We start from the raw sequence: 56,294 nt of genomic DNA on the forward strand, positions 1-56,294 counted from the left end.
TGCGGACCTCGTCCGCCGTGTGGTCGTAGGCCGTGACGAAGCCGCCCTCCACGCGGACCGGGGCGATGACCCGCTGGCTCGCGGCGCCCTCGGCGTTGACGTAGCCGATCCACACCGCCTCGCCCGTCAGGACCGCGGCCTGCATCGTGGCCAGCGTCTCGGCCGCTGTCGTGCGCGGCAGTTCGCCGTCGGCCGCGGGCGCGGCCTTGCGGGGCGCCGTCGACGCCAGGTCGCCCGCGCGGATCGCCCGCACCGCCGCGCCGAGCAGCGTGGCGTCGGGCACCGGAGGCCCCTCGGGGACCGGCTCGGGGGCCGAGCGGGGCGGGGTGCGGTGGGCGTGGGCCCGGGTGATCAGGACGTCACCGTCGGGGGACTCGGCGGCGGGCGCGAAGCCCATGCCGCGCAGCCCTTCGAGCAGCGTCCCGGGATCGGCCTGCGCGGCGAGCACGGTGGGCGCGAGGCGGCGCAGCCGCAGGCCCTGCGAGCGCTTGTCGGCCAGGATCTCGTCGAGCAGCGCCTCGTCGTCGCAGCGCACGTAGGCCGACGCGGCGCCGATACGCAGGTGCCCGTGCCTGCGTGCCACGTCGTCGATCAGGTACGCGAGCGGCTGCGGGACCGGCGTGCGGGAGTGGGCGGCGAGGAAGGCGTGGAGGTCGGAGGCCGACTGCCCGGCGTCGAGCGCGCGCCGCACGGAGCCCGGCGTGAACCGGTAGACGGTCGCGCCGCCCTTCGACTCCACGTCGGCGATCACGGACAGCGCCTCGGCGAGCGGCCGGTCGAGCGGCCCAGGCGCCACGGCGGTGAGGTCCGCCTGGAGCAGCACGTGGTCGAGGGGTTCGGGCAGCAGCGGCGCGAGGAGTCCGGCGGCGCGGGCGGCGAGCGCGGCCTGCTCACCGGGGCCGACCGCTCCTGCGTCTCCCACGCCATTCGGCCCCCCGGCAGCGCCACCCGCACCCGTCGCGCCCCCGTCCCCGGCGCCCTGGTGGGCGGCGCCGCCGAGCAGCGCCCGCCCATGCGTGGCGAGCGCCCCCCGCCCGGTGATCCCCAGCAGCTCCGCCTCGTTCAGCGTCCAGCGGGCGATGCGGGAGCGGAGGTCTTCCGGCTCCGAGCCGTCGGCGGGGCGCCGGGAGGCCGTCGGGCGCTCCCAGCGCAGGCGGGCCAGGAGGGTGTCGGGGTCGGGCGCCGCGCCCTCGGGGAGCGTGGCGAGCAGGGTGAGCACCCGGCGGCGCACCTCGGGGGCCACCGAGCGGTCCAGGTGCGGCCCGAGCGCGGAGAGCGTGCGGTCCTTGCCGTCACGCCCGCCGATGAGCCCCGCCGTGCGGGTCGCCGGGAGCCAGGCGGTGACCAGGGCGGCCCAGCGCTCGGCCGGGGGGAGCTCCTGCCACTCGTCGTACGCGGGAGTCGCCGCGTACCGCTCGTCCGCCTCGCCGTCGGAGGCCAGCAGGCCCGCCGCGTAGGCCAGTTCGACCCAGAAGGCGGCCAGTGGCTCCGGCAGGTCGAGGGCCACGGCGGTCCGCTTGAGGTCGCGCACGCTGAGCCCGCCCGCGCGCAGCACCGCGGGGCCGCCCTCGTCCCAGTCCTTCAGGAGCTCCTCGACGGTGGCGAGCGCCGTGTAGGCCTGGCCGGCCGCCGTCGCGTCCACGACCTGTGGACGGTGCTCGCGCGCCACCCCCACCGCCGGCGGCGTCGGCACGAGGACGCGGTGCGCGCGCCCGGCCCGCAGGTGCAGCGCGGCCTCGCGGGGCAGGACGACCGTGCCGGGCGCGGTCGGGAGGAGCAGCCCTCGGTCGATGAGCCAGCGCAGATGCCGCGCGGGGTCGGCGGTGACCTGCCCGTACGGCGGGCCCCAGACCAGCCGCGACAGCACCTCCACCGACTCGGCGGGCGCCTCGTCGAGGAGGGCCGACATGCGTTCCCGGTCGTCGAAAAGGGCGGTCAGGGACCGCACGGCGGACACCGGGTCGTGCGTCGTGGGGAGCCCGGCGGCCGTGACGATGTCCTGGACGCGGGTCGGCGACATGCCGGCCGTGGCCTCGGCGACGGTGGGCCCGAGCCCGGTCGGCGAGGGGTGCTGCGGAGCCGGCGCGAGCAGTTCGCGGGCGGTGCGCACCAGGCGCAGCCGCTCGTCGGGCCCCCAGACGAGGGCCTGCTCGTGGAGGGTGGCGAGGGCGCGCCGGAAGGCCGGCTCGACGGCGGGGTCGCCGTCGTCCCCCGCGAGGAGCGCGAGCACCTGCCCGTACGTCGCGGGCTCCGGGGCCACGGCGAGCGCTTCCGCCACCTGCTGCGCGAAGCGGTCGAGGCGCTCCAGGGCGCGGACCACGGAGGCGCGCGTCCCGGCCCGGGTGGCGAGCTGGGTGAGGTCGGTGGGTACGGGGTTGAGCAGATCGGGGCGGGCGTGCAGCAGCGCGGCCAGGTCGTCGTCGCCGCGCGAGCGGAGCGCTTCGGCGAGGGAACGGGGCGTCTCGGCGGCGCGCGGCGGTGCGCTCGCGCCGGCGCTGTCCGTGGGCTGCGGCTCGTCGATGCTCATCCGCCTCACGTTAGCGCCTCCGCCCCCCGCCGCAGGGGCCCCGACCGCGCCCGGCCCGGCCCTCCGACGAGGCCGATGCGGAAATGTCCCGGTGACACGCCGTACCGCACGGCGTGTCACCGGGACTTTTCCGCATCCGACCCCACTCCGCCCCCGCCCCGGCCCCACCCGGCCCACGCGCCCCCGGCCGCCGCGACGCCGGGTGTGATCGGCGGCCTATGCGGCACACTGGATGTTTGGCCTCATGAAAGGGCGCTTGCGTGAACGGACCCCTCATCGTCCAGTCGGACAAGACTCTCCTGCTGGAAGTGGACCACGAGCAGGCCGAAGCGTGCCGCCGGGCCATCGCGCCGTTCGCCGAACTGGAGCGCGCCCCCGAGCACATCCACACGTACCGGGTGACGCCGCTCGGCCTGTGGAACGCCCGGGCCGCCGGGCACGACGCCGAGCAGGTCGTCGACGCCCTCGTGGAGTTCTCCCGCTACCCCGTGCCGCACGCGCTGCTCGTCGACGTGGCCGAGACCATGGCGCGGTACGGCCGCCTCACCCTCTCCAAGCACCCCGTCCACGGCCTCGTGCTCACCACGACCGACCGGCCGGTGCTCGAAGAGATCCTGCGGTCCAAGAAGGTCCAGCCGCTCGTCGGCGCGCGGCTCGACCCGGACACGGTCGCCGTGCACCCCTCCGAGCGCGGCCAGATCAAGCAGACGCTGCTGAAGCTGGGCTGGCCCGCCGAGGACCTGGCGGGGTACGTGGACGGTGAGGCGCACAAGATCGACCTGGACGAGGCGGGCTGGTCCCTGCGGCCCTACCAGCAGCAGGCCGTCGAGGGGTTCTGGCACGGCGGCAGCGGTGTCGTCGTGCTGCCCTGCGGGGCGGGCAAGACGCTGGTCGGCGCCGGGGCCATGGCGCAGGCCAAGGCGACCACCCTCATCCTCGTCACCAACACCGTCTCCGCCCGCCAGTGGAAGCACGAGCTGGTGAAGCGGACCTCGCTGACCGAGGACGAGATCGGCGAGTACAGCGGGACCCGCAAGGAGATCCGGCCGGTCACCATCGCCACGTACCAGGTGCTGACGACCAGGCGGAAGGGCATCTACCCGCACCTCGAACTCTTCGACTCGCGGGACTGGGGCCTCGTCATCTACGACGAGGTGCACCTGCTGCCCGCGCCCGTCTTCAAGTTCACCGCCGATCTCCAGGCGCGGCGCCGCCTCGGCCTGACCGCGACCCTGGTGCGCGAGGACGGGCGCGAGTCGGACGTCTTCTCGCTGATCGGGCCCAAGCGGTTCGACGCCCCGTGGAAGGAGATCGAGGCGCAGGGCTACATCGCGCCCGCCGACTGCGTGGAGGTGCGGGTCAACCTCACCGACGGCGAGCGGCTCGCGTACGCCACCGCGGAGGCGGAGGAGAAGTACCGCTTCTGCGCCACCACCGCCACCAAGCGGAAGGTGACGGAGGCGCTGGTCAGGAAGCACGCGGGGGAGCAGACGCTCGTCATCGGGCAGTACATCGACCAGCTCGACGAGCTGGGTGAGCACCTGGGCGCGCCCGTCATCAAGGGCGAGACGACGAACGCGCAGCGCGAGAAGCTCTTCGACGCCTTCCGGCAGGGGGAGATCTCCGTTCTCGTCGTGTCCAAGGTCGCCAACTTCTCCATCGACCTGCCGGAGGCCACCGTCGCCATCCAGGTGTCCGGCACGTTCGGGTCGCGGCAGGAGGAGGCGCAGCGGCTCGGGCGCGTCCTGCGGCCCAAGGCCGACGGGCACGAGGCCCGCTTCTACTCCGTCGTGGCGCGGGACACCATCGACCAGGACTTCGCCGCGCACCGCCAGCGGTTCCTGGCCGAGCAGGGGTACGCCTACCGGATCGTCGACGCGGACGAACTGCTCGCCGGCGGCTGACGCCTGCCCGCCCCACGCGGCACGCCGCCCCCGGCACCCGGCGCGCCGCCGGTGCGCGGTGGCGGCACCGCCTCGTCGCCCGCCCGGGAGCGGACGCCGGACAGGCACAGGTACGGCAGCAGACCGAGAGCGAGCAGCGCGTACGGAGCCGCGAGCGGCTGCTGCCACCAGGGCAGGCGCAGGTCGAGGTCGCCCTGGTGCGGCAGCAGCCAGAAGGTGCGCGCCGTGAACAGCGCCGCCACCGCCGCCGCCAGGCGCACCCTCCCGTCGGCGGCGAGCAGCGCGAGCAGCGGCACGCACCACACCCAGTGGTGGGACCAGCTGACGGGGGAGACGAGCAGGGCGGTGAGCGCCGCCGCGAGCAGCCCGTGGGCCTCCCGGCGGGCGCGCCGCGCCGCCCACAGCCCGGCCGCGCCCGCCAGGGCCGCCGCGCCGGCCCACGCGAGCCCGGGCTCGGCCAAGTGCAGGGCCCGCGCGACGAGGCCCTGGAGCGACTGGTTGTCGACGATCCAGGCCTTGCCGACGCGCCCCGTCTCGTACAGCCGCCGCGTCCAGAACTCGACGCTGGCGGACGGCAGCACGAGCGCGCCGAGCAGCACGGTCCCCGCGAAGGCGGCGACCGCCGTCCCCGCCTCCCGCGTGCGCCCCCGCAGCAGCAGATACGCGACGAAGACCGCGGGCGTCAGCTTGATCCCCGCGGCGACCCCGAGCCAGAAGCCCTTGCCGAGGGCTCCCCGCGGCCGGGTGAGGTCCCACAGGACCAGGCAGGCGAGGGCGAGGTTGATCTGGCCGAACAGCACGGTCTGGAAGACGGGTTCGAGCCAGAGTCCGAGCGCGGTGGCGGCGCAGAGCAGTGGCGCGCGGGCCGGGAGGTGCGCGAGCCGGCAGGAGAGGCGTACGAGGAGCGCCAGCAGGGCCACGTTCCCGGCGAGGAAGACGGCCTTCAGGGCGGCCGTCGGGAGCCAGGTGGTCGGCACGAAGAGGATCGCGGCGAACGGCGGGTAGGTCGCGGGCAGTTCCCACTCGGTGACCGTGAACCCGTACAGGTCGCCGCCGGACGCGACGGCCGCGCCCTCCGCCCGGTAGACCGACGTGTCGGCCATCGGGACGTGCTGGACGACGCAGAGCGCGGCCAGGGCGCCGAGCGAGACGACGAGCAGGGCGGCGGACGCGACGGCGGCCGAGGGTGCGCCGAGTGAGCGGACGATCACGTTCCGTGGTTGCACGGGCGCGACCCTAGCCGATGGACCAGTTGGGGTCGCGCCGCGAATCGGCGGCCCGAAGGGGCCGGAATACCGGTACGGTCAATGCCGTGGGGATCGAAAGTGATCAGCTGGTCTACGACTACCTGAGCAGGGTCGGGGACCTGGCCCAGCAGCGGCAGTTGCCGTCCGGCGCGCGCATGCGCCTGGTCTCGGAGCTGCGGGACCAGATCGACCGAGGCCGCTCCAAGGCCGTGGTGGAGAGCCCCGCGGCCATCCGCCGCATCCTGGCGCGCCTCGGCACCCCGGAAGAGATCGTCGAGGCGGCGGGCGGCGCCGCCGGCGTCGAGGCGGCGCAGCCGGAGGCGGCGGCCGTCCCGACGCAGCGGAACGCCCGGCCGAGGCCCCGCAAGCGGGCGGAGTGGCCCAAGAAGGCGGAGCGGCCCCCGGAACCGGAGGAGCCGCCGCGGGATGTGGCGGGCCCGTACGCCTCGCCGCCGCACCTCGCGGGCACCGACGAACTGGGGCCCGGCGGCTCCGAGCCCGACTGGTGGCGCCACGACAGCAGCCCCTTCGGCGTCGCGGACAGCGTCCCCGGCTTCGTCGGCGGCGTGGAGATCCCCGAGCTCCTGAAACCCCCGCCGTCCGCGGACGACGCTCCCGGTGTGCCCCGCCCGCGCCTCGGCAAGGACCCCGAAGCCGCCGCGGAAGCGGCCGTGGCCGAGGAGGACGCCGAGGAGGCCGTGGAGGCGGGCGGTCGCCGACGGTGGCGTCCCCGGCTGCGGCCCGCCGCCGGAGGGTTCAGCAACCCGCTGCTCGTCCTCGCCGCCGTCCTGCTCGTCGCGGGCGCCGTCATCGGCAACTGGCTGGCTCTCGGCGTCGGCTGGCTCATCGCCTACGCCTCCCGCAGGCTCTCCCGCGCCGAGGCGAAGGCCGCGGTCATCGGCATCCCGGTGCTCGCGGTGACCGCCGGGCTCACCTGGCTGTGGGGCCGCAGCGAGCGCGGCTGGGGCGAGCAGATCCGGGACGGCCACATGAGCGACGCCGTGGCCGAGACGTGGCCGTGGGTCGTGCGCGGCGCGGCCATCGCCTCGGCACTTTTCCTGCTGTGGCGCTCCCAGCGGCGCCGCCCCTGACGGGAGGCGCGCCCCCGGCGCGTACGAGCCACCTGGGCCACCGCGCGGACACCCGCCCTCGGCAGAATGGGGGCATGACTTCTCGCGCACCGACCGTCGGCTTCGACCTCGACATGACCCTGATCGACTCCCGCCCCGGCATCAAGGCGGCCTTCCTGGCGCTCTCCGCGGAGACGGGCACGCACATCGACGCCGATCTGGCCATCACCCGGCTCGGGCCGCCGCTGGAGCAGGAGCTGCGGCACTGGTTCCCCGAGGAGAAGATCGCAGAGACGGCCGACCGCTACCGTGAGATGTACCCCACATACGCCATCGCGCCGACGCTCGCGATGCCCGGCGCCCGGGAGGCCGTGGACGCGGTCAGGGCGGCCGGCGGGCGCGCGATCGTGGTGACCGCCAAGCACGAGCCCAACGCGAAGCTGCACCTGGCGCACCTGGGCATCGAGGCCGACGCGGTCATCGGCTCGCTCTGGGCGGAGGCGAAGGCCGTGGCGCTGCGCGAGCACGACGCGGGGGTGTACGTCGGCGACCACACCGGTGACGTGCGCGGCGCGCGTACGGCGGGCGCGCTCTCCGTGGCGGTGGCGACCGGGCCGTGCGACGCGGCGGAACTGCGCGGGGCGGGCGCCGACGTGGTCCTCGGCGACCTGACGGAGTTCCCCGCGTGGCTCGGCGCCCACACCGCGGGCGCCGCCGCTAGCTAGCGGCGGACCGCGCCTGCCGTCGCTGCACGGCGATGCCGCGGAGCACGCCGGCGGCGGCCACGAGGAACCCGACCCCCATCAGCATGCACACCGCGTACGCGAGTGGGGGAAAGGGGTCGGTGCCCAGGAAGAGCGGGGCCACGGTGACCAGAGTGGCCACCGCGCCGACGAAGAAGATGACTGCTCCGGTCCGGACCATTCCATCGCCCGGTCCGGCGGAATTCGCTTGGGTTTTGTCACGCACCCCACCAGGGTAGTTCCCAGCGCGAAGGAAGAATCCGGGGACGTCTTGTCACCGGCCCCCGGAGCAATAGTCTTGGGTTCGGCGGGTCGAGCGACCCGCTGTAGTGCTATCCAGAGCCGTTTTCGCCCTGTCATTTCCGGCTGGGCGACCGGCATAGACGAAGTACGACGAGTACGAGGACGAGGACTTCACGTGCCTACCGGCAAGGTCAAGTGGTTCAACAGCGAGAAGGGCTTCGGCTTTCTCTCCCGCGACGACGGCGGCGACGTCTTCGTGCACTCCTCCGTACTGCCCGCCGGCGTCGACACACTCAAGCCGGGACAGCGCGTGGAGTTCGGAGTCGTCGCCGGTCAGCGCGGCGACCAGGCCCTGTCCGTGGCGATTCTCGACCCGACGCCGTCGGTGGCGGCCGCGCAGCGCCGCAAGCCGGACGAACTGGCGTCGATCGTCCAGGACCTGACGACGCTCCTGGAGAACATCACGCCGATGCTGGAGAAGGGCCGCTACCCCGACAAGGCGTCGGGTGCGAAGATCGCGGGCCTGCTGCGGGCGGTCGCGGACCAGCTGGACGTGTGAGGCGTCGCGCCGGGCGGGCCGATGCCGGCCCGTCCGGCGTTCGCTCACGGAAACGCCAGGGCGTCCGGCCGCAGGGCGGGCACGAGCCCCTCCGCCGCCGCGCGCGTCAGCAGCCCGCGCACCGCCGCGTAGCCGTCCTCGCCGAGGTCGGCGGTGAACTCGTTCACGTACAGCCCGATGTGCTGGTCGGCGACGGACGGGTCCATCTCCTGGGCGTGCTCCATGACGTACGGACGGGAGACCTCCGGGTCGTCCCAGGCCATGCGGACCGAGGTGCGCGCCGCGTCCGCGAGGGAGCGCAGCACGTCCGGGCCGAGCGAGCGCCTGGCGATGATCGCGCCCAGCGGGATCGGCAGGCCCGTCGTGGCCTCCCAGTGCTCGCCCATGTCGGCGAGGCGGTGCAGGCCGTAGTTCTGGTACGTGAAGCGCGCCTCGTGGATGACCAGGCCCGCGTCGACCCCGCCGTCGCGCACCGCGGGCATGATCTCGTCGAACGGCATGACCACGATCTCGCCGACGCCGCCGGACAGCGTGTCCGCGGCCCAGAGCCGGAACAGCAGGTACGCCGTCGACTTCTCGCTCGGCACCGCGACCGTCTTCCCCGCCAGGTCGACACCGGCCTCGCGGGTGAGGACCAGCGGCCCGCACCCGCGGCCGAGCGCGCCGCCGCAGGGCAGCAGCGCGTACTCGTCGAGCACGTAGGGCAGGACCGCGTAGCTGACCTTGAGGACGTCCAGCTCCGAGGAGCCGGGGGCGGCCGCGCCGCGCTCGGCGACGCCGTTGGTGATGTCGATGTCCGCGAACGTCACGTCCAGCGCGGGCGCGCCCGGCACCCGGCCGTGCGCCCAGGCGTCGAAGACGAACGTGTCGTTGGGGCAGGGCGAGTACGCGATCCGCAGCGGGTCAGGCGCGGCGTCGTTCGCGGGGGTCATGGCTGTCATGCGTGTTCCAACTCTCCAGTACCGGCGTGAACTTCCCGAACGCCCCGCCCAGCGCGGCGAGGGCGTCACCGATCCGCCAGGCGGCGCGGTCGCGCGGGCCGACCGGGTTGGAGACCGCGCGCACCTCGGCCACCGGCACACCGTGCAGCACGGCCGCCTCGGCGACGCCGAATCCCTCCATCGCCTCGGCCAGGGCGTCCGGGTGGCGCAGCCGCAGCTCGGCGGCGCGCTCGGCGGAGCCGGTCACCGTCGAGACGGTGAGGACGGCTCCGGTCGCGGCACCGCAGGCGTCGGCGAGCTCCCGTACGAGGGAAGGCGGCGGACGGTGGGTGACGGCGCCGAAACCCAGCTCGGTGACGGGCTTGAAGCCCTCGGGGGTCTCGGCGCCCAGATCGGCGGCCGTGACCGCGTCCGCGACGACGAGGGAGCCGACGGGCGCGTCCGGCGGGAAACCGCCGCCGATGCCCGCGGAGACGACGAGGCCGTAGGGCCGCCCGGCGGCCTCGGCGCGGGCGAGCGCGGTCGCCGTGCCCGCCGCGGCGGCGCCGGGGCCCACCCCGACGGCGACGACGTCGAGAAGGCTGCCCGCGGGCAGCGCGGCGGCCACCGCGTCCCGTTCGACGGGGACGGCGGTGGCGATCAGGACGCGCTCAGCGGCCCCGGGGGACGCGCCGTGCGGGGTCAGGAGTCCTTCTTGAACGTGAACGACCACAGGCCGGTGGCCTTCTGCGTGCCGCCCTCGCCGCCTTCGAGGATGCCGACGGTGGACTTCTTGCCGCCGCCGCCGTACTGCTGGTTGAAGAAGACGTTGCCCGGGATGACGACGTAGGTCTTCTTGCTGGCCTCGGTCAGCGGACGGCCGTTCATCAGCAGCGTCCAGCCCTTCTCGGCGATCTCCGGGTCGACGCCGAAGCGGACCTTCTCGTCGGGATCGACCTTGATGGACTTCACGTCCTTGTCCTGGAGGCAGGACTTGAGCTGCGACTGCTTGAGCTCCTTGCCGTCGTTGTAGCAGGAGGCTTCCGAGTTCACCGAGTCGCCGCCGACCGTCACGGTGGCGAGCGGCGTCGGCTTGTCACAGGCCGAGAGCACGAGGAGTCCGGCGGAGACGGCGCCAAGGGCGGCCACGGTGCGGCGGCGGCGCGCCGCGCTGTTCACATTCGCGGCTCCGCCGCGGAGCAGGGAGGTCATGGGCGAAGGCTATCGGGCGCGCCGTGGGGTCCCACTACGCGGGGGTCACGGGCGCGCCGCCCGCTACGCGAGGACGCGCCGCGGTCCGCCGCGCCTGGCCGAGGCCAGGAGTCCCCGTACGGTCGAGAGCCAGCCCGCCGCGACGATCGCCGCGGCCACCGACAGGCCGAGCGGGCCGATCAGCGGCAGCGCGATGCCGATGCCGCCGCCGATGACCCAGGCGACCTGGAGCAGCGTCTCGGAGCGGGCGAAGGCCGAGGTGCGGACCAGTTCGGGGACGTCGCGCTGGAGCAGCGCGTCGAGGGACAGCTTCGACAGCGCCTGCGCGAAGCCCGCGCAGGCGCCGAGGCAGGCGACCGCCACCGCGCTGAAGAACACCGCCGACGTGATCGCCACGCCGAGCACCACCGCCACGACCGTCACGATGATCAGCTCGGGGGCCCGCGCCTTCAGCCAGGCGCCGACCGCCGTGCCGAGCGCGTTGCCCGCGCCCGCCGACACGCCGACTATCCCCAGCGAGACGGCCGCGCTCTGCCCGGCCAGCGGATGCTGGCGCAGCAGGAACGCCAGGAAGAAGATGAGGAACCCCGACAGGCACCGCAGCGCCGCGTTGGCGGCCAGGGCGTGGGTGACGGCGGGGCCGACCGTACGGAGTCCCAGGCGCCGTTTGCGGCCGGTGTCGGCGGCGGCCTCGGCGCGGGCGTGCAGCCGCAGGTGCTCCTCGTCGGCGGCGAGCAGCGCCTTGCTCTCGCCCTTGGCCGAGTCGACCTTGCGGGGCAGCGAGAACGAGAGCAGCATCCCCGACACGAAGATCACGAACGCGCCGTACAGCGGCCAGCGCGGCCCGAGCGCCTGGAGCCCCGCCGCGACCGGGGCCGCCACCGCGGTGGCGAGGAGGCCGCCGAGGGTGACCCGGGAGTTCGCCTTCACCAGGGAGAAGCGCGGTGGCAGCAGCCGGGGGACCACGGCGCTTCTCACCACGCCGTACGCCTTCGACGCCACGAGGACGCCGAGCGCCGCCGGGTACAGCTCGACGCTGCCGGTGGCCACGGCGCCCGAGAGGACGAGGGCGAGGAGGGCGCGGGCCAGCATGGAACCGGCCATCGCGGCGCGGCGGCCGTGCGGGAGCCGGTCGAGGAGCGGGCCGATGACGGGGGCGAGCAGGGTGAAGGGCGCCATGGTGATGGCGAGGTAGAGCGCGACACGGCCGCGGGCCTCGTCCGTCGGCACGGAGAAGAAGACGGTCGAGGCGAGCGCGACGGTGATCATGACGTCGCCCGCGCCGTTCACCGCGTGCAGTTCGATCAGTTTGCCGAGTCCGGACTCGCCCGCCCCGTGGGCGTGCGTGGCCTTGCGGATGCCGCGCGCGGCGCCCGTGAACGGCCAGTGCAGCGCCCGGACCAGCGCACGCGCCGTCCGCCTCGCCGGTCCGGGCGAGACGACGGCTACGGGCGTCGACGACCTGGTGGGAGCCACCCCGTCATAGTGCCCCCTCCAAGGGTCCACTAGTACGGATAACGGCTGTGAGCCGCGGCGGGTCCGCGCGCATGGCCGCCCCGGCCCGGCCGCGGGGGCGTTCTCAGCCGGGCGCCGGGGCTTGGCGGAAGGGTCTTTCGGAGCGCGGCTCGGGTCCCGTCGCGTACGTCGGTGTAGGCCCAGGGGCCAGGAGAAGGTAGCGTGCGTAACGCGCCTGCGGCGGTTGTTCTCGGCCGCGCGCCTCTCGGTCATCCCGCAGAATGGGTGACGTAGGTGCGCCCGGGGACGTCGGGCGCGGACGTCGACGCGGCCCGCCCCCGGTGCTCGAAAGCCCGGAGGCGCCCTTGCCGCTCCGTCCGTACCCCCGCACAAGGGTGGCGCACTCGTGAGACGGCGTAGGAGAGAAGCGATACCTGTGAGCGCAGCGACAACGCGAAGCCGTACCCCGCGCACCCCGCGTACCCCCGACCGCCTCTGCGCCGAAGCGGTCGGCCTGGCGCGTGCGGCGGCCGAGGAGGCCGCCGCGCCCGGTGTGGTCGGTGAGCATGTCGAGGTCGTCGTCGAGGGCGACCGCGTCGTCACGCACCTCTTCGAGTGCAAGGAGTTCGGCTACCGGGGCTGGCGCTGGGCGGTGACGGTGGCCCGCGCCTCGCGGGCCAAGGTCGTCACGCTCGACGAGACGGTGCTGCTGCCGGGGCCCGACGCGCTCCTGGCCCCCGAGTGGGTGCCGTGGAGCGAGCGGCTGCGCCCCGGGGACATGGGGCCCGGCGATCTGCTGCCGACCGACGCCGAGGACCTCCGCCTGGAGCCCGGTTTCACCGGCGAGGAGGAGCCGCCGCCGAACTCGATCGTGTCGGGGGAGATGGCGGAGCTGGTCGAGGCGGAGGACGCCGAGATCACCGCGGGTTCGCCCGCCGAGCAGCCGCTGGCGCCCGCGCGCGGCTCCATCGCGGCGGTCGCCGACGAGCTGGGCATGCGCAGGGCGCGGGTCCTCTCGCGGTACGGGCTGCACGTCGCCGCCGACCGCTGGGAAGAGGGGTACGGCGCGAAGACCGCGATGGCGCAGGCCGCGCCGGCGGCGTGTGTGAGCTGCGGGTTCCTGGTGGCGATCGGGGGCTCGCTCGGACAGGCGTTCGGTATCTGCGCCAATGAGTTCGGCCCGGCCGACGGGCACGTGGTCTCCCTGTCGTACGGCTGCGGGGGGCACTCCGAGGCCGCCGTCATGCCGAAGCCGCCGCGGCCCGCGCCGCCGGTCCTCGACGAGACGCGGCTCGACGAGATGCCGCTGCGGCCCGCGGCGGACTCCGGTTCCGTCCCCGTCTCGGGGCAGGGCGCGAGCGAGGACCTCGGCCACAGCTGAGGGCCCCGGGGCCTTGAGCGGTCCCCGCGTGGCCCGGGGCCTCGGCTGTTCCGTGCCGCGTGGCCCGGCGCGGGGGCCCGGCTCCTCCCGCGGCCCCGGCCGCGCCGTGCCGCCGCTTCGCGGCGTGTCCCGGCTCGGGGGCGCCTGAACCCGGCCCGCGGCCTCGGCCGTCCTGCGCCGCCGCTTCGCGGCGTTGCCTCCACCCGCCCGCCCTTTCCGTGCGGCCCCGAGGGGTCGTCGTGGGAGGGCGCGGGTCCGGGGGCGGGCTCGGGTGCGGTGTCGGGACGCGTGCCCGTTCGCGGGGGCCGTGCCGCCGGGTGTCAAGTGGGCGGGTGGGAGACACGCCGCGCAGCGGCGAAAAGTCCTGACCGGCACCCGCCCCGCCGCGAAAGCACCCCCGACCGCCCCCGGCGAGAAGCGGTACCGTTCGCCCGCAGAGGGGCAAGACCCCAGGGCAAGATCCCCAGGCCACACCCGCGAAGGAAGAGGGACGAACCGTGAGCAAGATCGTGTGGCCGGCGGCCGAGGGAACGGACCCCTTCGGCACCGCCCGCCTCCGCCGCGGAGTCCTCGACGCCTGGGCCGCCGCTCCCGCCCGCTTCCGCGAGGACGCCAACGCCGAGGAGGACCTCGCCCTCGGCGGCTACCGCGACCGCCTCGTCGTCGAACTCGCCCAGAACGCCGCCGACGCCGCGGCCCGCGCGGGCGTCCCCGGACGGCTCGCCCTGACGCTCCGTGACGGCGTCCTCGCGGCGGCCAACAGCGGCGCCCCGCTGGACGCCGCGGGCGTCGAGTCCCTCTCCACGCTCCGCGCCTCCGCCAAGCGGGAAGAGGCGAGCGAGGCGGGGCAGGAGAACACCGTCGGCCGCTTCGGCGTGGGCTTCGCCGCCGTCCTCGCCGTCAGCGACGAGCCCGCCGTCGTCGGGCGGACCGGCGGCGTCCGCTGGTCCCTGACCGAGGCGCGCGAACTGGCCGCCGAGACCGCCCGCTTCAGCCCCGGCCTCGGCGACGAGATCCGCCGCAGGGACGGCCACGTGCCGCTGCTGCGGCTGCCGATGGCCGCCGAGGGCGCCGCCCCCGAGGGGTACGACACCGTCGTCATCCTGCCGCTGCGCGACGCCGCCGCCAAGGACCTCGTGGCCCGGCTGCTCGACGGCATCGACGACGCCCTGCTCCTCGCCCTGCCGGGCCTCGACGAGGTCCGCGTGGAGACCCCGGACGGCACCGTGCGGACCCTGCGCCGCCGCGTCGAGGCCCCGTACACCGTCGTCGAGGACAGCCGCGACGGCACGGCCCGCTGGCGCACCGTCAGCAGGCGCGGGCCGCTGGACCGCGCCCTGCTGAAGGACCGTCCGGTGGAGGAACGGCTGCGTCCCCACTGGTCCGTCACCTGGGCCGTCCCCGTGGGCGCCGACGGCGCCCCGGAGCGTCCGCGCTCCACGCCGGTCGTGCACGCGCCGACGCCGAGCGACGAGCCGCTGGGCGTGCCGGCGCTGCTCATCGCCTCGTTCCCGCTGGACACCGCACGGCGCCACGCCGCCCCCGGCCCCCTCACCGACTTCCTCGTGCAGCGCGCGGCGGACGCGTACGCGGAGCTCCTCGCCGAGTGGCGGCCCGTGGGGGAAGGCATCATCTCCCTGGTGCCGGGGCCGCTCGGCAGGAGCGAGCTGGACGGCGCGCTGCGCCAGGGCATCCTGGAGCGGCTGCCGCGCACCGCCTTCCTGCCGCCCGCGCTGCCCCGCGCCGAGGACGACGAGGACGAGCTGCCCGAGGCCCTGCGGCCGCGTGATGCCGAGGTCGTGGAGGGGGCGGGCGCCGACACCGTACGCGTACTCGCCGAGGTGCTGCCCAGCCTGCTGCCCGCGGGGCTGGAGCGCCGGGCCGAGCTGCGCACCCTCGGCGTCGCGCGGGTCCCGCTGACCGAGGCGATCGACCGGCTCGCCGGTCTGGAGCGGGAGCCCGGCTGGTGGCGGCGGCTGTACGACACCCTCGCCGGGGTCGACCCCGAGCGCCTCTCGGGCCTGCCCGTCCCGCTGGCCGGGGGCGTCTCCCGGGCTTTCGGCCCCGGGGGAGCGCGGACGACGATCGGGCCCCGGCAGGTCCTGCTGCCCGCCTCCGGCGAGGAGCGCGACCAGGCGCCGCTGGCCCGGCTCGGCCTGAAGGTCGCCCACCCGGACGCCGCCCATCCGCTCCTGGAGAAGCTGGGCGCCCTGCCCGCCACGCCCCGCGCGGTCCTGACGACCCCGCAGGTGCGCGCGGCGGTGGCCGCGTCCCTCGACGACGACACGTGGGACGAGGAGGCGCTGGACGCGGAGGAGCTGGCGGAGGTCGTGCTCACGCTGGTGCGGGACGCGAACCTCGCGCCGGGCGACGAGCCGTGGCTCGCGGCCCTGGCCCTGCCCGACGAGGACGGCGAACTCGCCCCGGCCGGTGAACTCGTCCTGCCCGGCAGCCCCTTCGCCGAGGTCATGCGCGAGGACGAACTGGCCCTCGTGGACGCGGAGACCGCCGCCCGCTGGGGTGAGCAGCCGCTGGCCGCGTGCGGGGTGCTCGCCACGTTCGCGCTGGTGCGGGCCACCGACGTGGTCCTCGACCCGGACGAACTCGACCCCCGTGAGGGCGACTTCCCCGAGCCGGACGACGCCGGGCTCCTCGACGCCGTCGACGTGTGGTGCGAGGACGTGCTCGACCGGCTCCCCGACACGCCCGTGCCGCCCGTGGCCACCGAGGTCGTCGCCGTGCGGGACCTCGACCTGGTCGACGACGACCGCTGGCCGCAGGCCCTCGCGCTGCTCTCCCGCCCGCCGCTGCGGGACGCCCTGACGCAGCCGCTGCGGGTGCTGCTGCCGGACGGCACGACGGAGACCGTGCGCTCGTACACGGCCTGGTGGCTGCGCGGGCATCCGGTCCTGGACGGCCGCAGGCCCGCCGGACTGCGCGCGGAGGGCGGCGATCCGCTCCTCGCGGGCCTGTACGACGCGGCGGACGCCACCGGCTTCGGCGACGAGCAGGTGCTGCGGGCGCTCGGCGTCCGTACGTCCGTGGCCGCCCTCCTGGGCGAGCCGGGCGGCGCCGCCGAACTCCTGGACCGGCTCGCGGACCCTGCGAGGCCCGTCACCGCCGGTCAGCTGCATGCCCTGTACGGCGCCCTGGCCGACCTGGACCCCGAGCAGGTGACGCTCCCCGACGAACTGCGCGCGGTGGTGGACGGCGAGCCCGTGGTGGTCGACGCGGCGGACGCGGTGGTCGCCGACGCCCCCGACCTGCTGCCGCTCGCCGGCGGCGTGCCGCTGCTGCCCGTGACGCCCCGCAAGGCCGCGGACCTCGCGGAGCTGTTCCAGGTGCGGCGCCTGAGCGAGACGGCGGCCGTGGAGCCGGTGGGCGACGGCGTCGAGCACGAGGTGCCCGCACCGGTGCGGACCCTGCTGGGCCCCGCGACCCCGAAGACGTACACCGAGTACGAGGAACTGGTCGCGGGCGGCGTCGAACTGGACTGGCGCCGCACCCCCGACGGCACCGTCCACGCGGCCACCCTGGAGGGCGTCGCGGCGGGCCTCGCCTGGGCGGCGGGCCAGTGGCCGCGCCGCTTCGAGGTGGCGGCGCTGCTGGAAGATCCCTCACGGACGGCGGAGCTGGCGCGGGACCGCTGGTTCGACTGAGGGGCGGGCCGGGGCGGACCCGGGCGGAGAGGGCGGAACCTCTCCGTCCATATCCCGGTCACGGTTTCTTCACTTTTCATACAACCAGGCGCAGGGGTCGCGAGTCTGATCTTCCGAGTCAACAGACTCCTAGATCACCGGGTTCCCGCGTGAAGGCTTGACGCACCGCGGGGAGCCCCTTCTCCACTTGGGGAAACACATGCGTATTCGTGCCACCGTGGCCGCACTGTCCGGCACCCTGGCCCTTTCCGCACTCGCCGTCCCGGCCGCGCAGGCCGCCGACGGACCGAACCTGACGCAGCGCGAGACCGCCATCGCCAAGGCGGCGGCCGACGAGTCCGAAGGCGACACGAAGATCACGAAGGTCGTCGTCAACAAGGGCAAGGACATCGTCGTCGGCACCACGAACAAGGTGAAGTTCGACATCGCCATCACCGCGACCGACGCGGAGGGCATCTTCGCCGGCGACGCCTTCCTCTGGCACGGCAGCGACATCGACAACTTGGACGGTTTCCTCTTCTCGGAGGACTCCGGCACGTGCACGGCCGTGAACGCGACCACCGCCACCTGCACGGTCTCCGTCGTCGTCGACCCGAAGCTCGACCTCTTCGACAACGTCCTGGCCGGCAAGTGGAAGGTCGCGGCCTCCGCGATCGGCAACGACGGCGACTACTACCAGGAGGACAACTTCTCCTCCAACGCCCGCATCCAGCGCTACGCCCGCCTCACCACCAACGCCTCCCCCGAGCCCATCAAGAAGGGCAAGACCCTCACCGTGTCCGGCGCGCTGACCCGCGCCAACTGGTACACCTCGAAGTACGCGGGCTACACCAAGCAGGACGTGAAGCTCCAGTACAAGAAGAAGGGCGCCAGCAGCTACAGCACCCTGAAGACCGTCAAGTCCGACTCCAAGGGCAACCTGAAGACCACGGTCAAGGCCTCCGCCGACGGCTACTTCCGCTACGTCTTCGCCGGCACCTCCACCACCCCGGCCGTGACGTCGAAGAGCGACTTCGTCGACGTCCAGTAGGGGCGGGGAGTGCCGTAGCAGCGGCTACGCCGGTACGCGGCGGTCCACCCAGCGGTAGATGAGCTCGATGGCCAGTGAGGCCACCGCCGCGATGGCGACCGCCGCCCACGGCATCACCGTGCCCACCAGCTTCAGCTGGAAGAAGTCCTGGAGCCAGGGCACGGTCAGCACGAGCAGGAAGCCGAGACCCATCAGGCCGATCAGGCCGAGCCGCCACCATGTGTAGGGGCGGGCGATGATCGCGAGCACCCACATGGCGATCAGGAACAGCGCCAGGGTCGCCGCGCTGGTCTCGGCTTCCCGCGCGCCCGCGCCTTCGTAGTGGTGCATGGCGAGCAGGTACGTCACGAAGGTGGCGATGCCCGCGATGACGCCGCCCGGGATCGCGTACCGCATGACCCTGCGGACGAAGTGCGGCTTCGCGCGCTCCTTGTTCGGGGCGAGGGCGAGGAAGAAGGCCGGGACGCCGATCGTCAGGGTCGACAGGAGCGTCAGGTGGCGGGGCAGGAAGATGTACTCCACCTGGGCGCAGACCACGAGCAGCGCGATGATCACTGAGTAGACCGTCTTGACCAGGAACAGCGTGGCGACGCGCGTGATGTTGCCGATCACGCGGCGGCCCTCGGCGACGACGGAGGGCAGCGTCGCGAAGCTGTTGTTCAGGAGCACGATCTGGGCGACCGCCCGCGTGGCCTCCGAGCCCGAGCCCATCGAGACGCCGATGTCGGCGTCCTTGAGGGCCAGGACGTCGTTGACACCGTCGCCCGTCATCGCGACCGTGTGGCCGCGCGACTGGAGGGCGCCCACCATGTCGCGCTTCTGCTGCGGGGTGACGCGGCCGAAGACGGCGTGGTCGTCCAGGGCCTCGCCCATGGCGTCGCGCTCGGCGGGCAGCTTGCGGGCGTCCACGGTGCTCTCGGCGCCCGGCAGGCCGAGCTTGGCCGCGACCGCGCCCACCGAGACGGCGTTGTCGCCGGAGATGACCTTGGCGCGGACGTCCTGCTCCTCGAAGTAGCGCAGGGTGTCGGCGGCGTCCGGGCGCAGCCGCTGCTCCAGGACGACGAGCGCGGTGGCGTGCGCCCCGGCGGCGACGTCGGAGTCGTCGAGGTCGCCGGAGGCGCGGGCCAGGAGCAGCACGCGCAGGCCCTGCTCGTTGAGCTCCTCGACCTCGGCGAGGACGGGGTCGTCCTCGGGCAGCAGCACGTCGGGCGCGCCGAGGAGCCAGACGGAGGTGGTGCCGTCGGCCTCGCTGAACGCGGCGCCGCTGTACTTGCGGGCGGAGGAGAACGGCATGGACTGCGTGCAGCGCCAGTCCGCGCGTGCCGCGTAGGCGTCGAGGATGGCCTGGAGCGAGGCGTTCGGCCGGGGGTCCGACTCGCCGAGGGCGCCGAGGACCTCGCGTATGTGGTCCTCGTCGGCGTCGTTCAGCGGGCGCAGCTCGGTGACGTCCATGCCGCCCTCGGTGAGGGTGCCGGTCTTGTCCAGGCAGACGGTGTCGACGCGGGCCAGGCCCTCGATGGCCGGGAGTTCCTGGACGAGGCACTGCTTCCTGCCGAGCCGGATGACGCCGATCGCGAAGGCCACGGAGGTCAGCAGGACCAGGCCCTCGGGGATCATCGGGACGATGCCGCCGACGGTGTAGGCGACGGACTCGCTGAAGTCGTCGTTCTTGACGACGAGCTGGGAGATGACGAGCCCGATGGAGGTCGGCACCATCAGCCACGTCACGTACTTCAGGATCGTGGAGATGCCGGAGCGCAGCTCGGAGTGGACGAGGGTGAAGCGGGAGGCCTCCTCGGCGAGCTGTGCCGCGTACGCCTCGCGGCCGACCTTGGTGGCGGTGAAGGCGCCGCCGCCCGCGACGACGAACGACCCGGACATCATCTTGTCGCCCGGCTTCTTGACGACCGGGTCGGCCTCGCCGGTCAGGAGTGATTCGTCGACCTCAAGGCTGTCGGCCTCGACGGTCTCGCCGTCGACCATGATCTTGTCGCCGGGGCCCAGCTCCACGAGGTCGCCGAGGACGATCTCGGAGGTGGAGACCTCCGTCGCGCGGCCGTCGCGCCGCACGGTCGGCTTGGCCTCGCCGAGGACCGCGAGGCTGTCCAGGGTCTTCTTGGCCCGCCACTCCTGGATGATGCCGATGGCGGTGTTGGCGACGATCACGAAGCCGAAGAGGCTGTCCTGGATCGGCGCCACGAAGAGCATGATCACCCAGAGCACGCCGATGATCGCGTTGAAGCGGGTGAAGACGTTGGCCCGGATGATCTCGCCGAGGGAGCGGGAGCTGCGGACCGGCACGTCGTTGACCTCGCCGCGCTCGACCCGTTCGGCGACCTCGGCGGTGGTGAGGCCGGTGGCCCGGCTCACCGGGGGAGGCACCGGGTGGACGGGGTCGAGCTCGGCGCCCGCGTCGATATGCGTCATGCCTTCGACGGTAAGTGCCCCCGTGGGCGTTCACCCCCCGAGTGCCGGAAAGATCCGACCACGGTAGGACGTGCGCCGTCCCGGTACCGTCCCGTGGTCGTACGGACTGGCGCGACGGACTAGCGCGGCTCGGCGGCCTTCGCCCGCTTGATCGCGGCGTCGCGTCCGCGGACGTACCAGATGCCGATGAGGCCGAGGCCGCCGCCGGCCAGGCAGGTCCACACCCACCAGGTGGCGTCGCGGTCGTCGAACCAGCCGTAGAAGGGGAGCTGCGCCAGGAAGAGGACGAACCAGAGGATCGTGCCGCCCGTGATGGTGGCGACCACGGGGCCCTCAAGGGGCTCCGGCGCCTCGTGCTTAGGGGTCCACTTCGCCATGCGTACACCTTACGAGGCGGGGCCCCGGTCCCTTACACCCGTTGTCCCGCAAGGGTCTACGCGCGGAGATAGCGATTTCGGCTTCATGTATTCATACTGAAACCGCTCATTAATGGCCGATTGCTTTCGTACGAATGTACTGAAGGTTCGAGTTCCTTCAAGCTCGGCACACCGCCTTCCCCACCCCAGGTCATGAGGTTTTCCATGTCTTCCTCGGCCAGCGCTCCGGTCGACGCCCGCAAAGAGCCGCCGAAAGCCCCGCACAACGGCCTCGACGCCTTCTTCAAGATCTCGGAGCGCGGCTCGACCCTGGCCAGGGAGGTCCGCGGCGGCTTCGCCACCTTCTTCGCGATGGCCTACATCGTCGTGCTGAACCCGATCATCCTGGGCGGCGCGAAGGACATGTACGGCCACCAGCTGGACAACAAGCAGCTGGTCACCGCCACCGTCCTCACCGCCGCCTTCACCACCCTGCTCATGGGCGTCATCGGCAACGTCCCCATCGCGCTCGCCGCGGGCCTCGGCGTCAACACCGTCGTCGCCCTGCAGCTCGCCCCGCGCATGTCCTGGCCCGACGCCATGGGCATGGTCGTCCTCGCCGGTTTCGTCGTGATGCTGCTCGTCGCGACCGGCCTGCGGGAACGCGTGATGAGCGCCGTGCCGCTCGGCCTGCGCAAGGGCATCGCGATCGGCATCGGCCTCTTCATCATGATGATCGGCCTCGTCGACTCCGGCTTCGTCTCGCGCATGCCGGACGCCGCGCAGACCACGGTCCCGCTCCAGCTCGGCGGCGACGGCCACCTCAACGGCTGGCCCGTCCTGGTCTTCGTGCTCGGCGTGCTGCTCACCCTCGCGCTGCTCGTGCGCAAGGTGCCGGGCGCGATCCTGCTCAGCATCGTCGTCATGACGGTCGTCGCGATGGTCATCCACGCGGTCGCCGGCCTGAAGCCCGCCGTGTGGGGCCTGACCAGCCCGGAGTGGCCCGGCAACCCCGTCTCGACGCCCGACTTCGGGCTCGTCGGCCAGATCAGCCTCTTCGGCGGCTTCGAGAAGGTCGGCGTCCTGACCGGCGTCCTCTTCGTCTTCACCGTGCTGCTCTCGTGCTTCTTCGATGCCATGGGCACGATCATGGGCATCGGCGACGAGGCCGAGCTGACCGACGCCGACGGCAACATGCCCGGCATCAACAAGGTGCTCTTCGTCGACGGCATCGCCGTCGCCGCGGGCGGCGCCTCCTCCGCCTCCGCCACCACCTGCTTCGTGGAGTCCACGGCGGGCGTCGGCGAGGGCGCGCGCACCGGCTTCGCGAACGTCGTCACCGGCGGGCTCTTCGCCGTGGCGCTCTTCCTCACCCCGCTCGCCACGATGGTCCCGTCCCAGGCGGCCACGCCCGCGCTGCTCGCGGTCGGCTTCCTGATCCTGTCCGGCTCCATCCGCGAGATCGACTGGGCGGATCACACCATCGCCATCCCCGCGTTCGTGACGATGCTGATGATGCCGTTCACGTACTCGATCACCAACGGCATCGGCATGGGCTTCGTCACCTTCACCGTGCTGCGCCTCGCCGCCGGTCGCGCGCGCGAGGTGCCGGTCGCGATGTACGTGGTGTCGGCGGTCTTCGCCTTCTACTACCTGATGCCGGCGCTGAACCTGACCTAACCGTCCCCGCCGAGCGGGCCCCGCGGGGCCCGCTCACCCGCCGAGTCGATCCGCGGGGCCGCCCGCTCGCCCGCCCCCGGGTGTCAGACGGCCCCGTAGAACCTCTCGGTCTCCTCGACGGACGTCGCGAAGCGTTCGTCGAAGTCGTCCCGAATGAGCGTCCGGACCACATAGTCCTGGACGCTCATTCCTCGTTTCGCCGCGTGTTCGCGGAGCCGGTCGTGCAGCTCGCTGTCCATGCGCAGGCTGAGCACCGTGGATCCCATGCGGGACAGCGTTCACGGCGTCCGAGGTGTTCTGTGTCACTTTCCGCGCCCGCCTCACTCGTTCGGGTGATGGGGCGGTTTGATGTGCCCCCTCGCGGGGAACCGAGTAGTACTTAGCATGGGTAATGAGTTACGCTAACAAACATGCCGGACCTATCCCATGGTGACGACGCCGCCGCCGTGAACGCCCTGCGCTCCGCCGTGATGCGCCTGTCCCGTCGACTCAAGCACCAGCGTGTCGACGAGTCGCTGAGCCCCACCGAGATGTCGGTGCTCGGCACCCTCGCCCGCTGCGGCAGTGCCACCCCGGGCGAGCTCGCCCGCAAGGAGCACGTGCAGCCGCCGTCGATGACCCGCATCGTGGCGCTCCTCGAAGCCAAGGGCCTGGTCCGGCTGGAGCCGCACCCCGAGGACCGCCGCCAGAAGGTGGTCACCCAGACGGAGACCGCCGAGGCCATGCTCGAAGAGAGCCGCCGCAAGCGCAACGCCTGGCTGGCGGGCCTCACCGAGCACCTCGACGAGGACGAGTGGGCACGCCTGCGTGCCGCCGCCCCCGTCCTGGAGAAGCTCGCCCACCTGTGACCCACCGCCCGTGAACCACCGGCCCGCCCGGTGAGCCGCCGGTCCACCGGGCCCGTGAGGACCCGGTGCGCCGCAGACCGCGCGGCACCGTCGTACGCCAAGGAGGCGAACCCACTTTGAGTACGGGATCCGGAGCAGACTCCGCCCCCGCACCGACCACCCTCGACAAGACCGTCCGCCCCGCCAAGTCGTCGATGTTCAGCTCGCTGAAGATCCGCAACTACCGGCTCTTCGCCACCGGCGCCGTCGTCTCCAACACCGGCACCTGGATGGCCCGCATCACCCAGGACTGGCTGGTCCTGAGCCTCACAGGCTCCTCCGCGGCCGTCGGCGTCACCACGGCCATGCAGTTCCTGCCGATGCTGCTCTTCGGCCTGTACGGCGGCGTGATCGCCGACCGCTTCGCCAAGCGGAGCCTGCTCTTCTGCACCCAGGGCGCCATGAGCATCAGCGGGCTCTTCCTCGCCGCGCTCACGCTCACGGGCCACGTGCAGGTCTGGCACGTCTACCTCGCGGCCTTCTTCACCGGCCTCGTCACCGTCGTCGACAACCCGACGCGGCAGTCCTTCGTGTCCGAGATGGTGGGCCCCGACCAGGTCCGCAACGCCGTCTCGCTGAACTCGGCGAACTTCCAGTCGGCGCGGCTCATCGGCCCCGCCGTCGCGAGCGCCCTGACCGCCGCCGTCGGCCCCGGCTGGGCCTTCCTCGCCAACGGCCTCTCCTTCCTCGCCCCGCTCACCGGTCTGCTCCTCATGCGCACCGCCGAGCTGCACCCCACCCCGCGCGCGCCGCGCGGCAAGGGGCAGCTGCGGGAGGGCCTGAACTACGTCTCCAAGCACCCCGAGCTGATCTGGCCGATCGTCCTCGTCGGCTTCATCGGCACGTTCGGGTTCAACTTCCCGATCTGGCTGAGCGCCTTCGCGGACGACATCTTCCACGGCGGCGTGGGGATGTACGGGCTTTTCAACACCCTGATGGCCATCGGCTCCCTCGCCGGTGCGCTGCTCGCCGCCCGGCGCGGCACCTCGCGCCTGCGGCTGCTCGCCGGGGCGGCCATCGCCTTCGGCGTGCTCCAGATCGTGGCCGCGTTCGCGCCCGAGCTGTGGATGTTCGTGGCGTTGATCGTCCCGATCGGCATCCTGGGCCTGACGGTGAACGTCACCGCCAACTCCTCGGTCCAGATGGCCACCGATCCCGAGATGCGGGGCCGTGTGATGTCGCTGTTCATGATGGTCTTCACCGGCGGCACGCCGCTCGGCGGACCGCTGTTCGGCTGGCTCGCCGACGCCTACGGCGTCCGGATCAGCATGGCCGCCGGCGGCCTCGTCTGCGCGCTCGCCGCGGCCGGCGTGGGCCTGATGCTGGCACGCGCCGCCAACCTCCGCCTCAAGGTGGACCTGCGCCGCGGCCGGCAGCACGTGCAGTTCGTCCCCCGCGAGCGGGAGCTGGCCGCCGCGGCGTGAGAGCCCGGGGCGTCCCGGTCAGAGCCTGTGCTCTCAGAGCCGCATCTCCAGGATCTGGCCGGGCCAGCTGCCGTCGGGGCCGGTGAAGGCCTCCGTGGCGGCGAAGCCGTTGCTCTCGTAGTACGCGACGAGCTTGCGGTCGTCGCCCGCGTAGCAGTCGACCCGGAGCAGCGATATCCCCTGCCGCCGGGTCTCGTCGGCGGCGTGCGCGAGCAGGGCGCGGCCCACGCCGCGGCCCGCGAACCGGTGGTCGGCGGCGAGCAGGTGGACGTAGCGCTCGGGCTCGTCGGCCTCGGGGATGTTCGGTCCCGGCCCGTCGGTGAGCGTGACGGTGCCCGCCACCACGCCGCCGATCTCCGCGATCCACGGCTCGCCCGAGGTCAGTTACCGCTCGACGAGCGCCACGGCCTTCGGGTTCTCCGACCAGGGCTTAGTGCCCCACTGCCCCGTACGCCCGCGCGCGACGAGCCACTCCACGGCCCGGTCGAAGAGGCCGAGCACGACGGCGACGTCGTTGGCGGCGCCGGGCCTGATCTTCAGTGGTTCGGCGCTCGTGCCGTTCACGGCCGGAGGTCTCGTCTCGTTCCCGGCCGGGGGCCTCGTGTCGTCCATGGACGGAGGTTAGGCGGCGCGCGCGGCAGGGGTCCAGGGAGAATTCCCCGCATGAGACTCTTCGTCGCGGTCGTTCCGCCGGATGCCGTGGCCGCCGAACTGGCCTCCGCCGTCGCCTCGTTGCGCGAGCTGCCGGGCTCCGGGGCGCTGCGGTGGACGGCCCGGGAGAGCTGGCACTTCACGCTGGCGTTCCTGGGGGAGGTGGACGAGGCGGCCGTCCCCGGCCTCACCGCTCGCCTCGGACGGGCCGCGCACCGTACGCCGCCCTTCTCCCTGGCCCTGCGCGGCGGCGGGCACTTCGGCGACCGCGCGCTGTGGGTGGGCGCGGCAGGGGGCGCGCCCGAGCTGCGGCTCCTCGCCCGGCGCACGGAGGCGGCGGCGCGCAAGGCGGGCCTCGCGGTGGAGGAGCACCGGGCCTACCGCCCGCACCTGACGCTGGCGCGCGGCCGCGGCGGGACGGAGCTCGGCCCGTACGCGGACGCGCTCGACGCCTTCCGGGGCGCCCCCTGGACCGTACGGGAGCTGACGCTGGTCCGCAGCGAGCTGCCGAGGAGCGGGGTGCCGGGGGAGCGGCCCCGGTACGAGGTGCTGGGGCGCCGGCCGCTCGGGGGCGGGGCCGCCTCGCCGGGAGGCGGCTCCCGGGAGCCGGGCGGGGCCGGTTAACCTCGACGGTGTGGACCCCAAGACCAGAAACCGGATCATGGCCGGTGTGCTCGTGCTGATGTTCTTCGTGGTGGCGGTGGCGGCCGCGGTCGGCGGCTAGCGCCGCCGCGGCGGCCGCCCGCGTCTCGCCGGCGGGAACGGACTACCAGGCGAAGGACTCCGGCGAGGGCCCCGGCCCCGGGAAGATCTCGTCCAGCGCGTCGAGCAGCTCCCGCGGCAGTTCCAGCTCGACGGCGCGCAGCGCGGAGGCGAGCTGCTCGGCGGTGCGCGGACCGACGATCGGTCCGGTGACGCCGGGCCGCGTGAGCAGCCAGGCGAGCGCGACCTCGCCGGGTTCGAGGCCGTGCTTGTCGAGCAGGTCCTCGTACGCCTGGATCTGCGCGCGGACCTCCGGCTTGGCCAGCTCGGCCGCGGCACGACCACCGGCGCGCCGGGTGCCCTCGGCGCTCTCCTTCTTCAGGACGCCGCCGAGCAGGCCGCCGTGCAGCGGCGACCAGGGGATGACGCCGAGCCCGTACTCCCGCGAGGCCGGGATGACCTCCTCCTCGGCCCTGCGCGCGGCGAGGTTGTACAGGCACTGCTCGCTGACCAGGCCGAAGCTGCCGCGCCGGGCGGCGGTCTCGTTGGCTTGGGCGATCTTGTAGCCGGGGAAGTTGCTCGATCCCGCGTAGAGGATCTTGCCCTGCTGGACGAGCACGTCGACGGCCTGCCAGATCTCATCGAACGGGGTGTTCCGGTCGATGTGGTGGAACTGGTAGATGTCGATGTAGTCCGTCTGGAGGCGGCGCAGGCTCGCCTCGACGGCGCGGCGGATGTTCAGCGCGGAGAGCCGGTCGTGGTTGGGCCAGACCTCTTCGCCCTGGCGGGTCATGTTCCCGTACACCTTGGTGGCCAGCACGACCTTGTCGCGCCGCTCGCCGCCCTGCGTGAACCAGGTGCCGATGATCTCCTCGGTGCGGCCCTTGCCGGCGCCCTGCCCGTACACGTTGGCGGTGTCGAAGTAGTTGACGCCCGCGTCGAGCGCGGCGTCCATGAGCGAGTGGCTGTCGGGTTCGTTGGTGAACGGCCCGAAGTTCATGGTCCCGAGCGTGAGCCGGCTGACCTTGAGCCCCGTGCGTCCCAGCTGCGTGTACCTCATGAGACCCCAGCCAACGCCTTGGAGCGGGCTCCGTGCAAGGGGGCGCCGCCGCGGGGCGCGTCAGTCGCGGGGGAAGGTGTCGGTCTTGAGGACGAGGCCGAAGGCGGTACCGGTCATGTCGACGTCATCGCCGAAATCGGCCCTGGACTCGGTGCGGTACTCGCCTTCCTTGGGATCGGTGAAGACGTGGCAGCGGCCTAGGTACGGGTCGACGATGAGGTACACGGGAACACCGGCATCCGCGTACGCGGCCTTCTTCGGCCCATAGTCGTTCAGGCCGGTCCCTCGGGAGATGACCTCGGCGACGAACTCGACGTCCTCGTGGCGCCAGCGGCCACGCTCGTCCTTCTTGGCCCCTTCGCGCAGCTTTGCCACGTCCGGGCAGAACCCGTTGTGGTGGCCCGGGAAGTCGATCCGCACGTCCGACTTGACCTGGACGTCCATCCCGTACTGGTCCTCCACGGCCCGCACGATCCTGCGGATGATGTCCCAGTGGCTGTCACGCTGCGGCACCATGAAGACGGCTCCCTCGACAACTTCTGCCTTGATTCCCTCCGGGGCCATCCGCTCGATCAGCTCGAACCAGTCGTCCAAGCTCCATTCGGCGTCGTCGTCGGCCATCTCGATCCTGTCGGTCATCACATCTACGACGGTCATCGTGGCGCTCCTCCCCGGCCCACCCCGGTCGAGTGCGGCCGCGCAGGACAACGATACGCACGGTGACGACGTCACGACCCGCCCAGCCAGCCCGCCGCGTCGAGGCGGAAGGAGTGCGGGGGGACGACTGCGCGGAGGGTCGCCTCCAGGTCCCGGAGGCGGTCCGCGCCCGCGGTCGCCGCCCACTCCGCCCGCAGTTCGTCGAAGACCGCCGCCGAGCGGCGCAGTGCGTCGATGCCGTGCGGGGTGAGGCGGATCAGCTTGCGGCGGGCGTCCGCCGGGTCGTCGGCGCGGTGGGCGTAGCCGAGGGCGATGAGGCGGTCGACGGTCTTGCCCGCCGCCTGCTTGCTGACGCCGAGGCGCCTGCCGATCTCGCTGGCCGTGGCGCCCCGGACCCCGACGGCCTGCATCGCGAAGCCGTGCGCGGGGCGGAGGCCGGGGTGGCCCTGCCGGGCGAGTTCCGCGTGCAGGCGGTCGATCAGCGTGCGGAACCCCGCGAAGAGGAGCAGGGGCAGCTCGTAGCCCGGCGCGTCCGCCACCGCCTCGGGGGCCGGCCCCTTGCCCATACCGTCAACCCGGTTTACCTTTTCCGTGCCGTCAACCATGTTGTCGATCGTAGGGGACCACCACCGCATGTTCGCCACGCACACCGTCGAGACCGCGCCCGCCGAGTCCCGCCCCGCCATGGAGCGGGTGGCCAAGGCCTTCGGGCAGCTCCCCGACGCCGTCGCCCGTCTCGCCGCCTCGCCCGAACTGCTCAACGGTTTCCTGGACATGAGCGCGGCCTTCGAGCGCACCACGCTGGAGCCCGTGGCCCGCGAGACCGTCATCATGACCGTCGCCGTCCGCAACGACTGCCACGTCTGCGTGGCGCTGCACACGGGCAAGCTGCGCAAGCTGGGCGCGGACGGCGCGGTCGTCGCCGCCCTGCGCGAGCAGCGCCCCGTACCCGACGAGCGCCTCGAAGCTGTACGGGTCTTCACGCTGGCCGTTCTCGCGACGGCGGGCGGTGTCGACGACGACGGCGTCAAGGCGTTCCTCGCCCACGGCTACACCGAGCGGAACGCGCTCGAAGTCGTCCTCGGCATCGGCACGTACACGATGTCCACCCTCGCGAACCGGCTCACACGCGCGGCGTGACGGCGTTACGGGGTGGTGGCGTGCGTCAGGAACTCCGTCCAGGCGGACGGGGCGACGCGGAGGGCGGGGCCTTCGGGGTTCTTGGAGTCGCGGACGTGGATGGTGGCGGGGGTGTGCGCCACCTCGACGCACTCGCCGCCCTGATCACCGCTGTGGCTGGACTTCGTCCAGGGCAGCGCTACCTCGACGCATTCGCCTTCACCGCTGCTGTAACTGCTCTTGCGCCAAAGGTAGTTTGCACTCATAGGTCCCGCGCCCCCTTCTCGATCAGCGTCGCCGACTCCTCGGGCGTCAGCGCCTGTGCGCGCAGAATGCCATATTTCCCGAACAGGTTGCTCAGTGCCGGCTGTTCGGTGACGAAGTAGCCCCCGCTCGGCGCTTCGACGTAGGCGAGCTGACGGCGCATGTCTGTGTCCAGCAGGATCATTGGGCCGGTGAGCCCTGCGTGCACATGGCGGCCATGTGGCATGACCTGAAGTTCGACATGCCGAAGCCGACCGAGTTCGAGAAGGTGGCGTAGCTGTTCCTTCAGGACCGGGGGTCCGCCGAGGGGGCGGGTCAGCAGGCTCTGCTCCAGCACGTAACTGATGCTCGGCGGAGGTTTGCGGTGAAACATCTCCCCTCGCTCCAGCCTGGCCGCGACTCGCGCCTCCACCTCGTCGTCATCCAGTGAGGGGTAGCAGTTGCTGTTGTAGACCGCGCGTGCGTACGCCGCAGTCTGAAGTGACCCAGGAATTACCAGCGTTTGATAGGCGTGGATACCGACCGCTTTCCGTTCCTCGGCCAGGTAATCCTCCGTCCACGCCGGAAGCACCCGGTGGCCGAACTCCTTCTCCGCGAGAAGCGTCAGTGCACCCTGTGCACCAAGGAACTGGTCCGCCAGCTCGGCCAACCTGCCCCGGGGCGCCCGCTCGCCCCGTTCCACCATCGCCACCTGCGACTTGGAGTACTGGACATGCGTGCCCAGCGCCTCCTGTGTGATCCCGGCCCGCTCGCGGTAGAACCGCAACAGCGCGCCGAACGTCTCCGAGCCCCGCTCACCCTGGTGCACAACGACCTCCCCAAGTGCACAGCCCCGCACCGCTCCCGCGAGACACGGGTCACAGTTTGTGACCGTCCATAAGCATGTGGCGCATGAACTGGGAAACCTCACCGCTCAGGGTGCACGACTGGATTCCGGCGTCGGGGCACGCGCTGCGGCACGCCGGTATCCACTTCGACGCCGTACGCGTCGACGGCCCGCCCGGCGAGCGGATCATGTACGACCTGACGCAGCTCACGGAGTTCCACGTGGGGCCCGTCATCCGCGAAGCGACCGGCGCGCGCTACTTCTACTTCCTGCTCCCGCCGGGAACCGCGAAGTCGTACGGCTGGCCGGCCGGAGCGCGCCCCCTGGGGCGGTCCTCAGCGGGTTTCGCCTACGTCGGCGTACCCGCGCTCGACGGCTGGACCTGGCCGCTGGACTGGAGGTCACTGCCGACGGCGGAAGCCCCTTTCATCGAGGGGCAGTTGCTTCACGACGTGACGAGACGCGTGGCACGGTGATCCAGCCCGCCGAGCCCCCATCCCTGCGCCAGCGCCCGGGCGAAGGCGTCCGCCAGTTTGTGCTCGCCGCTCGCGTTCGGGTGCGTGCCGTCGTACGTGTCGGTGTGGATGTCGTACGACTCCGGGCGCGACGCCAGGAGGAGCGGCGAGGCCGCCGTGTCCAGGTCCGCGACCGTCTTCGCTAGGAGTTCGTTGAAGCGGGCCACCTCGGCCGCGAAGGGCGCGTCCGAGGTGGCGCGGATGTTGGGTATGACCGGGAGCAGGACCATCCGGATGCGGGGGGCCGCCGAGCGCGCCCCCGCGACGAAGGCGCGGACGTTCGCCGCCGTCTGGTCCGCGTTCGTGTAGAAGCCCAGGTCTATCAGGCCGAGGGAGACGAGCAGGACGTCCGCAGGGTCGTCCGTGAGCGCGCCGGGGATCGCGGGCGCCATGTGCAGCCAGCCCTCGCCCCAGCCCGCCAGGTGGTTGCGGGGGAACGCCGGGTCGGGGTCGGCGTAGTCGAACGACACGGGCTCGCCCGCCGCCTTGTCGTACAGGGCGGTGCGCGGGCCGACCACGGCGAAGCCGTCGTCGCCGAGAGTGGCGCGCAGGTGCTGCCACATCCGGAGGCGCCAGGTGTGTTCCCCGGCGCTTCCGATGGTCATCGAGTCGCCGACGAACATGAACCTGAGCATCCGCTCATCATGGCGGATCGGGCGGGGCCCCTGCGATGTGAGGCTGAGCACGCCCCGGCGACGGCGCGAATGGCACGCTTGGGCCCATGCGTTCGCTCAGGGCTGTTCCGGTTCCGTCCCTCCTCGCCGTCGCCACCGTGCTGTCCCTCGCCGTGGCGACGCCCGCCGCGGCCGACGACGGGCACGACGGTTTCACCATCGAGGACCCGAGGATCGTCGAGTCCAGCGGCCTCGCCGCGTCCCGCGCCCACCCCGGCGTCTACTGGACGCACAACGACCAGGACAAGGGCGCCTACCTGTACGCCGTCGACGCGAAGACGGGGAAGACCGTCGCCACCGTCACCATGACCGGTGTGGGCGCCCCGCGCGACGTGGAGGCCATCTCCGTGGGCGCGGACGGCAACCTGTACGTCGGGGACATCGGCGACAACCTCGGCGGCACGTGGTCGAACGTCTGGATCTACCGGCTGCCCGAGCCGAAGAAGCTGGCGGACCAGTCGATCCGCGCCACGCAGTACGTCGTGAAGTACGCCGACGGAGCGCGCGACGCGGAGGCGCTGATGGTGCACCCGAAGACCGGACGGATCTACATCGCGGACAAGAAGGAGGACGGCGGCAGCCTCTACGAGGGGCCCGCCCGGATGTCCGCCTCCGGCGCCAACGTCTTCAAGCGCGTCGGCGCCACCGACCTGTGGGTGACGGACGGCGCCTTCTCCCCCGACGGCGAGCAGCTCTCGCTGCGCGGCTACTTCGGCGGCGTCTCGTACACCTGGAAGGGGGCGGGGAAGATGCCCGCGCGGGAGGGGCGGCTGAGCGTGCCGATCCAGCGGCAGGGCGAGTCCGTCACGTACACCCCGGACGGCACGACCCTGATGTACGGCACCGAGGGCGGGCGGAGCGCGGTCACGCCCGTGGAGGCCAAGGGGAAGGGCGGCGGCTCCGACTCCTCCGGTCCGGGCTCCGGTTCGGCGTCGGGGGGCGACGGCGGCGGCATGGACGGCGGGGTCAAGACCGGGGCCGTCGTCTTCGGGGCCGTGCTGCTCGCCTTCCTGGGCCTGAAGCGCCTCTCGCGGCGGGGCTCGGGCACGCGGGGCAGGTAGGGCCCGAGAGGGGGCCCGCCGGGGTCAGGCCCCGGTCTCCGCCTCGCGCCGGGCCGCCACCAGGACGTCGAGGCCGTCGAGCAGCCGCTGGAGCCCGAACTCGAAGTGGTCGAAGTCCGAGCCGAAGGCGTCCTCGGAGAGGCCCGCGAGCGCCGGGTACTTGCCGCTCATCATGATCCGCTCCAGGGTCGGCTGCTGCGCCTCCCAGAACGCCTCGTCGGTCAGGCCGCTCTTCTTCACGGCCTCCACCTCGTGCACCTGGGTGCGGGCGACCCCGGTGACGTACCCCTCCACCGCGACGATGACGCCGATCAGTTCGGGGTCGGTCAGGCCCATCGGCGCGATGCGGGTGAGGGTCCTGTCCAGGCCGCCGACCGCGCCGGGGCCGAGCACCGGGCGGGCCTGGTTGACGTGGAGCAGCCAGGGGTGCCGGCGGTAGAGGACGAGGGTCTCGCGGGCGTACGTCTCGACGCCCTCGCGCCAGCCGCCGGACCAGGGCTCCTCTTCCTCCGGCGGGGTGTACACCCGGTCCAGCATCAGGTCGAGCAGGTCGCCCTTGCCGGGGACGTAGCGGTACAGGGACATCGTGCCGGTGCCCAGCTCCGTGGAGAGGCGGCGCATGGAGACCGCCGTGAGCCCTTCGGCGTCGGCGAGGCGCACCGCCTCCGTGACGATCCGGTCCAGGGTGAGCGCCGGCTTCGGTCCGCGCGTGGGGCGCACGCCGTCGCCCCAGAGCAGTTCGAGGCTGCGGGTGATGTCGCTGCCGGTGCGCTGGATGTCGCCGCCTGTGCTCGTCATGACCTCACCCTAATCGCCCGGCCGCGAACCGGGTACACCGTACCCAAAGAATTGTGTACGGTGTACCCAGACGGACTGAGTACGGCGTACTCATATCTGGGTGCGGTGTACCGGCAAGGGGCGATCTGGAGGGCGGGCGATGAACGGCGACGGCTTCGCGGTACGGGCCGAAGGGCTGCGCAAGCGCTACGGCGACAAAGACGCGCTGGACGGCTTCGACCTGCGCGTCGAACAGGGCACGGTGCACGGACTCCTCGGACCCAACGGCGCGGGCAAGACCACCGCCGTGCGGATTCTCTCCACCCTCGTACGGCTCGACAGCGGCCACGCCGAGGTGGCCGGCGCCGACGTGGTGCGCGAACCCGCCCTGGTGCGCGCCCGCATCGGCCTGACCGGGCAGTACGCGGCGGTCGACGAGATCCTCACCGGTCGGCAGAACCTGGAGATGTTCGGCCGCCTCTTCCACCTGGGCGCCCGCAGGGCCGCGCTCCGGGCCCGAGAACTCCTCGAACAGTTCCACCTGGAGGACGCGGCGGAGAAGGGCGCGGGCCAGTACAGCGGCGGCATGCGGCGCCGCCTCGACCTCGCCGCCTCGATGATCCTCGCCCCCGGCGTGCTCTTCCTCGACGAGCCGACCACCGGCCTCGACCCCCGCAGCCGCCTGGAGGTCTGGGACACCGTGCGGGACCTCGTCGCCCGCGGGACGACCGTGCTGCTGACCACCCAGTACCTGGAGGAGGCCGACCGGCTCGCCTCCCGCGTCACCGTCATCGACCGGGGCCGGGCCATCGCCGACGACACCCCCGACGGGCTGAAGAACACCGTCGGCGGCAGCCACCTCGACGTCGTCGTACGCGAAACCGCCGACCTGCCCGCGGCCGTCCGCGCCGTCCGCCGGGTCTGCGCGGGCGAACCGCTCGTCGTCGACGTGGAGCGCCGCGTGCAGGCCGCCGTCACCGACCGGGTCCGCGCCCTCACCGACATGGCGCGCACCCTCCAGGACGAGGGCGTCGCCGTCGAGGACATCGGCCTGCGCAGGCCGAGCCTGGACGACGTGTTCCTGCGGCTGACCGGCCAGACCTCCGGGACCGCCGCGGCCCCCGGGACCACCGCCGTGCCGGACGAGAAGGAGGTCGCGGCATGAGCGTCGCCCTCACCGTCGACCCCTCGCGCGAGCGCCCGCACGGACGCCTCTTCTGGGCCCTCGCCGACAGCGGGAACGTCACCCGCCGCTACCTCACCCACTTCCTGCGCCAGCCTGTCACCATCGCCTGGCAACTGGGCTTCCCGATCATCTCCGTCCTCCTGTACGGGTTCGTCTTCGGCGAGGCGATGAAGGTGCCCGGGGGCGGCGACGACGGCGACTACAAGCAGTTCCTGATGCCCGGCATGTTCGTGATGACCATGGCCTTCGGCTTCATGAACACCGCCATGGCCGTGGTCACCGACGCCTCCAAGGGCGTGATCGACCGCTTCCGCTCCATGCCCATGGCGCCGTCGGCCGTCGCCTCGGGGCGCGGGGTCGCCGACCTCGTCGTGGCCTGCGCGGAACTGACCATCCTCGCGGCGACCGCGCTGGCCATCGGCTGGCGCTCCAGCGGCGGACTCCTCGACACCGCCCTCGCCTTCGCGCTGCTGCTGCTCCTGCGGTTCAGCCTGATCTGGGTGGGCGTCTACCTCGGCCTCGTCGTGCCGACGCCCGAGGCCGCGGGCGGGCTCTACGCGGTCGCCTTCCCGCTCACGATGATCTCCAGCGTCTTCGTGGCGCCGTCCCTGATGCCGGACTGGCTGGCCCCGGTCGCCGCGTGGAACCCGGTCTCGTCGACGGGCACGGCCGCGCGCGAACTCTTCGGCAACCCGGGCGCGGGCGGCGGCACATGGGTGGAGCAGCACGCCGTGCTGATGGCGGTGGTGTGGCCGCTGGCGATCTCGCTGGTCTTCCTGCCGCTGGCGGTACGGAGGTTCAAGGCGCTGAGCCGCTGAGACACGGAGACCCCGCGCCCCATCAGGGGCGCGGGGTCTCCGCACGACCGGCCACGTCCGGCCCGCGGACGGGAACCGGTCGGCAAGCGTGGTGTCAGAGCTTCTCGATCACGTGGTCGACGCACTTCGTGAGCGCCTCGACGTCCGCCGGGTCGACGGCCGGGTACATCGCGATGCGCAGCTGGTTGCGGCCCAGCTTGCGGTACGGCTCGGTGTCCACGATGCCGTTGGCGCGCAGCACCTTGGCGACCGCGGAGGCGTCGACCTCGTCCGCGAAGTCGATCGTGCCGACCACGTGCGAGCGCTTCGCCGGGTCGGTGACGAACGGCGTCGCGTACTTCGAGTCGTCCGCCCAGCCGTACAGCGCCCGCGCGGACGCCGCCGTGCGGCCGGTGGTGAACTCCAGGCCGCCCTGGGAGTTCATCCAGTCCAGCTGCTCGGCGAGCAGGAAGTACGTGGCGAGCGCCGGGGTGTTGTACGTCTGGTTCTTGCGGGAGTTGTCGATCGCCGTCGGCAGCGAGAAGAACTCCGGCACGTGCCGGCCCGAGGCGTGGATGCGCTCGGCCCGCTCGATCGCGGCAGGGGAGAAGACGGCGATCCACAGGCCGCCGTCGGACGCGAAGGACTTCTGCGGGGCGAAGTAGTAGACGTCGGTCTCGGTGATGTCGACCGGCAGGCCGCCCGCGGCGGACGTGGCGTCCACCAGGACGAGCGAACCGGCGTCGGCGCCCGCGACGCGCTTGACGGGGGCCGCGACACCGGTGGAGGTCTCGTTCTGCGTGAAGGCGTAGACGTCGACGCCCGCCTCCGCGCTCGGCTCGGGGTGCGTGCCCGGCTCGCTGGAGATGACGGTCGGCTCGGCCAGCCACGGGGCGAGCTTGGCCGCCTTCGCGAACTTCGAGGAGAACTCGCCGAAGCTCAGGTGCTGCGACTTGTCGTCGATCAGGCCGTGCGTCGCCACGTCCCAGAACGCGGTGGAGCCTCCGTTGCCCATGACCACCTCGTACCCCTCGGGGAGGGAGAAGAGGTCCTTGACGCCCTCGACCACGCGGCCGACCAGGTTCTTGACCGGGGCCTGGCGGTGGGACGTACCGAGCAGGGAGGTTCCGGTCGCTGCGAGGGCGTCCAGCGCCTCGGTGCGCACCTTGGAGGGGCCCGAGCCGAAACGGCCGTCGGCGGGCTTCATGTCAGCGGGAATCTGGATCTCAGCCACGGGGTGAGCCTAGCGGCTCAGGGCGCGGCGTTCCTCTGGTGTCCGCCGGGTGAGATCCGCACCCCGAGCCGTGTGACCGCCTCGGGGCTTGGCCCCGGATCCCGCTCCTCAAGCGCCGGAGGGGCTGTTCCACAGCCGTACCGGCAGCTCGTACAGGTCGTTCTGGGTCACCACCGGCTTGTTGCGGAGTTCCTCGGGCCCGACCGCCAGGGTCAGGTCGGGGAAGCGGGCGTACAGGGCCGGCAGGGCCACCCCCGCCTCCAGGCGCGAGAGGGCCGCTCCGGGGCAGACGTGCGGGCCGTGGCCGAAGGAGATGTGGCGGTTGGCCGAGGCGCGGGTGATGTCGAAGGCCGCCGCCGTCGGGCCGTGGGCCGCCTCGTCGCGGCCGATGGCGCCGTAGGAGACGATCAGCGCGTCCCCCCGAGGGATCACCTTGTCGCCGACGGGGACGTCCTCCGCGGCGAAGCGGATCAGGACGTGCGACGTCGGCGTCGAGTAGCGCAGGGTCTCCTCCACGACCGCGTCCCAGCCGGCCTTGCCCTCGCGGACCAGGTCCAGTTGCTCGGGGTGGGTGCTGAGGTTCACCACGGCGTTGACGATCAGGGAGATCGTCGTCTCGTGGCCCGCCGCGACCATCAGCTGGAGGGTGGAGAGGATCTCCGCGTCGGTGAGGTGGTCGCCGTTCTCCGAGGCCTGGATCAGCGCGCTCGTCAGGTCGTCGCCCGGCTGCTCGCGGCGGGCCGCGACGACCCTGCCCATCATCTCGGCGAGTTCGCCGAGCGTGGCCACGACCTCCTCCGGCGGCGTCTGGGTGGAGAAGAACTTGTCGAAGAGGACCTTCAGCCGCGGGTGGTCCGCCTCGTCGATGCCCATCAGTTCGCTGATCACGTACATGGGCAGCGGATAGGCGAACACCGCCTTCAGGTCGACCACGCCGTCGGCGCCCGCTGCCGCGACCTGGTCGAGGAGGCCGTCCGTGAGCTCCGTGACGCGCTCGCGCATTCGCTCCACCCGGCGCGGCGTCAACGCCTGCGCGACGAGCGAACGCATCCTGCGGTGCTCCTCGCCGTCCACGGTCAGCATCGAGCGGCCCGGGTTGGCGAGGCCGATCAGCGGCCAGTCGGCGGGTATCTCGCCGCGCTGCCAGGCGCCCCAGGCGTTGATGTCCTTCACCAGGCGCTTGTCGGTGAGGAGCCGGCGGGCCTCCGCGTGGTGCGTGACCGCCCACACCGGCACACCGCCGGGCAGCTCCGCCTCCGCGAGCGGGCCCGCGGCGAGCAGCCGGGCGCTCTCGCCGTCCAGGTCGGTGACGAACGGGTCCAGGGCGATGCGCGTCATCTGGGCTCTCCAAGGGCTGCGGTCGGGGTCGGCGTGAAGGTCACCGGAAGGTCGGTCAGGCCGCTCAGCCACGGGGAGGGGCGGCGGGACAGCTCCGCGGCGGGCACGGCGAGGTCGAGGTCCGGCAGCCGGTCGATCAGCACCTCGATGCCGGTCCGCGCGATGACCTCGGCGACCTCCTGGGCCGGGAAGGGGCAGCGGTGCTCGCCGTGGCCGAAGGAGAAGTGGGCGCTGTTGCCGCCGGTCAGGACGGAGCCGTCGGTGCGCACCTGCGGGTCGGCGTTGGCGGCGGCGAGGCCGAGGAGCACCAGGTCACCGGCGTTGATGTGGCGCCCGCCGAGCCGGGTGTCGCGCGAGGCCCAGCGGCCCGCGACGTTCTGCGTCGGGGTGTCCTCCCACAGGACCTCGTTCATCGCCTCGGCGACGCTGTGGCGGCCGCCGAAGAGCGAGGCGGCGAAGCGGTCGTCGGTGAGCATCAGCCGCAGGGAGTTGCCGATCCAGTCCGCCGTGGGCTGATGGCCCGCGGCCATCATCACCATCAGGTCTTCCGCGATCTCCGTGTCGGTGAACCCCGACGTGTCGGCCAGCATGGCCGAGGCGACGTCGGGGCCGGGCCGCGCGTGCTTGTCGGCGAGGAGCCGCGCCATCGACTCGGCCAGGTGCCGGGCGCCCTCAAGGGCCCCCTCGCGCCCGTTGATCATGTCGTTCAGCGCGGTGACGAGGGCGGGGCCCTCCTCGTCGGGGAAGCCGTAGATCGTGGCGAGGACCCGGACCGGGAGCAGCATCGCGTACTCGGCGATGATGTCCGTCGAGCCCTGGCCGCAGAAGCCGTCGATCAGCTCGTCGGCGAACCTCTCGGCGTGCGCCTTCAGTTCGAACGGGTCGACCGACTCCAGGGCGTGCGCGATCATCGCGGCGCGCTCGGTGTGCCGCTCGCCGACGGTGTAGAGGATCGACGGCTGCTTGTGGCCGATCATGGGCAACAGCGGCCAGTCGGCGGGGATGTTCGGCCACTGGTTCCACAGCTCGGAGTCCCGGCTGTACAGGACCGGGTCGCCGGTGACCTGGTGCAGCTCGCGGTAGCCGAGCACCAGCCAGGCGGGCACGTCGCCGTCGAGCAGGACGGGCGCCACCGGGCCGTGGTCGCGCCGCAGTTCCCGGTAGAGCCGGGCGGGCTCGATGGTGAAGCGCGGGCCCGACAGCGGCACGGGGCCGGGGGCGGCGCCGGTTACGGGACAGGTCACTTGGCGGTCTCCTGTGCGGCGTACAGCGTCTTGAGGTGTTCGACGAGGGCGATCAGCACGTTCTTGCTGGACTCGCGGGAGCGCGCGTCGCAGTCGACGAGCGGCACCCCGGGGTCCAGGTCGAGCGCCTCGCGCAGTTGCGCGGCGGTGTGCGCGGAGCCGCCGAAGTCGTTGCGGGCCACGATGAACGGCGTCCCGTGGTGCTCCAGGCGGTCGATCGCGTACCAGGAGTCCTCGATGCGCCGCGGGTCCACGAGGACGACGGCGCCGAGCGTCCCGGAGAACAGCCGGTCCCAGAGGAACCAGAAGCGCTCCTGGCCCGGGGCGCCGAAGAGGTAGAGGACGTTGTGCGCGTCGAGGGTGATGCGGCCGAAGTCGAAGGCGACCGTCGTGGACGTCTTGGCGCGCAGCCCGTCGAGGCCGCCCGTCTCGTCGATGCCGCGCCCCGCCTGCGTCATCGTCTCCTCGGTGTTGAGGGGACGGATCTCGCTCACGGACCGGACCAGGGTCGTCTTGCCCACGCCGAAACCGCCCACCACGACGATCTTCAGACCGTTGTCGGCGGTCGCGGACAGGGCCGCGTCGCGTCGTTCGGCGGTTGCGTCAGAGATTGCGGAGTCCAACGAGCACCTGCTCCAGGATGTCGGGGTCGGGAAGGCTGTGACCGGCTGCCGCCCGCGGATGGCGGGCGCTGATCCGGCCCGCGTCGAGCAGGTCGGAGAGCAGGATGCGCGTGATGCTCACGGGGAGCCTCAGCTCGGCGGCGATCTCCACCACCGCCGTGGGCAGTTCGCACATCCGCAGGATGGCGGCGAGCTCGGACTGCATGCCGGGGGTGGGTCCCGACTCGGCGACGACGAGGGTCACCAGGTCGAAAGGGGCGTCGGGCGCCGACCGGCTGCGGCCCTGCGTGAGGGTGTAGAGCCGGTCGGGGGAGTCGTCCCGGCCGGGGCGGCTCATGAGGCGGGCGTGGCGCGGGGGCCGTCGTCGGCGCGGGGCGCGGCGCGCAGGTGCTCGCCGAGCTGCTCGACCAGCTCGCTCATGGTGTGCCCGACGAGTCCGGCGTCGGCGTCCTCGGCGGCGATCACGGCGAGGTGTGCGCCCTCACCGGCCTCGACGATGAAGAGGATGCCGCCGTAGAACTCCGTCATCGCCGACCGTACGCCGCCGCTGCCGTCCCCGAACTCGGCCGAGGCGCCGTGCGAGAGGGACTGGATGCCCGCGGCGATGGCGGCGAGCTGGTCGGCCTGGTCGACGGAGAGTTCCGGGGTGCGGCACAGCTTCAGGCCGTCCCTGGACAGGACGAGCGCGTGCCGGGCGCCGGGGGTGCGCTCCAGGAGGCCTTGCAGGAGCCAGGTGAGCTTGGCGTCGGTGGTGGTGCCGGGGGTGGTGCCGGTGGTCATCGGGGGGAGTCGCCTTCCGGGTGCGGGGAGGGTGCGGGAGCATCCGTGTCACTGGACGGTGGCGTGGCGCGGACGGCCTGGCGGAAGCTGCTGAAGCGGGCCGCGGTGGTGGCGGCGTCCGCCGTGCGCGGGCGCGGGGTCTCGCCGGTGTCACCGTCCGCGCGGGCCCGCTCGGCGGCGGCGAGGGTGCGGCCGCGGGGCCGCTTGGGCAGCGGCGCCTCGGCGGGACGCCCGGCGGCCGGCGGGGCGGCGGACTCGTGGACCGGCAGGGGCTCGCGTCCCACGGGGGTGAGGATGGCGGTGTCCTCGGAGGAGGCGGCCGAGGGGGCCGAGGGGTTCGAGGGGCCGCTGGGGCTACGGGGGGCGCTGGGGCCGCCCGCCTGGGCCGGGGCGGCTTGAGCGGCGTCGGCCGACTGCCCCGCGCCGGCCGCCGGAGCCGCTGAGACCGCCGGGGCCGCCGGCAGCGCGGTGGCCGAGCGCGGGGGAGCCGCCGCGGGCGTCGCCGCCGGACCCGGAGCCGCCTGCGAGGGACGGGTGAGCAGCTCCTGGGGTATCAGCACGAGCACCCCCGTGCCGCCGCGCGCGGACGGCCGGAAGGACACCGTCAGGCCGTGCTTGCGGGCCAGCCTGCCCACCACCGCGAGGCCGAGCCGCGTCCCGGAGAGCCCGCTGAGGCCCTTCGTCCCGCCGGACACGGCCTGTTCGGCGCGGCGCTGCTGCACCGGGCCCATGACGAGGCCGCTGTCCTCGACGGAGACGATGACGCCGGCCGCGACCTCCTCGATGTAGACGTGCACCTCGGAGGTGGGCGGCGAGAAGTTGGCGGCGTTGTCGAGGATCTCGGCCAGGGCGTGCATGACGCCCTCGGCGGCGTGGCCCGCGACGGCGAGCTCGCTGGCGGAGTGGACGCGTACGCGCTGGTAGCCGCCGATACGGCCCATCGCGCCCCGCAGGATCGACTCCATGACGATGGGGCGGGCCCAGCGGCGGCCGGAGCGGGCGCCGGTGAGGACGGCCACGGAGTCGGCGATGCGGCCCGCCTGCGCGGTCCTGTGGTCCAGGTGCAGCAGGTCGGTGAGGACGTCCTCGTCGGCGTGCCTGCCCTCCATCTCGCGGAGGTCGGCGAGCATGCCGGTGGCCAGGGCCTGCATGCGGCCCGCGGCGTTGGCGGAGGCGGCGAGGGCGGCGGCGCGCTCGGACTCGGCGGCGCGGACGCGCAGGGTGAGCGCGTTGCGCTCCCGTACGTGCTCCGCGGTCAGCGCGGCGACCTCACGGGCGTGGCGCTCGGTGAGGCGCGTGTGCTCGTGGCCGAATTCCGCCGCGTGTCGCGCTTGTTCGTGGGCGAGCCGGTCCATCTCCTGGTGAGCGGCGACGAGCTGACGCCGCAGCAGGGCGGAGGTCCGCGCGCCGTGGAAGGCGGCGGCCACGGCGACGCTGAGGGCGAGCGCGGCGGCGCCCGCTCCCCAGGCGAGGGGGGCGCGTGCGGAGGAGGGGGCCAGGGCGACGGCGGTCGCGGTGAGCGCCGCGGTGACCAGGGCGCAGATCAGCAGGACGAGGGCGGACGGGCGCAAGGGGACACTTGCCCGGGCTCCCGACTGCGCTGGACCTGGGGATGCCCCATTCGTCCCGGGGCGCGCTAGGGGGGTTGGCGCGGTCATCAATCGGGGTCCTCGATCGGAAGCGACACACTTTGCTCGAACGCGATCCGGTGTTTCTCAAGGTCGGCTCAAGTTCTGGCCACTATAGGAGAGTTGCCGACCGAAGTGGGAATGATCCCTTCCGGATCATGACATAACGGCACCGGCGGGGTGTCCGCCAGGGGGTGCCGGCGGGGCATCCTGGCCTCATGAGCGACCGTATGAGCAAGCGCGGGAGCGAGCCGGGCGGCGAGCTCCAAGGCCTCGGACGCGACCTGCGCGCGGCCGTACGCGGTGACGTGGACCTCTCCGTCACCGCCCGGGCGCTGCACACCATGGACGCCTCCAACTACCGCCGCGTCCCGGCGGCCGTGGTGGCCCCGCGCGACGCCGACGACGTGGCGGCGGCGCTCGCGGTCTGCCGCGAGCGGCACGTGCCGGTGGTGGCGCGCGGCGCGGGCACCTCCATCGCCGGGCAGGCGACCGGCGCCGGCGTCGTCCTCGACTTCACCCGGCACCTGCGGCGGATCACGGCGCTCGACCCGGAGGCCCGAACGGCCGTGGTGCAGCCGGGAGTCGTCCTCGACGACCTGCGCGCCGCCGCCGCGCCGCACGGCCTCACCTTCGGCCCCGACCCCTCGACGCACAACCGCTGCACACTCGGCGGCATGGTGGGCAACAACTCCTGCGGCTCCCACTCGGTGGCCTACGGCACCACCGCCGACAACGTCCACGAACTGTCCGTCATCGACGGCAGGGGTGGCACCCACCGCCTCGGCCAGGACTGGCGAGGAGCCCCCGAAGGCCTGCGGGCGCTCGTCGAGAGCCGCCTGGAGCTGCTGCGCACCGGCTACCCCGACCTGCCGCGCCGCATCTCCGGGTACGCGCTCGACGCCCTGCTCCCGGAGCGCGGCCCCGACCTGGCGCGCGCGTTCTGCGGCTCGGAGGGCACCCTCGGCGTCCTCACCGAGGCGACCGTGCGTCTCGTCGACGCGCCCCGCGCCCGCGCCCTCGCCGTCCTCGGGTACGCCGACGAGAGCGCGGCGGCCGAGGCGGCGCCGGGGCTCCTGCCGTACGGGCCGCTGACCGTCGAGGGCATGGCGGCCGACCTCGTGCGCGGCGCGGAAGGACTGCCCAGGGGCGGCGCCTGGCTGTTCGTGGAGACGGGCGGCGCGAGCCCGGCCGAGGCACGCGCGCGTGCGGGGGACCTCGTGCGGGCGGCCGACGCGCTGGACGCCGTGGTGGTCGACGACCCGGCGCGCCAGCGGGCCCTGTGGCGCGTGCGTGAGGACGCCAGCGGCACGGCCACGCGGATGCCGGACGAGGCCGACGGATCGCCCGGGGGAGAGGCCTGGCCCGGCTGGGAGGACTGCGCGGTGCCGCCCGCCCGGCTCGCCCCCTACCTGCGGGACTTCCGCGCGCTCCTCGCCGATCACGGCCTGCGCGGCACGCCCTACGGCCACTTCGGGGACGGCTGCGTCCACGTACGCGTGGACTTCGACCTGATCAGCCGCGACGGCGTGGCCCGCTTCCGCCGCTTCTCCGAGGAGGTGGCGGACCTGGTCGTCGCGCACGGCGGCTCCCTCTCCGGCGAACACGGCGACGGACAGGCCCGCGCGGAACTGCTGCCGAAGATGTACGGGCGTGAACTCGTCGGCGTCTTCGAGCGCGTCAAGGACCTCTGGGACCCGGCGGGGCTGCTCAACCCCGGGATGCTGGTGCGGCCCGCGCCCCTCGACGCCGACCTGCGGTTCGCGCCGCTGCCGCGCGAACCGGTCGACGTCGCCTTCGGCTACCCCCACGACGGCGGCGACTTCTCGGCGGCGGTCCGGCGGTGCGTGGGCGTCGCGAAGTGCCGTACGGCGGCGCCGGGCTCGCCCACGGACGTCATGTGCCCCTCCTTCCGCGTGACGGGCGAGGAGGAGCACTCCACGCGGGGCCGCGCCCATCTGCTGCACGAGATGCTGGCGGGCGAGGTGGTGACGGACGGCTGGCGCTCGACGGAGGTCAGGGACGCCCTCGACCTCTGCCTGTCCTGCAAGGGCTGCCGCTCGGACTGCCCGGTGGGCGTCGACATGGCCACGTACAAGGCGGAGTTCCTGCACCACCACTACGCGGGGCGGCGCAGGCCCGCCGCCCACTACTCCATGGGGTGGCTGCCGCGCTGGCTGCGGGCCGTCGCGGTGACCCGCACCGCTCCGCTGGTCAACGCCCTCGCGCGGGCGCGTCCGCTGGCGGCGCTCGGGAAGCGGCTCGGGGGGATCGACGCGCGGCGGGCGGTGCCGGAGGTGGCCCCGCGCACGTTCCGGCGGTGGTGGCGCACGCGCCACCGGGCGGGGACGACCGCGGGGCCGCGCGCCGTGCTGTGGCCCGACACCTTCACCGACCACCTCTCGCCCGAGGTCGGCGAGGCCGCCGTGCGGGTCATGGAGGCCGCGGGGATCGCCGTCGAGCTGCCGCCGCCGGGAGTGTGCTGCGGGCTGACGTATGTCTCGACGGGGCAGCTCGACCGGGCGCGCGCGGTGCTGCGGGGCACGCTGGAGCGGATGGCCCCGCTGGTCGACGCGGGGGTGCCGGTGGTCGTCCTGGAGCCGAGCTGCGCCGCGGCGCTCAGGTCGGACCTGACCGAGCTGCTCGGCGACGACCCGCGCGCGCACCGCCTCGCCGCCGCCGTCCGCACCTTCGCCCAGGCCGTCGAGGAACTGGCCCCCGCGTGGCAGCCGCCCCGCGTGGACCGGCCGGTGACCGGCCAGACGCACTGCCACCAGCACGCGGTGCTCGGCGACGCGGCGGAGCGGCGGCTGCGGGCCAAGGCGGGCCTGACGGGCGAGCTGACCGGCGGCTGCTGCGGGCTCGCGGGGAACTTCGGGTTCGAGCGCGGACACCACGAGGTCTCCGTGGCCTGCGCGGAGGAGCAGCTGCTGCCGGCGGTGCGGGAGGCCCGGCGGGAGGGGCGGGGCGAGGCGGTGGTCCTCGCCGACGGGTTCTCCTGCCGCACGCAGCTCGACCAGCTCGCCGGGGTGCGCGGACGGCACCTGGCGGAAGTCCTCGCCGAGGCGCTGGGAAAGGCGTGACCCCGTGTCATGCCGGGCGCGCATAACCAGAGCGTGTCCGGCATTTCCCGCCCGTCGCGCGCGGTCGTACCTTCGACATGTGGACGCGGGTTGCGTACAGCGGCAAAACCGCTCCACAATCCTGACGTAGTCCAATAGCCTGGACCGAGCGGTACACGGTGGTGGACTGGCGGTCACGGGCTCCCGGACGCGCCCGACACGCAGCAGGAAGGCTCAGCGGTGGACATCTCGCGCAGCGACCAGGCGGCACCGGCGGCGGCCCCCGTCGTGGCGCAGCAGCCGGAGGTCGCGGGAGCCGCGGCGACATCGGGGGCCACGGAGGCCCCCGGGGCGTCGGGCGGCGGACTCCGGGCCCGCCTCGCCCCCGTCGGGCTCGTCCTCGCGGGCGGCATCTCCGTGCAGTTCGGCGGCGCGGTCGCCGTCAGCGTGATGCCGCGTGCCGGGGCACTCGGCATCGTGACGCTGCGCCTCGCCTTCGCCGCGCTCGTGCTGCTCGTCGTGTGCCGGCCGAAGCTGCGCGGACACTCGCGCGCCGACTGGGGCACGGTCGTGGCCTTCGGGGTGGCCATGGCAGGGATGAACGGCCTGTTCTACCAGTCGGTGGCCCGCATCCCCATGGGCCCCGCCGTCACCCTTGAGGTCCTCGGCCCGCTCGCCCTCTCCGTCATCGCCTCGCGCCGTGCGGTCAACCTGGTCTGGGCGGGGCTCGCGCTGTGCGGCGTGTTCCTGCTGGGGGGCGGGGGCGGTTTCAACGGCCTCGACCCGGCGGGCGTCGCCTACGCGCTCGGCGCGGGCGCGATGTGGGCGGCGTACATCGTCTTCAGCGCGCGCACCGGCCGGCGGTTCCCGCAGGCCGACGGGCTCGCCCTGGCGATGGTCGTCGCCGCCGTGCTGTTCCTGCCGCTGGGCCTCATCGAGTCGGGGTCGCGGCTCGTGCAGCCCGGCACGCTGGCGCTCGGCGCGGTCGTGGCCGTGATGTCGTCGGTGCTCCCCTACACCCTCGAACTGTTGGCCCTGCGCCGCCTGCCCGCGCACACCTTCGCGGTCCTGATGAGCCTGGAGCCGGCCCTCGCCTCGATCGCCGGCTTCCTCGTCCTCAGCCAGGCGCTCACCGCCGCGGAGGCCCTGGCGATCGCCCTGGTCATCGCGGCGAGCATGGGCGCGGTGCGCACCCAGGTGGGACGAGGCCGCACCCGGGCACGCGAGGAAGCGAAGCGGGGCGCGGGGCGATAGCGGCTCGGGGGCCGGCACCGGGCCTGGCTGACGGCGGGACTTGGGCCGGTGGCCGGGGCGGGGCTGATGGCGGAGCTCGGGCCGGTGGCCGAGCCGGAGCGACGGCGGGGCTTGGGTCGGCCGCCGGGCCTGGCTGATGGCGGGCTTGGGCCGGTGGCCGGGCCAGGGGCGACAACGGGGCCGGCGGCCGGGCCTGGGCTGACAGCGGGGCCGGTGCCGACAGCGGTGCCGGTCCCGCCGCCATACCGATAGCCGCGCCGCCCGTCTGTCGGCGTCGGTGGCCCTGTCCGCGCCTGGCCTGTCTGCTGGTGCCGGTGGCGCTGTCCGCGCCCGGCCCGCCCGCCGGTCCCGGGCCCGCCCGCCCGCGCCGGGCCCGCCTGCTGGTTCCGGTGGCGCTGTCCTCGCCGGGTCTGTCTGCTGGTGTCGGTGGCGCTGTCCGCGCCCGGCCCGCCCGCCGGTCCCGGGCCCGCCCGCCCGCGCCGGGCCCGCCTGCTGGTTCCGGTGGCGCTGTCCTCGCCGGGCCCGCCTGCTGGTTCCGGTGGCGCTGTCCTCGCCGGGTCTGTCTGCTGGTGTCGGTGGCGCTGTCCGCGCCCGGCCCGCCCGCCCGTACCGGTACCGGCACCCCCGCCGACCCGCCCGCCGTCCCCGGCCCCGCTGCCCGCGCCGGGCCTGTCGGCGGTAACCCCCTGCGCCCGCCCCCCCCGGAAATTTATGCAAGCACGCTTGCTTGTTTCTGGCCCCGCTGCCATGCTCCCTGGCACACCGCCGTGCCCCGAGGGGAGCGTTCCGTGTCCGATGCCCTGCCCGTGCTCGACGATCTGCGTGCGGAGAGCGAGGAGCTCGACCGCCTGGTGGCGGGGCTGAGCGAGGAGCGCTGGGCGCTGGTGACGCCCGCGCCCGGCTGGACGATCGCCCACCAGATCGCCCACCTCGCCTGGACCGACCGCGTGGCCCTGCTCGCCGCCACGGACCCGGGGGCCTTCGCCACCGAGGCGGCGAAGGCGGCGCCGGACTCGTTCGTGGACGAGGGCGCCGAGAAGGGCGCGGGACTGCCGCCCGCCGAACTGCTCGACCGCTGGCGCACCGGCCGGGAAGCACTCGGCCAGGCCCTGCGCGAGGTCCCCCACGGCACCCGGCTGCCCTGGTACGGGCCGCCCATGGCCGTGCCCAGCATGGCGACCGCGCGGCTCATGGAGACCTGGGCGCACGGCCAGGACGTGGCGGACGCGCTCGGCGTGCGGCGTGCCCCGACGGACCGGCTGCGGCACGTGGCGCGGATCGGCGTCAGGGCGCGCGACTTCGCCTACGCGGTACGGGGGCTGACCCCGCCCGCGGAGGAGTTCCGCGTCGAGCTGACCTCGCCGGTGACCGGAGAGCCGTGGACGTACGGGCCCGAGGACGCGGCCCAGCGCGTGAGCGGCCCCGCGCTCGACTTCTGCCTCCTGGTGACCCGGCGCGCCCACCGCGCCGACCTGACGGTGCGCGCCGAGGGCGCCGACGCGGAGCGGTGGCTCGACATCGCCCAGGCGTTCGCGGGACCGCCGGGGGAGGGGCGGGCCGCGCGGGGCGGCGGCACGCGATGACCCGGCCGCCCCTGCGGATCGGCAACGCCTCCGGCTTCTACGGCGACCGCTTCGACGCCATGCGGGAGATGCTGGCCGGCGGCGACCTGGACGTCCTGACCGGGGACTACCTCGCCGAGCTGACCATGCTCATCCTCGGCCGCGACCGCCTGAAGGACCCCGCCCGCGGTTACGCCAAGACGTTCCTGCGGCAACTGGAGGAGTGCCTCGGCGCCGCCCACGAGCGCGGGGTGCGGATCGTCGCCAACGCGGGCGGCCTGAACCCCGCCGGGCTCGCGGACGCCGTCAGGGACCTCGCGGGGCGGCTCGGCGTCCCCGCCAGGGTCGCGCACGTCGAGGGCGACGACCTCGGCGGCCGCTTCCCCGGCGCCCTCACCGCCCACGCCTACCTCGGCGGCGCCGGCATCGCGGCCTGCCTCACGGCCGGGGCGGACGTGGTCGTGACGGGGCGGGTGACCGACGCCGCCCTGGTCACGGGACCGGCCGCCGCGCACTTCGGCTGGGGCCCCGACGCGTACGACCGCCTCGCGGGCGCGGTCGTCGCCGGGCACGTCCTGGAGTGCGGGACGCAGGCCACCGGCGGCAACTACGCGTTCTTCGCCGAGCACGACCCGGCCTCCCTGCTCCGCCCCGGCTTCCCGCTCGCCGAGATCCACGAGGACGGCTCGGCGGTCATCACCAAACACCCCGGCGCCGGCGGCTTCGTCGACGTCGGCACGGTCACCGCGCAGCTCCTCTACGAGACGGCCGGCGCACGGTACGCGGGCCCCGACGTCACCGCCCGGCTCGACACGGCCGTCCTCACGCGGGAGGGCCCCGACCGGGTGCGGATCTCCGGCGTGCGCGGCGAGGCGCCGCCGCCCACCCTCAAGGTCGGCCTCAACCGGCTCGGCGGCTTCCGCAACGAGGTCGTCTTCGTCCTCACGGGCCCGGACACCGGGGCCAAGGCCGCGCTGGTCCGCGCCCAGTTCGAGGACGCCCTGGACCGCGCGGGGTCCCGCCCCCGTGAGATCCGCTGGGAGCTGGTCCGCACCGACCGCGCCGACGCGGCGACCCAGGAGACCGCGAGCGCCCTGCTGCGCCTGGTGGTGCGCGACGCCGACGCGGACGCCGTGGGCCGGGCCCTGAGCGGCGCCGCGGTCGAACTGGCCCTCGGCAGCTATCCGGGCTTCCACGTGACGGCCCCGCCCGGCAAGGGCGCCCCCTACGGAGTCTTCGAAGCGGCGTACGTGGACCGGGACACCGTCGAGCACGTGGCGGTGCTGCCCGACGGACGGCGGATCCCCGTGGCCACCGCCGCCGACACCCTCGTACCCCAGGACCCGACAGACCCGACAGACCCGACAGACCCGCCACCGCCCGAGCCCCTGCCGCCCGGACCCCGGCCCCTGCTCCCCGAACCCCTGCCCCCGGGGCCGACCCGCCGCGTCCCCCTCGCCCGTGTCGCCGGCGCCCGCAGCGGTGACAAGGGCGGTGACGCGAACATCGGCGTCTGGGTGCGGAGCGACGAGGCCTGGCGGTGGCTCGCCCATGAGATGACCGCGGACCGCCTGCGCGAACTGCTCCCGGAAGCGGCCCCCCTGCCGGTCACCCGCCACGTCCTGCCGAACCTGCGCGCCCTGAACTTCGTCGTCGAGGGGCTGCTCGGCGAGGGCGTCGCGTCCCGCGCCCGCTTCGACCCGCAGGCCAAGGGCCTCGGCGAGTGGCTGCGCGCCCGCCACCTGGACATACCGGAGGTACTGCTGTGAGCCCGAGGGGCCGCGAGAACCCGCCCGCGCCCGGCGCGCCGGAGGTGCGGGCATGACCGTCATCGCCTCCGCGCTCGACCCGGCGGACGCCGAGTACGCCGAGCACCGCGCGGCCATGCTGGAGAAGCTGGCCGTACTCGGCGCCGAACAGGCCAAGGCACTGCAGGGCGGCGGCGAGAAGTACGTCCAGCGCCACCGGAAGCGCGGCAAGCTCCTGGCGCGCGAGCGCATCGAACTGCTCCTGGACCCCGACACACCGTTCCTGGAACTGTCGCCGCTGGCCGCCTGGGGCAGCGACTGCCCCGTGGGCGCGTCCATGGTCACCGGCATCGGCGTCGTCGAGGGCGTCGAGTGCCTGATCACCGCCAACGACCCGACGGTCAGGGGCGGCGCCTCCAACCCCTGGACGCTGAAGAAGGCGTTCCGCGCCCACGAGATCGGGCACGCCAACCGGCTGCCGTCGATCCACCTGGTGGAGTCGGGAGGCGCGGACCTCCCCTCCCAGAAGGAGATCTTCATCCCGGGCGGCGCCCTCTTCAAGCACCTCACGCGGTCGTCGGCGGCCGGCGTCCCCACCATCGCCGTCGTCTTCGGCAACTCCACGGCGGGCGGCGCCTACGTGCCCGGCATGAGCGACCACGTGATCATGGTGAAGGAGCGCGCCAAGGTCTTCCTCGGCGGGCCGCCGCTGGTGAGGATGGCGACCGGCGAGGAGAGCGACGACGAGTCGCTCGGCGGCGCCGAGATGCACGCCCGCACCTCCGGCCTCGCCGACCACCTGGCGGAGGACGAGCACGACGCGCTGCGCCGGACCCGCCGGGTCGTCGCCCGCCTCAACTGGCGCAAGGCGTACGCCGACCCGGACCCGCTCACCGTACGACCGCCGAAGTACGACGAGGACGAACTGCTCGGCATCGTGCCCGACGACCTGAAGAAGCCCTTCGACCCGCGCGAGGTCGTCGCCCGGATCGTGGACGGCTCCGACTTCGACGAGTTCAAGCCGCTGTACGGCACGAGTCTCGTCACCGGCTGGGCGGAGCTGCACGGCTACCCCCTCGGCATCCTCGCCAACGCGCAGGGCGTGCTGTTCAGCGAGGAGTCGCAGAAGGCCGCCCAGTTCATCCAGCTCGCCAACCAGCGCGACATCCCGCTGCTCTTCCTGCACAACACCACCGGCTACATGGTCGGCAAGGAGTACGAGCAGGGCGGCATCATCAAACACGGCGCCATGATGATCAACGCCGTCTCCAACTCGAAGGTCCCGCACCTGTCCGTCCTCATGGGCGCCTCCTACGGCGCCGGGCACTACGGCATGTGCGGGCGCGCCTACGACCCCCGCTTCCTCTTCGCCTGGCCGAGCGCCAAGTCGGCGGTCATGGGCCCCCAGCAGCTCGCGGGCGTCCTGTCCATCGTCGCCCGGCAGTCGGCGGCGGCGAAGGGGCAGCCCTACGACGACGAGGCCGACGCCGCGCTGCGGGAGATGGTGGAGCGGCAGATCGAGGCCGAGTCGCTGCCGATGTTCCTCTCCGGGCGTCTCTACGACGACGGGGTCATCGACCCGCGGGACACCCGCACCGTGCTCGGTCTGTGCCTGTCCGCGATCCACACCGCCCCCTTCGAGGGCGCGCGCGGCGGCTTCGGCGTCTTCCGGATGTGAGGCAGTGACGATGATCGGTTCCGTCCTCGTGGCCAACCGCGGCGAGATCGCCTGCCGCGTCTTCCGCACCTGCCGTGACCTCGGCATCGCCACGGTCGCCGTGTACTCCGACGCCGACGCGGACGCCCTGCACGTCCGCGAGGCCGACTCGGCGGTACGGCTGCCGGGTGCGGCGCCCGCCGAGACGTATCTGCGCGGCGACCTGGTGGTGAAGGCGGCGCAGGCCGCGGGCGCCGACGCCGTCCACCCCGGCTACGGCTTCCTCTCCGAGAACGCCGGCTTCGCCCGCGCGGTCCTCGACGCGGGCCTGACCTGGATCGGCCCGCCGCCCGACGCGATCGAGGCGATGGCCTCGAAGACCCGCGCCAAACAACTCCTCGGCGTCGAACCGCTCACCGAGGTCACCGAGGCCGACCTGCCGGTCCTGGTGAAGGCGGCGGCCGGCGGCGGCGGGCGCGGCATGCGCGTCGTCCGTGATCTGGCCGACCTGGCGGCGGAGCTGACGGCGGCCCGCGCGGAGGCGGCCAGCGCGTTCGGGGACGGCGAGGTGTTCGTCGAGCCGTTCATCGAGGGCGGACGCCACGTGGAAGTGCAGATCATGGCCGACGCGCACGGCACGGTGTGGGCGCTCGGCACCCGCGACTGCTCGCTCCAGCGCAGGCACCAGAAGGTCGTCGAGGAGTCGCCCGCGCCGGGGCTCGCCCCCGGCCTCGTCGCCGAACTGCACGAACGGGCCGTACGGGCGGCGCGCGTGACCGGCTACCGGGGTGCGGGCACGGTGGAGTTCCTCGTCGCGGAGGGCCGCGCGCACTTCCTGGAGATGAACACCCGCCTCCAGGTGGAGCACCCCGTCACCGAGGCCGTGTTCGGCGTCGACCTCGTCGCGCTCCAGATCCAGGTCGCCGAAGGCGTCGCCCTCGCCGCCGAACCCCCGCCCGCGCGCGGCCACGCCGTCGAGGCCCGCCTCTACGCCGAGGACCCGGCGGCGGACTGGGCCCCGCAGACCGGCACCCTGCACCGCGTCGACGTGCCGGGCGTCCGCCTCGACACCGGGTACGCGGACGGCGACACGATCGGCGTGCACTACGACCCGATGCTCGCCAAGGCCGTCGCCCACGCGCCCACCCGCGACCAGGCCGTACGCCGTCTCGCGGGCGCCCTGGAGCGGGCCGTGCTGCACGGCCCCCTCACCAACCGCGACCTGCTCGTACGGTCCCTGCGGCACCCGGAGTTCACCGGCGCGCGCATGGACACCGGCTTCTACGACCGCCACGCCGGGGAGCTGGCGGAGCCCGCGGCCGACCCGCACGCCGCGCTGGCCGCCTCGCTCGCCGACGCGCACGGCCGCTCCCGGTTCGGCGGCTGGCGCAACCTCCGCTCGCAGCCCCACCTCAAACGCTGGCGCACCGAACCGGACGGCGCCGAGCACGAGGTGGGCTACGACCACACCCACGACGGGCCACGCGCCGACGGGGTGCGCGTGCTCGACGTGAGCGCCACCCGGGTCGTGCTCGAAACCGACGGCGTCCGCAGGGCGTACGGGATCGCGCGCCACGGGGACGCGCCCGGCCGGGTGTACGTCACCTCCCCGCTCGGCCACACCGTCCTCACCCCGCTGCCCCTGCTCCCCGAACCCGCCGCGCGCCGCGCACCGGGCTCGCTGCTCGCCCCGATGCCGGGCACCGTCGTCCGCCTCGCCGACGGGCTCACCGAGGGCGCGACGGTCACCGCCGGGCAGCCCCTCATCTGGCTGGAGGCCATGAAGATGGAGCACCGCATCACCGCTCCCGCCTCCGGCACGCTCACCGCCCTGCACGCCGAAACCGGCCGCCAGGTCGAGGTCGGCGCGCTGCTCGCCGTCGTCCGGGCCGCCGCCCAGGAGGAAGAGTCCGTATGAGCGCCGCTCGCAGCACCGTCCTCGAGACCGAAGAACACCGCGCCCTGCGCGCCGCCGTCGCGGCCCTCGGCAAGCGGTACGGCCGCGACTACATGACCCGCCTCACGCAGGAGGGCGGCCACCCCGACGAGCTGTGGAGGGACGCCGCCGCGCTCGGCTACCTCGGCGTCAACCTGCCCGAGGAGTACGGCGGCGGAGGCGGCGGCATCGCCGAACTCTCCATCGTCCTCGAAGAGCTGGGCGCGGCGGGCTGCCCGCTCCTGATGATGGTCGTCTCGCCCGCGATCTGCGGCACCGTCATCGCCCGGTTCGGCACCGAGGAGCAGAAGCGGGCCTGGCTGCCCGGCCTCGCCGACGGCTCGCGGACCATGGCCTTCGGCATCACCGAACCCGACGCGGGCTCCAACTCCCACCGCATCACCACCACGGCCCGCCGCGACCCCGACTCCGGCGACTGGCTCCTGACCGGCCGCAAGGTGTTCGTCTCCGGCGTCGACATCGCCGACGCCACACTCGTCGTCGGCCGCACGTCGGACACCGCGACCGGCAGCCTCAAGCCGTGCCTGTTCATCGTCCCGCGCGACGCCCCCGGCTTCCGGCGCCACCACATACCCATGGAAGTGCAGGCCGCGGAGAAGCAGTTCGAGCTGGTCATCGACGACGTCCGGCTTCCCGCGGACGCCCTGGTCGGCGGGGGCCCCTCCCACACGTTCGGCAGCGGGGGAGAGGACGCGGGCCTCCTCCAGCTCTTCGCGGGCCTGAACCCCGAGCGCATCATGACGGCCGCTTTCTCCCTCGGCTTGGCGAGGTTCGCCCTGGAGCGCGCCACCGCGTACGCGAGGGAGCGCACCGTCTGGAAGACGCCCATCGGCGCCCACCAGGCCATCGCGCACCCGCTGGCCCAGTCCCACATCGAGATCGAACTGGCCCGCCTGATGACGCAGAAGGCCGCCCGCCTCTACGACGACGGCGACGACATGGCCGCGGGCGAGGCCGCCAACATGGCCAAGCTCGCCGCCGCCGACGCCTGCGTGAAGGCCGTCGACCAGGCCGTGCACACCCTCGGCGGCAACGGCCTCACCAAGGAGTTCGGCCTCGCCTCGCTGATCGTGGCGTCCCGGGTGGCGCGGATCGCCCCGGTCAGCCGCGAGATGATCCTCAACTACGTCTCCCACCGGACGCTGGGCCTGCCCAAGTCGTACTGAGGACTCCCGCCCCCGTGGAGAGGAACCCTGATGAGCCTTGTCGTCTCCTCGCCGGCACGAGGCGTCGTCACCGTCACCCTGGACGTCCCCGAGCGCCGCAACGCGCTCTCCGCCGACCTGGTGGGAGCCCTGAGCGAGGCGCTGGGCGACCTCGGCGGCGACCCCGCCGTCCGCGCGGTCCTGCTCGCCCACACCGGGCCGGCGTTCTGCTCGGGCGCGGACCTGAAGGCGCCGCCCGCACCGCACGACTTCGTACGGCTCCTGCGGCAGGTCGTCGAGCTGCCCAAGCCGGTGATCGCCCGCGTGGACGGCCATGTGCGGGCGGGCGGCATCGGGCTGCTCGGCGCGTGCGACATGGCGGTGGCGGGCCCCGGCGCGTCCTTCGCGCTCACGGAGGTCCACATCGGCGTCGCCCCCGCCGTGATCTCCCTGACGCTGCTGCCCCGCGTCGACCCGGCCGCCGCGTCCCGCTACTGCCTCACCGGGGAGCGCTTCGAGGGGCCGGAAGCGGCCCGGATCGGCCTCGTCACCGCGTACGCGTCCGACGTCGACGCCACGCTCGGACCGCTGCTCGACGGGGTGCGGCGGGCCGCGCCGGGAGCCCTGGCCGAGACGAAGAAGCTGCTCACGGCTAGGGTGCTCGACGCATTCGACGACCAATCGGACGCTGTCGTCGCCCTGTCGGCGCGGCTCTTCGGCTCCGCCGAGGCGCGCGAGGGGATGGCGGCGTTCCTCGAACGACGGGAGCGCCCATGGGTGCTGTGACCGCCGCCGACCGCTCGCCCAAGCAGGACCGCAGCCGCGCGACGCGGCAGCGGCTCCTGGAGGCCGCCGTGTCCTGCCTCGCCGAGCGCGGCTGGGCGGGCTCCACGGTCTCGGTGGTCGCCGAGCGGGCCGGTGTCTCGCGGGGCGCGGCGCAGCACCACTTCCCGACCCGGGAGGACCTCTTCACCGCCGCCGTCGAGTACGTGGCGGAGCAGCGCTCCACGGCCCTGCGCGCCCTGCCCGCGCAGGACAGGGCCTCGGTCGTCGCGGCCCTGGTGGACCTCTACACCGGTCCGCTCTTCCGCGCGGCGCTCCACCTCTGGGTGGCCGCCTCCGACGAGCCGCAGCTCGGGGCCCGCGTCACGGAGCTGGAGGCCCGCGTGGGCCGCGAGACGCACCGCATCGCGGTGGAACTCCTCGGCGCCGACGAGTCGGTCCCCGGCGTCCGCGAGACCATCCAGGGCCTGCTGGACATGGCGCGGGGCCTCGGTCTCGCGAACCTCCTGACGGACGACGGGGCCCGCCGGGCCCGGGTGGTGGCCCAGTGGACGGCGCTGGTGGAACGGGCGCTGCGCTGACGCCCCACCGGAGGGGCGGGCACGGGCCGGCCCCTCCGGCACACGAGAACGCGGGCCCTGGGACGGGACCTCAGCCCGCGATGTCCCCGTACCCCTCGATCTCCCGGGGGTCGCGCGAGCCGGGCCCGATGTACCTGGCGGAGGGCCGCACCAGCCGCCCCGTCCGCTTCTGCTCAAGGATGTGCGCCGACCATCCGGCGGTCCTGGCGCAGGTGAACATCGACGTGAACATGTGCGCCGGCACCTCCGCGAAGTCGAGGACGATCGCCGCCCAGAACTCCACGTTCGTGGCGAGCACCCGGTCGGGCCGCCGCGCGTGCAGCTCGTCGAGCGCCGCCTTCTCCAGCGCCTCGGCGACTTCGAAGCGGGGCGCGCCCAGCTCACGCGCCGTACGGCGCAGCACCCGCGCCCGGGGGTCCTCGGCCCGGTACACGCGGTGCCCGAAGCCCATCAGGCGCTCACCCTTGTCCAGGGCCCGCTTCACGTACGCCACCGCGTCCCCGGTGCGCTCGATCTCCTCGATCATGCCGAGCACCCGGGAGGGCGCGCCGCCGTGCAGCGGGCCCGACATGGCGCCGACGGCCCCGGAGAGCGCCGCCGCCACGTCCGCGCCGGTGGAGGCGATGACGCGGGCGGTGAACGTGGAGGCGTTCATGCCGTGCTCGGCGGCCGAGGTCCAGTAGGC

The 56,294-nt window shown here is 73.6% G+C and carries 49 protein-coding genes and 3 pseudogenes (2 of these 52 only partly in view); 25 read left to right on the top strand and 27 right to left on the bottom strand.

The genetic code is table 11. The features are described from left to right. Positions 1 to 2,527, bottom strand: partial view of a helicase-associated domain-containing protein gene (locus DCW30_RS22500; RefSeq protein WP_076685555.1) — the 5' portion only. It extends 50 nt beyond the left edge of the window; 2,527 of the gene's 2,577 nt are visible here — the first part of the coding sequence; the start codon lies at positions 2,525 to 2,527; the stop codon falls past the left edge of the window. A 260-nt stretch (positions 2,528 to 2,787) separates the two neighbouring features. Between DCW30_RS22500 and DCW30_RS22505 the strand changes: the two genes are divergently transcribed. Continuing rightward, complete coding sequence (locus DCW30_RS22505) at positions 2,788 to 4,431, top strand: DNA repair helicase XPB (protein ID WP_076685556.1); 1,644 nt, start codon at positions 2,788 to 2,790, stop codon at positions 4,429 to 4,431. On the opposite strand, the gene DCW30_RS22510 is transcribed toward DCW30_RS22505, so the two are convergent. Continuing rightward, the gene (locus tag DCW30_RS22510) at positions 4,389 to 5,591 is read right to left on the bottom strand and encodes a glycosyltransferase 87 family protein (protein ID WP_076689162.1); all 1,203 of its coding nucleotides are present in this window, start codon (positions 5,589 to 5,591) and stop codon (positions 4,389 to 4,391) included. The two genes, DCW30_RS22505 and DCW30_RS22510, sit on opposite strands and share 43 nt — an antisense overlap. Positions 5,592 to 5,743: 152 nt before the next feature. Between DCW30_RS22510 and DCW30_RS22515 the strand changes: the two genes are divergently transcribed. Further along, complete coding sequence (locus tag DCW30_RS22515; protein WP_076685557.1) at positions 5,744 to 6,769, top strand: hypothetical protein; 1,026 nt, start codon at positions 5,744 to 5,746, stop codon at positions 6,767 to 6,769. A 74-nt stretch (positions 6,770 to 6,843) separates the two neighbouring features. Continuing rightward, the gene (locus DCW30_RS22520) at positions 6,844 to 7,473 is read left to right on the top strand and encodes an HAD family hydrolase (RefSeq protein WP_076685558.1); all 630 of its coding nucleotides are present in this window, start codon (positions 6,844 to 6,846) and stop codon (positions 7,471 to 7,473) included. On the opposite strand, the gene DCW30_RS22525 is transcribed toward DCW30_RS22520, so the two are convergent. After that, complete coding sequence (locus tag DCW30_RS22525) at positions 7,466 to 7,717, bottom strand: hypothetical protein (RefSeq protein ID WP_076685559.1); 252 nt, start codon at positions 7,715 to 7,717, stop codon at positions 7,466 to 7,468. The two genes, DCW30_RS22520 and DCW30_RS22525, sit on opposite strands and share 8 nt — an antisense overlap. 192 nt (positions 7,718 to 7,909) lie before the next feature. Here DCW30_RS22525 and DCW30_RS37950 point away from each other — a divergent pair, with 192 nt between their 5' ends. Continuing rightward, a complete protein-coding gene (locus DCW30_RS37950; protein WP_076685560.1) occupies positions 7,910 to 8,293 on the top strand; it encodes a cold-shock protein in 384 nt (127 codons plus the stop codon). A 44-nt stretch (positions 8,294 to 8,337) separates the two neighbouring features. Here the strand turns inward: DCW30_RS37950 and DCW30_RS22535 are convergent, their stop codons facing one another. The 4 genes from DCW30_RS22535 to DCW30_RS22550 form a co-directional block, all read right to left on the bottom strand. Then, complete coding sequence (locus DCW30_RS22535; protein WP_076685561.1) at positions 8,338 to 9,234, bottom strand: 1,4-dihydroxy-6-naphtoate synthase; 897 nt, start codon at positions 9,232 to 9,234, stop codon at positions 8,338 to 8,340. Next, a complete protein-coding gene (locus DCW30_RS22540) occupies positions 9,197 to 9,946 on the bottom strand; it encodes a futalosine hydrolase (protein ID WP_079250075.1) in 750 nt (249 codons plus the stop codon). The genes DCW30_RS22535 and DCW30_RS22540 overlap by 38 nt, the downstream gene beginning before the upstream one ends. Then, positions 9,916 to 10,425 carry a hypothetical protein gene (locus DCW30_RS22545; protein ID WP_062776486.1) on the bottom strand — a complete coding sequence of 170 codons (510 nt, stop codon included), beginning with the start codon at positions 10,423 to 10,425 and terminating at the stop codon, positions 9,916 to 9,918. The genes DCW30_RS22540 and DCW30_RS22545 overlap by 31 nt, the downstream gene beginning before the upstream one ends. 63 nt (positions 10,426 to 10,488) lie before the next feature. Beyond that, positions 10,489 to 11,901, bottom strand: a complete 1,413-nt coding sequence (locus DCW30_RS22550) for an MFS transporter (protein ID WP_079250076.1) — start codon at positions 11,899 to 11,901, stop codon at positions 10,489 to 10,491. A gap of 415 nt (positions 11,902 to 12,316) precedes the next feature. Here DCW30_RS22550 and DCW30_RS22555 point away from each other — a divergent pair, with 415 nt between their 5' ends. From DCW30_RS22555 to DCW30_RS22565, 3 genes are all read left to right on the top strand, one after another. Then, entirely contained in the window at positions 12,317 to 13,261 is a 945-nt protein-coding gene (locus DCW30_RS22555; protein WP_062776484.1) for a DUF3027 domain-containing protein, read from the top strand. A 497-nt stretch (positions 13,262 to 13,758) separates the two neighbouring features. Beyond that, positions 13,759 to 16,920, top strand: a complete 3,162-nt coding sequence (locus DCW30_RS22560) for a sacsin N-terminal ATP-binding-like domain-containing protein (RefSeq protein WP_076685562.1) — start codon at positions 13,759 to 13,761, stop codon at positions 16,918 to 16,920. Positions 16,921 to 17,119: 199 nt separating this feature from the next. After that, on the top strand, positions 17,120 to 17,950 hold the full coding sequence (locus DCW30_RS22565) for a calcium-binding protein (protein WP_076685563.1): 831 nt from the start codon (positions 17,120 to 17,122) through the stop codon (positions 17,948 to 17,950). A 24-nt stretch (positions 17,951 to 17,974) separates the two neighbouring features. Here the strand turns inward: DCW30_RS22565 and DCW30_RS22570 are convergent, their stop codons facing one another. Then, a complete protein-coding gene (locus DCW30_RS22570) occupies positions 17,975 to 20,377 on the bottom strand; it encodes an HAD-IC family P-type ATPase (RefSeq protein ID WP_076685564.1) in 2,403 nt (800 codons plus the stop codon). A 119-nt stretch (positions 20,378 to 20,496) separates the two neighbouring features. Next, a complete protein-coding gene (locus DCW30_RS22575) occupies positions 20,497 to 20,754 on the bottom strand; it encodes a DUF2530 domain-containing protein (protein WP_076685565.1) in 258 nt (85 codons plus the stop codon). A gap of 204 nt (positions 20,755 to 20,958) precedes the next feature. On the opposite strand from DCW30_RS22575, the gene DCW30_RS22580 reads away from it, so the two are divergent. Beyond that, positions 20,959 to 22,413 (top strand): NCS2 family permease, encoded by a 1,455-nt coding sequence (locus tag DCW30_RS22580; RefSeq protein ID WP_076685566.1) that lies wholly within the window; start codon positions 20,959 to 20,961, stop codon positions 22,411 to 22,413. Positions 22,414 to 22,496: 83 nt separating this feature from the next. Here DCW30_RS22580 and DCW30_RS22585 read toward each other — a convergent pair whose 3' ends face one another. After that, positions 22,497 to 22,679, bottom strand: a complete 183-nt coding sequence (locus DCW30_RS22585; RefSeq protein WP_076685567.1) for a toxin-antitoxin system HicB family antitoxin — start codon at positions 22,677 to 22,679, stop codon at positions 22,497 to 22,499. 144 nt (positions 22,680 to 22,823) lie between these two features. On the opposite strand from DCW30_RS22585, the gene DCW30_RS22590 reads away from it, so the two are divergent. After that, on the top strand, positions 22,824 to 23,261 hold the full coding sequence (locus DCW30_RS22590; RefSeq protein ID WP_062776459.1) for a MarR family winged helix-turn-helix transcriptional regulator: 438 nt from the start codon (positions 22,824 to 22,826) through the stop codon (positions 23,259 to 23,261). A gap of 116 nt (positions 23,262 to 23,377) precedes the next feature. Further along, complete coding sequence (locus DCW30_RS22595; protein ID WP_076685568.1) at positions 23,378 to 24,724, top strand: MFS transporter; 1,347 nt, start codon at positions 23,378 to 23,380, stop codon at positions 24,722 to 24,724. Between the two features lie 33 nt (positions 24,725 to 24,757). Here the strand turns inward: DCW30_RS22595 and DCW30_RS22600 are convergent. Further along, positions 24,758 to 25,264, bottom strand: a pseudogene (locus tag DCW30_RS22600) (GNAT family N-acetyltransferase). Between the two features lie 123 nt (positions 25,265 to 25,387). Here DCW30_RS22600 and thpR point away from each other — a divergent pair. Then, the gene (gene thpR, locus DCW30_RS22605; RefSeq protein ID WP_076685569.1) at positions 25,388 to 25,999 is read left to right on the top strand and encodes an RNA 2',3'-cyclic phosphodiesterase; all 612 of its coding nucleotides are present in this window, start codon (positions 25,388 to 25,390) and stop codon (positions 25,997 to 25,999) included. A 142-nt stretch (positions 26,000 to 26,141) separates the two neighbouring features. Here thpR and DCW30_RS22610 read toward each other — a convergent pair whose 3' ends face one another. From DCW30_RS22610 to DCW30_RS22620, 3 genes are all read right to left on the bottom strand, one after another. Next, complete coding sequence (locus DCW30_RS22610) at positions 26,142 to 27,137, bottom strand: aldo/keto reductase (RefSeq protein WP_062776453.1); 996 nt, start codon at positions 27,135 to 27,137, stop codon at positions 26,142 to 26,144. Positions 27,138 to 27,197: 60 nt separating this feature from the next. Beyond that, positions 27,198 to 27,794: a Uma2 family endonuclease gene (locus tag DCW30_RS22615; protein ID WP_076685570.1), complete on the bottom strand. Its 597-nt coding sequence runs from the start codon at positions 27,792 to 27,794 to the stop codon at positions 27,198 to 27,200. Between the two features lie 71 nt (positions 27,795 to 27,865). Further along, positions 27,866 to 28,360, bottom strand: coding sequence for a MarR family winged helix-turn-helix transcriptional regulator (locus DCW30_RS22620; RefSeq protein WP_237283416.1), 495 nt, complete (start codon positions 28,358 to 28,360; stop codon positions 27,866 to 27,868). Positions 28,361 to 28,478: 118 nt separating this feature from the next. Here DCW30_RS22620 and DCW30_RS38270 point away from each other — a divergent pair. Next, positions 28,479 to 28,724: pseudogene (locus tag DCW30_RS38270) on the top strand (carboxymuconolactone decarboxylase family protein); the annotation flags it as partial. Here DCW30_RS38270 and DCW30_RS38275 read toward each other — a convergent pair. From DCW30_RS38275 to DCW30_RS22635, 3 genes and pseudogenes are all read right to left on the bottom strand, one after another. Further along, positions 28,668 to 28,841, bottom strand: a pseudogene (locus DCW30_RS38275) (Scr1 family TA system antitoxin-like transcriptional regulator); the annotation flags it as partial. The pseudogenes DCW30_RS38270 and DCW30_RS38275 overlap by 57 nt on opposite strands. Before the next feature lie 98 nt (positions 28,842 to 28,939). Beyond that, positions 28,940 to 29,179: a DUF397 domain-containing protein gene (locus tag DCW30_RS22630; RefSeq protein ID WP_076685572.1), complete on the bottom strand. Its 240-nt coding sequence runs from the start codon at positions 29,177 to 29,179 to the stop codon at positions 28,940 to 28,942. Next, the gene (locus DCW30_RS22635; protein WP_076685573.1) at positions 29,176 to 29,985 is read right to left on the bottom strand and encodes a helix-turn-helix domain-containing protein; all 810 of its coding nucleotides are present in this window, start codon (positions 29,983 to 29,985) and stop codon (positions 29,176 to 29,178) included. The genes DCW30_RS22630 and DCW30_RS22635 overlap by 4 nt, the downstream gene beginning before the upstream one ends. A gap of 83 nt (positions 29,986 to 30,068) precedes the next feature. Between DCW30_RS22635 and DCW30_RS22640 the strand changes: the two genes are divergently transcribed. Beyond that, positions 30,069 to 30,479 (top strand): hypothetical protein, encoded by a 411-nt coding sequence (locus DCW30_RS22640; protein WP_076685574.1) that lies wholly within the window; start codon positions 30,069 to 30,071, stop codon positions 30,477 to 30,479. Here DCW30_RS22640 and DCW30_RS22645 read toward each other — a convergent pair. Then, the gene (locus DCW30_RS22645) at positions 30,449 to 31,153 is read right to left on the bottom strand and encodes a GDSL-type esterase/lipase family protein (protein ID WP_076685575.1); all 705 of its coding nucleotides are present in this window, start codon (positions 31,151 to 31,153) and stop codon (positions 30,449 to 30,451) included. The two genes, DCW30_RS22640 and DCW30_RS22645, sit on opposite strands and share 31 nt — an antisense overlap. Before the next feature lie 86 nt (positions 31,154 to 31,239). Between DCW30_RS22645 and DCW30_RS22650 the strand changes: the two genes are divergently transcribed. Next, positions 31,240 to 32,253: a hypothetical protein gene (locus DCW30_RS22650; RefSeq protein WP_076685576.1), complete on the top strand. Its 1,014-nt coding sequence runs from the start codon at positions 31,240 to 31,242 to the stop codon at positions 32,251 to 32,253. 24 nt (positions 32,254 to 32,277) lie between these two features. Here the strand turns inward: DCW30_RS22650 and DCW30_RS22655 are convergent, their stop codons facing one another. Further along, positions 32,278 to 33,051, bottom strand: a complete 774-nt coding sequence (locus DCW30_RS22655) for a TetR/AcrR family transcriptional regulator (protein ID WP_062776442.1) — start codon at positions 33,049 to 33,051, stop codon at positions 32,278 to 32,280. 139 nt (positions 33,052 to 33,190) lie between these two features. Between DCW30_RS22655 and DCW30_RS22660 the strand changes: the two genes are divergently transcribed. Then, positions 33,191 to 34,195, top strand: a complete 1,005-nt coding sequence (locus DCW30_RS22660; protein ID WP_076685577.1) for an ATP-binding cassette domain-containing protein — start codon at positions 33,191 to 33,193, stop codon at positions 34,193 to 34,195. Next, entirely contained in the window at positions 34,192 to 35,034 is an 843-nt protein-coding gene (locus DCW30_RS22665) for an ABC transporter permease (RefSeq protein WP_076685578.1), read from the top strand. The genes DCW30_RS22660 and DCW30_RS22665 overlap by 4 nt, the downstream gene beginning before the upstream one ends. Before the next feature lie 94 nt (positions 35,035 to 35,128). Here the strand turns inward: DCW30_RS22665 and serC are convergent, their stop codons facing one another. From serC to DCW30_RS22700, 7 genes are all read right to left on the bottom strand, one after another. Next, positions 35,129 to 36,247 (bottom strand): phosphoserine transaminase, encoded by a 1,119-nt coding sequence (serC, locus tag DCW30_RS22670; RefSeq protein WP_062776434.1) that lies wholly within the window; start codon positions 36,245 to 36,247, stop codon positions 35,129 to 35,131. Positions 36,248 to 36,355: 108 nt separating this feature from the next. Further along, the gene (locus DCW30_RS22675; protein WP_076685579.1) at positions 36,356 to 37,585 is read right to left on the bottom strand and encodes a cytochrome P450 family protein; all 1,230 of its coding nucleotides are present in this window, start codon (positions 37,583 to 37,585) and stop codon (positions 36,356 to 36,358) included. Beyond that, on the bottom strand, positions 37,582 to 38,829 hold the full coding sequence (locus tag DCW30_RS22680) for a cytochrome P450 (protein ID WP_076685580.1): 1,248 nt from the start codon (positions 38,827 to 38,829) through the stop codon (positions 37,582 to 37,584). Before DCW30_RS22680 ends, DCW30_RS22675 begins: the two co-directional genes overlap by 4 nt. Further along, positions 38,826 to 39,452, bottom strand: coding sequence for a GTP-binding protein (locus DCW30_RS22685; RefSeq protein WP_062776428.1), 627 nt, complete (start codon positions 39,450 to 39,452; stop codon positions 38,826 to 38,828). Before DCW30_RS22685 ends, DCW30_RS22680 begins: the two co-directional genes overlap by 4 nt. Next, entirely contained in the window at positions 39,433 to 39,789 is a 357-nt protein-coding gene (locus DCW30_RS22690) for a DUF742 domain-containing protein (protein WP_062776426.1), read from the bottom strand. Before DCW30_RS22690 ends, DCW30_RS22685 begins: the two co-directional genes overlap by 20 nt. Continuing rightward, positions 39,786 to 40,232: a roadblock/LC7 domain-containing protein gene (locus DCW30_RS22695; protein ID WP_062776424.1), complete on the bottom strand. Its 447-nt coding sequence runs from the start codon at positions 40,230 to 40,232 to the stop codon at positions 39,786 to 39,788. Before DCW30_RS22695 ends, DCW30_RS22690 begins: the two co-directional genes overlap by 4 nt. Beyond that, positions 40,229 to 41,890 (bottom strand): sensor histidine kinase, encoded by a 1,662-nt coding sequence (locus tag DCW30_RS22700; RefSeq protein ID WP_076685581.1) that lies wholly within the window; start codon positions 41,888 to 41,890, stop codon positions 40,229 to 40,231. Before DCW30_RS22700 ends, DCW30_RS22695 begins: the two co-directional genes overlap by 4 nt. A 200-nt stretch (positions 41,891 to 42,090) precedes the next feature. On the opposite strand from DCW30_RS22700, the gene DCW30_RS22705 reads away from it, so the two are divergent. From DCW30_RS22705 to DCW30_RS22745, 9 genes are all read left to right on the top strand, one after another. Then, on the top strand, positions 42,091 to 44,943 hold the full coding sequence (locus DCW30_RS22705; RefSeq protein ID WP_076685582.1) for an FAD-binding and (Fe-S)-binding domain-containing protein: 2,853 nt from the start codon (positions 42,091 to 42,093) through the stop codon (positions 44,941 to 44,943). Positions 44,944 to 45,210: 267 nt separating this feature from the next. Then, a complete protein-coding gene (locus DCW30_RS22710) occupies positions 45,211 to 46,176 on the top strand; it encodes an EamA family transporter (protein WP_076689169.1) in 966 nt (321 codons plus the stop codon). A gap of 788 nt (positions 46,177 to 46,964) precedes the next feature. Next, positions 46,965 to 47,759, top strand: a complete 795-nt coding sequence (locus DCW30_RS22715) for a TIGR03084 family metal-binding protein (protein ID WP_076685583.1) — start codon at positions 46,965 to 46,967, stop codon at positions 47,757 to 47,759. Then, positions 47,756 to 49,507 carry an acyclic terpene utilization AtuA family protein gene (locus DCW30_RS22720; protein ID WP_076685584.1) on the top strand — a complete coding sequence of 584 codons (1,752 nt, stop codon included), beginning with the start codon at positions 47,756 to 47,758 and terminating at the stop codon, positions 49,505 to 49,507. The genes DCW30_RS22715 and DCW30_RS22720 overlap by 4 nt, the downstream gene beginning before the upstream one ends. 52 nt (positions 49,508 to 49,559) lie before the next feature. Then, positions 49,560 to 51,164, top strand: coding sequence for an acyl-CoA carboxylase subunit beta (locus DCW30_RS22725; RefSeq protein ID WP_076685585.1), 1,605 nt, complete (start codon positions 49,560 to 49,562; stop codon positions 51,162 to 51,164). Positions 51,165 to 51,174: 10 nt separating this feature from the next. Further along, a complete protein-coding gene (locus DCW30_RS22730; protein ID WP_076689171.1) occupies positions 51,175 to 53,061 on the top strand; it encodes an acetyl/propionyl/methylcrotonyl-CoA carboxylase subunit alpha in 1,887 nt (628 codons plus the stop codon). Next, the gene (locus tag DCW30_RS22735; protein ID WP_076685586.1) at positions 53,058 to 54,266 is read left to right on the top strand and encodes an acyl-CoA dehydrogenase family protein; all 1,209 of its coding nucleotides are present in this window, start codon (positions 53,058 to 53,060) and stop codon (positions 54,264 to 54,266) included. Before DCW30_RS22730 ends, DCW30_RS22735 begins: the two co-directional genes overlap by 4 nt. A 30-nt stretch (positions 54,267 to 54,296) precedes the next feature. After that, a complete protein-coding gene (locus DCW30_RS22740) occupies positions 54,297 to 55,031 on the top strand; it encodes an enoyl-CoA hydratase family protein (protein ID WP_076685587.1) in 735 nt (244 codons plus the stop codon). Beyond that, positions 55,019 to 55,609 (top strand): TetR/AcrR family transcriptional regulator, encoded by a 591-nt coding sequence (locus DCW30_RS22745; protein ID WP_076685588.1) that lies wholly within the window; start codon positions 55,019 to 55,021, stop codon positions 55,607 to 55,609. Before DCW30_RS22740 ends, DCW30_RS22745 begins: the two co-directional genes overlap by 13 nt. A gap of 70 nt (positions 55,610 to 55,679) precedes the next feature. Here DCW30_RS22745 and DCW30_RS22750 read toward each other — a convergent pair whose 3' ends face one another. Then, a protein-coding gene (locus DCW30_RS22750; protein ID WP_076685589.1) for a citrate synthase 2 crosses the window boundary here: on the bottom strand, positions 55,680 to 56,294 show its 3' portion. 486 nt of this gene lie beyond the right edge of the window; 615 of the gene's 1,101 nt are visible here — the last part of the coding sequence; its start codon lies beyond the right edge, outside the window; the stop codon is at positions 55,680 to 55,682.

Origin of the sequence: Streptomyces alfalfae (assembly GCF_004127445.1) — a bacterium.
GTDB classification, from domain to species: domain Bacteria; phylum Actinomycetota; class Actinomycetes; order Streptomycetales; family Streptomycetaceae; genus Streptomyces; species Streptomyces alfalfae.

Excerpts from the sequence above, each read along its gene's own strand:
- DCW30_RS22520 (WP_076685558.1), top strand. The coding sequence starts at position 6,844 with ATGACTTCTCGCGCACCGACCGTCGGCTTCGACCTCGACATGACCCTG.
- DCW30_RS22535 (WP_076685561.1), bottom strand. The coding sequence starts at position 9,234 with ATGACAGCCATGACCCCCGCGAACGACGCCGCGCCTGACCCGCTGCGG.
- DCW30_RS22545 (WP_062776486.1), bottom strand. The coding sequence starts at position 10,425 with ATGACCTCCCTGCTCCGCGGCGGAGCCGCGAATGTGAACAGCGCGGCG.
- DCW30_RS22565 (WP_076685563.1), top strand. The coding sequence starts at position 17,120 with ATGCGTATTCGTGCCACCGTGGCCGCACTGTCCGGCACCCTGGCCCTT.
- DCW30_RS22570 (WP_076685564.1), bottom strand. The coding sequence starts at position 20,377 with ATGACGCATATCGACGCGGGCGCCGAGCTCGACCCCGTCCACCCGGTG.
- DCW30_RS22575 (WP_076685565.1), bottom strand. The coding sequence starts at position 20,754 with ATGGCGAAGTGGACCCCTAAGCACGAGGCGCCGGAGCCCCTTGAGGGC.
- DCW30_RS22580 (WP_076685566.1), top strand. The coding sequence starts at position 20,959 with ATGTCTTCCTCGGCCAGCGCTCCGGTCGACGCCCGCAAAGAGCCGCCG.
- DCW30_RS22585 (WP_076685567.1), bottom strand. The coding sequence starts at position 22,679 with ATGGGATCCACGGTGCTCAGCCTGCGCATGGACAGCGAGCTGCACGAC.
- DCW30_RS22590 (WP_062776459.1), top strand. The coding sequence starts at position 22,824 with ATGCCGGACCTATCCCATGGTGACGACGCCGCCGCCGTGAACGCCCTG.
- thpR (WP_076685569.1), top strand. The coding sequence starts at position 25,388 with ATGAGACTCTTCGTCGCGGTCGTTCCGCCGGATGCCGTGGCCGCCGAA.
- DCW30_RS22610 (WP_062776453.1), bottom strand. The coding sequence starts at position 27,137 with ATGAGGTACACGCAGCTGGGACGCACGGGGCTCAAGGTCAGCCGGCTC.
- DCW30_RS22615 (WP_076685570.1), bottom strand. The coding sequence starts at position 27,794 with ATGACCGTCGTAGATGTGATGACCGACAGGATCGAGATGGCCGACGAC.
- DCW30_RS22620 (WP_237283416.1), bottom strand. The coding sequence starts at position 28,360 with ATGGGCAAGGGGCCGGCCCCCGAGGCGGTGGCGGACGCGCCGGGCTAC.
- DCW30_RS22630 (WP_076685572.1), bottom strand. The coding sequence starts at position 29,179 with ATGAGTGCAAACTACCTTTGGCGCAAGAGCAGTTACAGCAGCGGTGAA.
- DCW30_RS22640 (WP_076685574.1), top strand. The coding sequence starts at position 30,069 with ATGAACTGGGAAACCTCACCGCTCAGGGTGCACGACTGGATTCCGGCG.
- DCW30_RS22645 (WP_076685575.1), bottom strand. The coding sequence starts at position 31,153 with ATGCTCAGGTTCATGTTCGTCGGCGACTCGATGACCATCGGAAGCGCC.
- DCW30_RS22650 (WP_076685576.1), top strand. The coding sequence starts at position 31,240 with ATGCGTTCGCTCAGGGCTGTTCCGGTTCCGTCCCTCCTCGCCGTCGCC.
- DCW30_RS22655 (WP_062776442.1), bottom strand. The coding sequence starts at position 33,051 with ATGACGAGCACAGGCGGCGACATCCAGCGCACCGGCAGCGACATCACC.
- DCW30_RS22660 (WP_076685577.1), top strand. The coding sequence starts at position 33,191 with ATGAACGGCGACGGCTTCGCGGTACGGGCCGAAGGGCTGCGCAAGCGC.
- DCW30_RS22665 (WP_076685578.1), top strand. The coding sequence starts at position 34,192 with ATGAGCGTCGCCCTCACCGTCGACCCCTCGCGCGAGCGCCCGCACGGA.
- DCW30_RS22675 (WP_076685579.1), bottom strand. The coding sequence starts at position 37,585 with ATGACGCGCATCGCCCTGGACCCGTTCGTCACCGACCTGGACGGCGAG.
- DCW30_RS22690 (WP_062776426.1), bottom strand. The coding sequence starts at position 39,789 with ATGAGCCGCCCCGGCCGGGACGACTCCCCCGACCGGCTCTACACCCTC.
- DCW30_RS22695 (WP_062776424.1), bottom strand. The coding sequence starts at position 40,232 with ATGACCACCGGCACCACCCCCGGCACCACCACCGACGCCAAGCTCACC.
- DCW30_RS22700 (WP_076685581.1), bottom strand. The coding sequence starts at position 41,890 with ATGACCGCGCCAACCCCCCTAGCGCGCCCCGGGACGAATGGGGCATCC.
- DCW30_RS22705 (WP_076685582.1), top strand. The coding sequence starts at position 42,091 with ATGAGCAAGCGCGGGAGCGAGCCGGGCGGCGAGCTCCAAGGCCTCGGA.
- DCW30_RS22720 (WP_076685584.1), top strand. The coding sequence starts at position 47,756 with ATGACCCGGCCGCCCCTGCGGATCGGCAACGCCTCCGGCTTCTACGGC.
- DCW30_RS22725 (WP_076685585.1), top strand. The coding sequence starts at position 49,560 with ATGACCGTCATCGCCTCCGCGCTCGACCCGGCGGACGCCGAGTACGCC.
- DCW30_RS22730 (WP_076689171.1), top strand. The coding sequence starts at position 51,175 with ATGATCGGTTCCGTCCTCGTGGCCAACCGCGGCGAGATCGCCTGCCGC.
- DCW30_RS22735 (WP_076685586.1), top strand. The coding sequence starts at position 53,058 with ATGAGCGCCGCTCGCAGCACCGTCCTCGAGACCGAAGAACACCGCGCC.
- DCW30_RS22740 (WP_076685587.1), top strand. The coding sequence starts at position 54,297 with ATGAGCCTTGTCGTCTCCTCGCCGGCACGAGGCGTCGTCACCGTCACC.
- DCW30_RS22745 (WP_076685588.1), top strand. The coding sequence starts at position 55,019 with ATGGGTGCTGTGACCGCCGCCGACCGCTCGCCCAAGCAGGACCGCAGC.